At 65.6% G+C, this 57,671-nt stretch carries 43 protein-coding genes and 1 pseudogene (1 of these 44 running past the window's edge); 19 read left to right on the top strand and 25 right to left on the bottom strand.

Annotation, left to right across the window (positions count from 1 at the left end; translation table 11 throughout):
• A pseudogene (locus tag GOOTI_RS26745) lies at positions 1-111 on the top strand (decaprenylphospho-beta-D-erythro-pentofuranosid-2-ulose 2-reductase); the annotation flags it as partial.
• Positions 112-190: 79 nt separating this feature from the next.
• Here the strand turns inward: GOOTI_RS26745 and GOOTI_RS08895 are convergent.
• Positions 191-883, bottom strand: coding sequence for a lysophospholipid acyltransferase family protein (locus tag GOOTI_RS08895; protein WP_007238248.1), 693 nt, complete (start codon positions 881-883; stop codon positions 191-193).
• A 36-nt stretch (positions 884-919) separates the two neighbouring features.
• Here GOOTI_RS08895 and GOOTI_RS08900 point away from each other — a divergent pair, with 36 nt between their 5' ends.
• The 4 genes from GOOTI_RS08900 to GOOTI_RS08915 all read left to right on the top strand — a co-directional run bounded on the left by GOOTI_RS08900 (position 920) and on the right by GOOTI_RS08915 (position 6,037).
• Entirely contained in the window at positions 920-1,474 is a 555-nt protein-coding gene (locus GOOTI_RS08900; protein WP_007238249.1) for a TetR/AcrR family transcriptional regulator, read from the top strand.
• A 303-nt stretch (positions 1,475-1,777) separates the two neighbouring features.
• Positions 1,778-3,280 (top strand): DUF222 domain-containing protein, encoded by a 1,503-nt coding sequence (locus GOOTI_RS08905; protein WP_051997916.1) that lies wholly within the window; start codon positions 1,778-1,780, stop codon positions 3,278-3,280.
• 10 nt (positions 3,281-3,290) lie between these two features.
• The gene (locus GOOTI_RS08910) at positions 3,291-5,288 is read left to right on the top strand and encodes a galactan 5-O-arabinofuranosyltransferase (protein ID WP_007238251.1); all 1,998 of its coding nucleotides are present in this window, start codon (positions 3,291-3,293) and stop codon (positions 5,286-5,288) included.
• Positions 5,285-6,037, top strand: coding sequence for an MBL fold metallo-hydrolase (locus GOOTI_RS08915; RefSeq protein WP_007238252.1), 753 nt, complete (start codon positions 5,285-5,287; stop codon positions 6,035-6,037). The genes GOOTI_RS08910 and GOOTI_RS08915 overlap by 4 nt, the downstream gene beginning before the upstream one ends.
• Positions 6,038-6,240: 203 nt before the next feature.
• On the opposite strand, the gene GOOTI_RS08920 is transcribed toward GOOTI_RS08915, so the two are convergent.
• Complete coding sequence (locus GOOTI_RS08920) at positions 6,241-7,137, bottom strand: SAM-dependent methyltransferase (protein ID WP_007238253.1); 897 nt, start codon at positions 7,135-7,137, stop codon at positions 6,241-6,243.
• Complete coding sequence (aroQ, locus tag GOOTI_RS08925; RefSeq protein WP_007238254.1) at positions 7,137-7,598, bottom strand: type II 3-dehydroquinate dehydratase; 462 nt, start codon at positions 7,596-7,598, stop codon at positions 7,137-7,139. The genes GOOTI_RS08920 and aroQ overlap by 1 nt, the downstream gene beginning before the upstream one ends.
• Before the next feature lie 119 nt (positions 7,599-7,717).
• On the opposite strand from aroQ, the gene GOOTI_RS08930 reads away from it, so the two are divergent.
• The 7 genes from GOOTI_RS08930 to GOOTI_RS26750 all read left to right on the top strand — a co-directional run bounded on the left by GOOTI_RS08930 (position 7,718) and on the right by GOOTI_RS26750 (position 20,504).
• A complete protein-coding gene (locus GOOTI_RS08930) occupies positions 7,718-11,116 on the top strand; it encodes an arabinosyltransferase domain-containing protein (RefSeq protein ID WP_007238255.1) in 3,399 nt (1,132 codons plus the stop codon).
• 61 nt (positions 11,117-11,177) lie between these two features.
• Positions 11,178-14,540, top strand: a complete 3,363-nt coding sequence (locus tag GOOTI_RS08935) for an arabinosyltransferase domain-containing protein (protein WP_083835887.1) — start codon at positions 11,178-11,180, stop codon at positions 14,538-14,540.
• 40 nt (positions 14,541-14,580) lie between these two features.
• Complete coding sequence (locus GOOTI_RS08940; RefSeq protein WP_039993817.1) at positions 14,581-17,889, top strand: arabinosyltransferase domain-containing protein; 3,309 nt, start codon at positions 14,581-14,583, stop codon at positions 17,887-17,889.
• A 70-nt stretch (positions 17,890-17,959) separates the two neighbouring features.
• Positions 17,960-18,841, top strand: a complete 882-nt coding sequence (locus tag GOOTI_RS08945; protein ID WP_007238258.1) for a VIT1/CCC1 transporter family protein — start codon at positions 17,960-17,962, stop codon at positions 18,839-18,841.
• Positions 18,842-19,159: 318 nt separating this feature from the next.
• Positions 19,160-19,501 carry a hypothetical protein gene (locus tag GOOTI_RS26390; RefSeq protein ID WP_007238259.1) on the top strand — a complete coding sequence of 114 codons (342 nt, stop codon included), beginning with the start codon at positions 19,160-19,162 and terminating at the stop codon, positions 19,499-19,501.
• A gap of 63 nt (positions 19,502-19,564) precedes the next feature.
• A complete protein-coding gene (locus tag GOOTI_RS08955) occupies positions 19,565-20,290 on the top strand; it encodes a hypothetical protein (RefSeq protein ID WP_007238260.1) in 726 nt (241 codons plus the stop codon).
• Positions 20,172-20,504 carry a DICT sensory domain-containing protein gene (locus GOOTI_RS26750; RefSeq protein ID WP_233425459.1) on the top strand — a complete coding sequence of 111 codons (333 nt, stop codon included), beginning with the start codon at positions 20,172-20,174 and terminating at the stop codon, positions 20,502-20,504. The genes GOOTI_RS08955 and GOOTI_RS26750 overlap by 119 nt, the downstream gene beginning before the upstream one ends.
• Before the next feature lie 48 nt (positions 20,505-20,552).
• On the opposite strand, the gene GOOTI_RS08965 is transcribed toward GOOTI_RS26750, so the two are convergent.
• The 13 genes from GOOTI_RS08965 to glf form a co-directional block, all read right to left on the bottom strand.
• The gene (locus GOOTI_RS08965) at positions 20,553-22,103 is read right to left on the bottom strand and encodes an acyl-CoA carboxylase subunit beta (RefSeq protein WP_007238262.1); all 1,551 of its coding nucleotides are present in this window, start codon (positions 22,101-22,103) and stop codon (positions 20,553-20,555) included.
• A gap of 54 nt (positions 22,104-22,157) precedes the next feature.
• Positions 22,158-27,572, bottom strand: coding sequence for a polyketide synthase Pks13 (pks13, locus tag GOOTI_RS08970; RefSeq protein WP_007238263.1), 5,415 nt, complete (start codon positions 27,570-27,572; stop codon positions 22,158-22,160).
• Between the two features lie 114 nt (positions 27,573-27,686).
• Complete coding sequence (fadD32, locus tag GOOTI_RS08975; RefSeq protein WP_007238264.1) at positions 27,687-29,609, bottom strand: long-chain-fatty-acid--AMP ligase FadD32; 1,923 nt, start codon at positions 29,607-29,609, stop codon at positions 27,687-27,689.
• 273 nt (positions 29,610-29,882) lie between these two features.
• Positions 29,883-30,869, bottom strand: a complete 987-nt coding sequence (locus tag GOOTI_RS08980; RefSeq protein WP_007238265.1) for an LLM class F420-dependent oxidoreductase — start codon at positions 30,867-30,869, stop codon at positions 29,883-29,885.
• A gap of 228 nt (positions 30,870-31,097) precedes the next feature.
• Positions 31,098-32,105, bottom strand: a complete 1,008-nt coding sequence (locus tag GOOTI_RS08985; RefSeq protein ID WP_007238266.1) for a cutinase family protein — start codon at positions 32,103-32,105, stop codon at positions 31,098-31,100.
• Positions 32,106-32,107: 2 nt separating this feature from the next.
• Positions 32,108-32,659, bottom strand: coding sequence for a DUF732 domain-containing protein (locus GOOTI_RS08990; protein WP_085949784.1), 552 nt, complete (start codon positions 32,657-32,659; stop codon positions 32,108-32,110).
• A 202-nt stretch (positions 32,660-32,861) separates the two neighbouring features.
• Positions 32,862-34,310: an alpha/beta hydrolase-fold protein gene (locus GOOTI_RS08995; protein WP_007238268.1), complete on the bottom strand. Its 1,449-nt coding sequence runs from the start codon at positions 34,308-34,310 to the stop codon at positions 32,862-32,864.
• Between the two features lie 322 nt (positions 34,311-34,632).
• Entirely contained in the window at positions 34,633-35,676 is a 1,044-nt protein-coding gene (locus GOOTI_RS09000) for an alpha/beta hydrolase (RefSeq protein ID WP_039993810.1), read from the bottom strand.
• A 424-nt stretch (positions 35,677-36,100) separates the two neighbouring features.
• Positions 36,101-38,485: an arabinofuranosyltransferase AftB family protein gene (locus GOOTI_RS09005; protein WP_051997918.1), complete on the bottom strand. Its 2,385-nt coding sequence runs from the start codon at positions 38,483-38,485 to the stop codon at positions 36,101-36,103.
• Positions 38,475-39,392, bottom strand: coding sequence for a decaprenyl-phosphate phosphoribosyltransferase (locus GOOTI_RS09010; protein WP_007238271.1), 918 nt, complete (start codon positions 39,390-39,392; stop codon positions 38,475-38,477). The genes GOOTI_RS09005 and GOOTI_RS09010 overlap by 11 nt, the downstream gene beginning before the upstream one ends.
• Complete coding sequence (locus GOOTI_RS09015) at positions 39,389-40,171, bottom strand: phosphatase PAP2 family protein (RefSeq protein WP_007238272.1); 783 nt, start codon at positions 40,169-40,171, stop codon at positions 39,389-39,391. Before GOOTI_RS09015 ends, GOOTI_RS09010 begins: the two co-directional genes overlap by 4 nt.
• Complete coding sequence (locus tag GOOTI_RS09020; protein ID WP_007238273.1) at positions 40,152-42,122, bottom strand: glycosyltransferase; 1,971 nt, start codon at positions 42,120-42,122, stop codon at positions 40,152-40,154. The genes GOOTI_RS09015 and GOOTI_RS09020 overlap by 20 nt, the downstream gene beginning before the upstream one ends.
• The gene (glf, locus tag GOOTI_RS09025) at positions 42,123-43,337 is read right to left on the bottom strand and encodes a UDP-galactopyranose mutase (RefSeq protein WP_007238274.1); all 1,215 of its coding nucleotides are present in this window, start codon (positions 43,335-43,337) and stop codon (positions 42,123-42,125) included. It lies immediately after the preceding gene.
• Between the two features lie 262 nt (positions 43,338-43,599).
• Here glf and GOOTI_RS09030 point away from each other — a divergent pair, with 262 nt between their 5' ends.
• Together GOOTI_RS09030 and GOOTI_RS09035 are read left to right on the top strand one after the other, a co-directional pair.
• Positions 43,600-44,451: a PIG-L deacetylase family protein gene (locus GOOTI_RS09030; protein WP_007238275.1), complete on the top strand. Its 852-nt coding sequence runs from the start codon at positions 43,600-43,602 to the stop codon at positions 44,449-44,451.
• 24 nt (positions 44,452-44,475) lie between these two features.
• Positions 44,476-45,198 carry a GAF and ANTAR domain-containing protein gene (locus tag GOOTI_RS09035; protein WP_007238276.1) on the top strand — a complete coding sequence of 241 codons (723 nt, stop codon included), beginning with the start codon at positions 44,476-44,478 and terminating at the stop codon, positions 45,196-45,198.
• A gap of 22 nt (positions 45,199-45,220) precedes the next feature.
• On the opposite strand, the gene GOOTI_RS09040 is transcribed toward GOOTI_RS09035, so the two are convergent.
• Positions 45,221-46,708 carry a SpoIID/LytB domain-containing protein gene (locus GOOTI_RS09040; protein ID WP_007238277.1) on the bottom strand — a complete coding sequence of 496 codons (1,488 nt, stop codon included), beginning with the start codon at positions 46,706-46,708 and terminating at the stop codon, positions 45,221-45,223.
• Positions 46,709-47,313: 605 nt separating this feature from the next.
• On the opposite strand from GOOTI_RS09040, the gene GOOTI_RS09045 reads away from it, so the two are divergent.
• The 3 genes from GOOTI_RS09045 to GOOTI_RS26755 all read left to right on the top strand — a co-directional run bounded on the left by GOOTI_RS09045 (position 47,314) and on the right by GOOTI_RS26755 (position 49,251).
• Positions 47,314-47,901: a peroxidase-related enzyme gene (locus GOOTI_RS09045; RefSeq protein ID WP_007238279.1), complete on the top strand. Its 588-nt coding sequence runs from the start codon at positions 47,314-47,316 to the stop codon at positions 47,899-47,901.
• A 185-nt stretch (positions 47,902-48,086) separates the two neighbouring features.
• Positions 48,087-48,911 (top strand): acyl-CoA dehydrogenase family protein, encoded by an 825-nt coding sequence (locus tag GOOTI_RS09050; RefSeq protein ID WP_007238280.1) that lies wholly within the window; start codon positions 48,087-48,089, stop codon positions 48,909-48,911.
• Positions 48,868-49,251 carry an acyl-CoA dehydrogenase family protein gene (locus tag GOOTI_RS26755; RefSeq protein WP_233425460.1) on the top strand — a complete coding sequence of 128 codons (384 nt, stop codon included), beginning with the start codon at positions 48,868-48,870 and terminating at the stop codon, positions 49,249-49,251. Before GOOTI_RS09050 ends, GOOTI_RS26755 begins: the two co-directional genes overlap by 44 nt.
• A gap of 32 nt (positions 49,252-49,283) precedes the next feature.
• Here the strand turns inward: GOOTI_RS26755 and GOOTI_RS09055 are convergent, their stop codons facing one another.
• The 3 genes from GOOTI_RS09055 to GOOTI_RS09065 form a co-directional block, all read right to left on the bottom strand.
• Positions 49,284-50,591, bottom strand: a complete 1,308-nt coding sequence (locus GOOTI_RS09055; RefSeq protein WP_051997919.1) for a cytochrome P450 — start codon at positions 50,589-50,591, stop codon at positions 49,284-49,286.
• A 204-nt stretch (positions 50,592-50,795) separates the two neighbouring features.
• Complete coding sequence (locus tag GOOTI_RS09060; RefSeq protein ID WP_007238283.1) at positions 50,796-51,671, bottom strand: Cof-type HAD-IIB family hydrolase; 876 nt, start codon at positions 51,669-51,671, stop codon at positions 50,796-50,798.
• Complete coding sequence (locus GOOTI_RS09065) at positions 51,664-52,494, bottom strand: lysophospholipid acyltransferase family protein (protein WP_007238284.1); 831 nt, start codon at positions 52,492-52,494, stop codon at positions 51,664-51,666. The genes GOOTI_RS09060 and GOOTI_RS09065 overlap by 8 nt, the downstream gene beginning before the upstream one ends.
• A 50-nt stretch (positions 52,495-52,544) precedes the next feature.
• Here GOOTI_RS09065 and GOOTI_RS09070 point away from each other — a divergent pair, with 50 nt between their 5' ends.
• Complete coding sequence (locus tag GOOTI_RS09070) at positions 52,545-52,853, top strand: hypothetical protein (RefSeq protein WP_007238285.1); 309 nt, start codon at positions 52,545-52,547, stop codon at positions 52,851-52,853.
• An 80-nt stretch (positions 52,854-52,933) separates the two neighbouring features.
• Here GOOTI_RS09070 and GOOTI_RS09075 read toward each other — a convergent pair whose 3' ends face one another.
• The 5 genes from GOOTI_RS09075 to GOOTI_RS09095 form a co-directional block, all read right to left on the bottom strand.
• Positions 52,934-53,704 carry a lysophospholipid acyltransferase family protein gene (locus tag GOOTI_RS09075; RefSeq protein WP_007238286.1) on the bottom strand — a complete coding sequence of 257 codons (771 nt, stop codon included), beginning with the start codon at positions 53,702-53,704 and terminating at the stop codon, positions 52,934-52,936.
• A 40-nt stretch (positions 53,705-53,744) separates the two neighbouring features.
• Complete coding sequence (gene paaI / locus GOOTI_RS09080; protein ID WP_373279019.1) at positions 53,745-54,113, bottom strand: hydroxyphenylacetyl-CoA thioesterase PaaI; 369 nt, start codon at positions 54,111-54,113, stop codon at positions 53,745-53,747.
• A 52-nt stretch (positions 54,114-54,165) separates the two neighbouring features.
• Positions 54,166-54,483, bottom strand: coding sequence for an EthD family reductase (locus GOOTI_RS09085; RefSeq protein ID WP_007238288.1), 318 nt, complete (start codon positions 54,481-54,483; stop codon positions 54,166-54,168).
• Between the two features lie 62 nt (positions 54,484-54,545).
• Positions 54,546-56,576 (bottom strand): phenylacetic acid degradation bifunctional protein PaaZ, encoded by a 2,031-nt coding sequence (gene paaZ, locus GOOTI_RS09090; protein WP_007238289.1) that lies wholly within the window; start codon positions 56,574-56,576, stop codon positions 54,546-54,548.
• A gap of 98 nt (positions 56,577-56,674) precedes the next feature.
• Positions 56,675-57,286, bottom strand: coding sequence for a TetR/AcrR family transcriptional regulator (locus GOOTI_RS09095; RefSeq protein ID WP_007238290.1), 612 nt, complete (start codon positions 57,284-57,286; stop codon positions 56,675-56,677).
• A gap of 104 nt (positions 57,287-57,390) precedes the next feature.
• Between GOOTI_RS09095 and GOOTI_RS09100 the strand changes: the two genes are divergently transcribed.
• Positions 57,391-57,671 carry the 5' portion of an enoyl-CoA hydratase/isomerase family protein gene (locus tag GOOTI_RS09100; RefSeq protein WP_007238291.1) on the top strand. The gene runs 490 nt beyond the window's last position, so 281 of the gene's 771 nt are visible here — the first part of the coding sequence; the start codon lies at positions 57,391-57,393; its stop codon lies beyond the right edge, outside the window.

Consider the following 57,671-nt stretch of genomic DNA (forward strand, 5'->3'; position numbering starts at 1 on the left):
AAGGCCGTCGACGACAACAAGGAAATCGTCTGGGTGCCTGGCACTTTCCGGTTCATCATGACCGTGCTCCGCCACATCCCACGCAAGGTGTTCCGCAAGCTGCCGGTGTAATTCGACGCCGCGTCGTACTCACCATTCCGTCCCGCTCAGCCCACCTGGCGAGCGGGACGGAGTTGTTTGGGGGTGGCAATCACGCGGCGTCGGAGCGCTCGCCGTGCAAGCCCCATTGGCGCGCATAGGAATTGACAAGCGGCTGCCCGGTTCTGGTCGCAATTGTCCGCATCAAGTCGTCGGTCGCCGCTCTGACGCCGAGTGCCCCGTCGGCACGGTAGTCGTCTAGTTCCATCGGTTCGAGGATCTCGATGCGTACCCTTCTCCTCCACCATGGCCGACTCCCGGGTCTGGTACCCGTGATCGCGACGGGTATCAATGGTGCGCCCGTGTCCATAGCGACTCGAACAGCCCCCGTCCGGCCACGGTAGAGCCGACCGTCAGGGGATCGTGCGCCTTCGGGGTGGATTCCCCACGCGCCACCGTAAGCCAGAATCGATCTGGCAGCCTCCAATGCCAACGACGACGCGTTTCCGCCTCGACGGTCAACGCTTATCTGCCCGACGGCACTGAAGAACACGCGTTGCATCCATCCGAAAACACCTGACCTGTCGAAGTATTCGCGCTTGGCGAGAAACGCAACATGTCGCCGTGCGGCGAGCGTCAGATAGAACGAATCCAGGACTGCCAGGTGGTTGGCAGCAAGGATCACCGGACCGCGCCGGGGTATGTACTGGCGTCCTGTCACTTCAGGCCGGCCGAGAACGTACAACACGGGCCCGATCACAAGATGTCGGCACACGCGGTACACGACGGGAGTCGACAAGCGCATAGACAGTGTCTACACCAGTTGGGAGACACTGTCTACGTGACGGTCGAAAACACCAGAGCCGCGCTCGTGCGCGCGGGAGTCGAGCTACTCGAGGAAACCGGTTCGCCCGACGTCGGATTGCGCTCAATCGCCAGACGGGCCGGCGTCTCGCATGGCGCGCCGCGACGGTGGTTTCCGACACATCGCCTGCTCCTGGCCGCGATAGCCGAAGTGGGCCTACAGGACTTGGCCGACGCGCTGGAGTCGGCAGCCCGAGCTTCCGACCACGATCTGGTGGAGATCGGACGCGCCTACGTCGATTTTGCGCGACGTCGACCCGCGATGTTCACACTGATCTTCCGCCATGACCTACTCGAGGACTCGGGGGCAAACCTACGGAGTTCGTCGCGCCCGATCTTTGCCTGGCTCGTGTCGATCGTCGAGAAGTCGGGTGGCACAACCGAACCGGAAGCGACTGCCGCCTCGATCTGGGTCGCGATACACGGCCTCGCAGTCCTGTTTTCGACCGGCGCACTTGAATTGACGATTCCGGGAGTCGACGTCGTCGACATGATCCGACGCGCCGTGCACAGCAGCGGCGGCTGGCTCTGACACCAGACTTCGTCACATCGTGCACACACGTCAATGAGTCGCAGGCACCCAGCCCGGTAAAGGGATGGCTACGCGGCCTGATGAGACGCGTAGGCCCGACAGGGCATGACGAGGATGGTGAAGTCGCCGTCGACTGCGGATCGGAAGGTGGCAGGTTGGTCAATTCCGCGCAGAACGATTATCAGGTGCCGAGGTTATGACTGGTCTCTTGGGCATCTGGGCTGCGGGAGGAGTCCACTCCCGACGACCACGCCGGATTCGTGACGGGGCAGAATTGTCAGACCTCGAATGTATGTTCTGGTTATGGCACCAGACGAGCCCGCCGATTCCGGGCCTCACGACGCCGCATTAGCGCGGTCGCTCGAGCACACCGGCGTGGAGACTCTGTTGGCGCAGTTAACAGACGACGAGCGTCTCTACTCCCGCGAACTCGTCGAGGTGCTGTTCCACACCAACGCACTCAAGGCCTGCGCCGACTACCGCATGCTGCAGGCGGCGATTCTCCTGTACGAGGAGCGCGAAGCCGACTACCTCCATCGCATCGACACCGAAATCGGTTCCGGTGAGGTCACCATCCCCGAAGGCTGTACCGACCCCGAACAACTCGCCGCTCTCCTGACCCGCAAAGGCCAGAACCCGCTGGCGCGATTCGGACCCGACGGTCTGACCACATCGATCGCCGAACTCGGCGCCACCCTGTGCCTGACTCCCGCCCAGGCCAAGAAGATGATCGAAACCGGCGCCGCCCTGCGCTACCGGGTACCCAAGACCGCACAACTGCTCGCCACCGGGCGCATCGACCTCCCCCGCTTCCAGGAGATCGTCGCCCGCACCGACAACGTCGACGACTCCCACCTCGATCCCGTCGACACTGCCCTCGCCACAGCGATCGCAGCGCGAGAACCCATGTCGATGACCAGGTTTCGTGCCATGGTCGACGCCATCGTCGAGCGCGTCGATCCCGACGGCGCCGCGCGGCGTCGTGCCACTGCCACCAGCCGCCGCTACCTCAGAATCCGACCCCACCGCGACGAACCCGGTCAATCACGAATCGACGGTCAACTACCGGCCACCGCGGCAGCCATCCTCGACGCTCGCCTAGAAGCGATGATCGCCGACATACATCTCGACGACCCCCGCACCCGCGCCCAACAACGCGCCGACGCGCTGACCGCACTCGCCCAGGCACTACCCACCCTGCCCTGCGACTGCCCCGACTGCCGCAGCGCGCTCATTCGCCCCCACGCGGAGACCGACACCGGTTCGGCCGACGACGCGGCGCACGACGTCGCCGGCGTGACCATCCCCGATGAGCGCGACAGCGCTGTCCCAGCGCCGTCGGACCGTTCTGCACTCGCGCCGAGACCGTTGTTCCACATCGTGATCAACCTGTCGACGGTGCTCGGCCACGACAACGACCCCGCCTTCCTCGACGCTGTGCCGCTTCCATCACCGCCACAAGACTTTCGCCGTCGGGTGGCGCGATCATCAGACACCCATGGGACGCGCCGTGTTCGTCTCCCCCGACGGCTATCACTTCCTCGGCAACGCCTACAGTGGCCGCGACCTCTTCCCCACCCTGGGCGAACCCGACCGTCCACCAGACACACGCGTACCGCGACGACTCGCGACCGCCCACACCGCACGCATCGACCAAGCACGCGCCGACACCCACGCCAGGCGCCTCGCCAACGACCACTTCACCGGCGACCCGCCTTACTGAACCTGCCACACCAGGACGCCCGCTCCCAGACATCGTCTCGGGGGCTGGCCGTCGTGCCCGACGCATATCGAGACCCCTGCTAGAAATAGACGCGTGACGTCAACGCAGAGCCCGGCCATCGACGACTCCGGTCCACAGGTCTCCGGGACTCCGCAGCGTCGGGTGAGCCGGCACGTCCGCACCCTGATCGACCTCGTGTTCGCGGTGATCGTCGCCGCGATCGTCGCCTTCGTCGGCCTCAAGGCCATCGATTCGGTGCAGTGGCCTGCGTTCAACTCCTCGAATGTCACCCGCGCGCTGACGACGACGGGCCAGGTGGTGGCTGTCGTCATTCTGGTGATTGCGGCACTGTTGTATCGCTACGGCAGGCCACGGTGGGTGGTGACGCTGCTTTCGACCGTCGGGATCTCCGGCCTCGTGACCGTCACCCTCGGCATGCCGCTGGGCGCCACCCGCCTCTATCTCTTCGGATTGTCCGCCGACCAGCAGTTTCGCACCGAGTACCTCACCCGACTGACCAGCAGTCCGCGTCTGGCGGACATGACCTATCTGCACCTCGCGCCCTACTACCCGGCCGGATGGTTCTGGGGTGGCGGTCGCTATGCGTCACTGATGGGGATGCCTGGCTGGGAGGCGTTCAAGCCATGGGCGATCCTGTCCATGGCCGTGGCTGCCGCGGTCGGAGTGGTCCTGTGGGCTCGGATGGTCCGCACCGACAGGGGCACTGCGGCGGCACTCGCCGTCACCATCGTGACCCTGATGTATGCCGGACCCGAACCCTACGCAGCCGTGCTCATCCTGATCGGCGTCCCGATGCTGATCCCGATGCTCTATGGCCTGCGCGGACGTTCGCGCCACGCCGACGGCCCGACGTCGGATCTGCGAGGAGGCACCAGCTGGGCAGCCGTCATCGCCACCGGCCTCTTCCTCGGGCTGAGTGCCACGTTCTACACGCTGTACACCGGCTTGTTCGCGGGTGTTGCGATCCTCATGGCAGTGGCGTTGATCGTGCAGGGCTGGGTTGGAGCGTCGAACAAGGCACTGCCTCGCGACGTCGTGTCGAACACCCGACGCCGCACGACGCTGGCAATCCTCGGGCGCCTCGTCGTGATGGGAGTGATCGCAGGTCTCGTCGCCCTGACTGTGTGGGCGCCCTACCTTCTCGCGCGTGCACGTAGCCAACCCGCCAGCGGCGGAACAGCCGAACACTATCTACCGGAACGCGGTTCGTTCCTACCGTGGCCGATGTTCCACCTCAGCCTCGTAGGGGCGATCACCTTCGTCGGCCTCGTCTGGATCCTGCTGCGCTTCCGCCAACGAACGATCGCGGCGGCACTCGGGATCACAGTCATCGGCATCTACCTGATGAGTTTGCTGTCAATGCTTGCGACGGCAGCGGGTACGACGCTTCTCGGTTTCCGACTCGAGCCCATCCTCGTCGCGGTACTCGCCGCAGCGGGAGTATTCGGGGTCGTCGAACTCGCACACTGGGCCGTCAGCAGGTTCGGTGATGTCCGTACCGTGATCGGCATTCTCGCCGCACTCGCAGGGATCGCGGTGGCACAAAGCATCCCCGCATATCTTTCCAACGAGATCGCCACCGCCTACACCGACACGGACGGCTACGGCGACCGTGCAGACAAGCGACCAGCAGGTGCTGAGTCCTACTACCCACAGCTCGACAAACTCATCAGCGAGCAGACCGGCCGCCCGGCCACAGACAACGTCGTTCTCACCGCCGATTACGGCTTCCTCTCCGTCTACCCGTACTGGGGCTTCCAGGGATTGACCTCGCACTACGCAAACCCGTTGGCGGAGTTCGACAAACGAGCCGCCACGATCGAGACGTGGTCCAAGGCGACATCGGCTGACGATCTGGTCCATCAGCTCGACACCGCTCCATGGACACCGCCGAACGTCTTCCTGTTCCGGTATTCGGCAGACGGCTACGCACTGCGACTGGCGCAGGACGTCTACCCCAACGACCCGAACGTGAAGCGCTACACCGTGACCTTCGACCCCAATCTGTTCAACGACCCCCGATTCCAGATCACAGACGTCGGACCCTTCGTTCTCGTGGTCCGCAGGTGAGCACCTTCGAGATCAGCAAGGTCGACGCCGCATCGTCGACCGCCTACCTGGTGCAAACAACTGGGGTGAATTGGGTCATCCTGCAAGATGATTCGGGTATAACCCTGATCGACGGCGGGTACCCGGGCAATGTCGACGACGTGATCGGATCGATCGAGCAGATCGGAGCACGTCCGTCCGACCTCCGTGCAGCCCTGCTCACCCATGCCCACGTCGACCACCTCGGCGGACTACAGAAGTTGCTGCAGCGCTTCGACTTTCCCGTGTACGCCGATCCCGACGAGGTCGCCCACGCCCACCGTGACCGCCTGCAGCAGGCAGGACCCCTCGACATCGCTGCCGTCGCCTGGAGTCCGCGCACGTGGCGCTGGCTGGCGATGGTCGCACCGCTTGGCGTGCTGAGCCGAACCGGGATCGATACCGCACAGTCATTCCCGACGGCCGGCGCACTCGACCTTCCGGGCCTGCCGCGACCGGTGAGCGCGCACGGACATACCGATGGACACAGCGCGTTTCTCGTCGCCGACGGCGAAGTACTGGTCTCCGGCGACGCACTGATCAGCGGTCACCCGCTCTCCGGACACCGCGGACCGCAACTACTCCCGAGATTCTTCAACCACGACGACGCAGCAACCAGGCGCAGCGTCGAGGCGTACGCAGAGTTGACGGCGACGGTTCTGTTCCCCGGCCACGGCCCGCGCCTCGACGGTCCGATCGCAGATCTGGCCCACGCCGCTCTGGCGCGCTGAGCGGTCCGTCGGCGGTGCCGCCGCCGCGAAATACGGTGCCCTCGCCGAAAAACCCGGTGCCGTCGCCGCAAAACCCGGTGCCCTCGCCGCGAAACCCGGTGCCGTCGCCGCGAAACCCGGTGCCGTCGCCGCAAAATCCGGTGCCGTCGCCGAAAAACGCGGTGCCGTCGCCGCAAAATCCGGTGCCCTCGGGCTCCGGCCCCTCAGGAGCGGTCGATCGTCCCGTGGCCGCGTTGGCGTCGTACGCCCGACAGTAGCGTCCCGGACTGTTCGGAACCGGTCGGCTCCCCGGACTCCCCGGACTCCTCGGACTCCTCGGAGCTCGACCGGCTCGACGACCTCCCACCCGCGGCAAGAACTTCCCCTGCCGTCGTGACCTCGCAGTTCCACCCAGCGGCGTCGAGCATCGACGCGATGTCGGCATCGCTGCGCCAGAGCGCGCGCACGTCGGCGAACGGGTCGTTCGCGGCAGGCGGTGCTGTCCGTCGTGAACGAACCGTGACACCGATCCGCGAGCCTGACTCCGCAGCAGCCGTAGTCCCCTCGATCACGCGCTTCACCATGTCATCCGAGAGGTAGACGAACAGTCCCTCGGCGAGCCACGCCGACGGCAGGTCAGCTCGGAAACCCTTGTCCTGCAGAGCGCGAAGCCAGTCGTCGGCGAGATCGCAGGCGACCACCCGACGCTCGACCGTCGGCTCGAGCCCCGACTGCGCGACCAGATCTTCCTTCACCTCGGTCACCGACGGCCTGTCGACCTCGAACAGCTTCGCCCGCGAGCCGAGATCGAGCCGGAAACCCCGACCGTCCAGCCCTGAGCCGAGGATCACGAACTGCGTGATGCCGTCGGCCACCGCACTCGTGAACACGTCGTCGAGAAACAGCGTGCGCGCCACGATCCAGTGGTACATCGACCGCATCTCGGCCGAACCAGCGCCGTGTACGACATCGCGTCCGCCGAACTCCGCGGACCGCGGTCGGATCCGTGCGATCGCCTCGGCCAGGGGATCACGGAAGAGCGCATCGTCTCTCGACGACTCGACCGCCCGAGCCCACGCGACACCCAGCGCGGTCTGTCCGACGTCGTCGAGATCAGCCATCAGCCGAGGACCTCCACCAGGCGTCGAATCGCGAACTCATAGCCACGGATGCCGCATCCGACCACGATCCCGGACGCCAGCGGCGACACGTAGGAGTGGTGCCGGAATGCCTCACGCTGGTGCACGTTGCTGATGTGGACCTCGATGATCGGCACCTCCGGGATCACCAGCGCATCCGCCAGCGCGACCGACGTGTGGGTCCACGCCGCAGGGTTGATGACGATCCCACTGATGTTCCCGCGCGCCTCGTGTAGCCAGTCGATCATCTGGCCCTCGTGGTTGGTCTGCGCCGCGCGCAGGCCGTACCCGAGTTCGCCTGCGGTTCGTTCTGCGAGCTCGACGACGTCGGCCAGCGTCGCCGACCCGTACACCTCCGGCTGTCGGATGCCGAGCGTGTTCAGGTTAGGGCCGTTCAGCAACAGAATCGGTGCAGGTTCAGAGCCCGCGGCATCGGTCGACATAGGGCAAGGGTAGTCACGTCACGCAGCGAGCCCACCGCTCCCGCGCCGACACAATGCCGCAGGCACGAGCGCGATGCCGTTGGTCTCGAACGCCGGGACTGCGGTTAGGATCACTGCTTGTGCCATCGCAGACCGTGAGACGAGCGAAACTCATCGCCATCGTCACCGGGCTGCTCGGATTCATCCTGGCTCTGGCCACACCGTTGATGCCGGTCAAGCAGACCACTGCCGAGATCAACTGGCCGTCGAACTCCAGCGTCGAATCCGTCTCGGCGCCGCTCATCTCCTACGTTCCGATCGATCTCGACGTGTCGGTTCCGTGCTCGGCTGTCGACCGTCTGGGCGCCGACGACTCGGTGCTGCTGTCGACGACGCCCAGGCAGGCCAGCAAGTCACCCGAGCGCGGCCTGTTCATCCGACGTACCGGCAACCCCGCGGATCCCCCGGACAAGCAGAGCATCGAAGTCGTCGTCCGTAATGTCCCGCTCGTCTCGGCAACCCTGGCCGACATGCGTTCGCAGGACTGCCGCGACATCGTCGTCCACGCCGACTCCGACGCTGTGACCGCCGAATTCGTCGGCATGACCGCGTCCGCGAGCCAATCCGACTCCGGCAGTGCCGCACTGATGGGCACCACCAAGGGCCGGGAATCGCAGACCTACAGCGCCGACCAGCGTCCACAGGTCACCGGACTGTTCACCGACCTGTCGGGGCCGGCCTCGCAAGTGCCCGGCCTACGCGCACACGTGACCATCGACTCGCGCTACTCGACGGCCCCGACGATCCTCAAATGGCTCGTTCTCATCGTCGGCATCGTGTGCACCCTGCTGTCGCTGTCTGCATTGGCGGTCCTCGATTCGACGGACGGCCGCAAGCATCGTCGAATCTTCCCCGCACGCTGGTGGCGACTCAACGCCCGCGACTACGTGGTGATCGGCGCACTGATCATTTGGCATTTCATCGGCCCCAACACCTCCGACGACGGCTATCTGCTCACGATGTCGCGAGTCGCGCAGAACAGCGAGTACACCGCCAACTACTTCCGCTGGTTCGGTGCACCCGAAGCGCCGTTCGGGTGGTACTACGAGGTGTTCGGCCTGATGAGCCACATCTCGTTGGCCAGCCCGTGGGTGCGGATTCCCGCACTACTCTGTGGCATCGCATCCTGGTTGATCGTCAGCCACGAGGTGCTGCCACGACTCGGACGAGCCGCGATCAGTCGGCCGGTCGTCGGCTGGACCGCGGCCTTTGTCTTCCTCGCCTCGTGGTTCCCGTTCGACAACGGTTTGCGGCCGGAGCCGATCATCGCACTCGGCGCCCTCCTGACCTGGTGTTCGGTCGAACGCGCCATCGCGACCGGCCGAATACTCCCCGCAGCCATCGCATGCTTCATCGGCGCGTTCAGCCTCGCTGCAGGCCCCACGGGTCTGCTCGCCGTCGCCGCGCTCATCGCCGGTGCCAGGCCCATCATTCTCGCGCTGATCAAACGGGCACGGGCGATCGGCGGTGGGTTCTGGTCATACGCAGCGCTGCTCGCACCGGTCCTCGCCGCAGGCACGTTCGTGATCTTCGTCGTCTTCTCGAACCTGACGCTGCGCGCCTTCTCCGATTCGTCGAAGATGAAGACCGCGCTCGGACCGTCGGCGCACTGGTACAACGAGATCGACCGGTACTCGTCCCTCTTCGCGTTCTCCGCGGACGGTTCGATCGCCCGACGCTTCGCCGTGCTGGCCATGATCCTCGGCATGGTGGTGTCTGCGGCGGTCCTCATCCGCAAGTCACGCATCCCCGGTACGGCTGTCGGGCCCGCACGACGCATCGTCGGGATCACCTTCGCCTCGCTGGTGTTCCTGATGTTCACACCGACCAAGTGGACGCACCATTTCGGTGTCTTCGCAGGCCTCGCAGCAGCCCTTGCGGCAATCGCGGCCATCGCAGCCAGCAATCAGGCGATGCACTCCCGACGCAACCGCACGTTGTTCGCCGCTCTGGTCCTGTTCATCGCGGGTCTGGCATTCACGGCACCCAACTCCTACTACTACGCCTCCGCGTGGGGCATGCCGTGGGGCGTCGGCCAGGTCAACGTCGGATTCTCACTGAGCAACGCACTGCTCTACGTCTCGCTTCTACTGCTGCTGCTCGCGCTGTGGTTCCACTTCCGCGAACCGTTCACGGGGACCGACCCACACGATCCCGACGACATCGCAGACAGCAACACGAGAACCGATGGCACCGGGAACGTCAACGGTGAGGCCTCGCAGGCCGATCGCCGTTGGTACCGCAGAGCTGCCGGATCGGTCGCAGGCGCACCACTGGCCTATGTCGCTGCGGCCGTGGTGATCTTCGAACTCGTCACGGCGGCGTTCGCAGCGGTCAACCAGTCGTCGTCGTTCTCGGTCCCGAGATCCAACATCGAGGCACTCGCCGGCAAGCAGTGCGGCATGGCCGACAAGGTCTGGGTGGAGCGCAATCCCAACGACCACATGCTCTCGCCCGTCGATCCCACCCTGCCGAACCCGCTGGCAGGACCGTCCACGGCGCCGTCCGACGCATCTCGACCCGCGACAACGGGATTCACGTCGACCAGCGTTCCCGACGACCTCACCACGCAGGCCAGCGCCGGATCGTTGGGCGTACTCGCCGGCAACGCGACGTCGACCAACGACGTGCTGACCGCCAACAGCGGCGGCACCGGCGGCGGGGAACTCGCGACCGCCGGCGTGAACGGAAGCCGCGCGCGCCTGCCGTTCATGCTCGACCCGGCTCGCACACCGGTCGAGGGCAGCTATTCGACCACCGATCAGGTACCGGCCAAGCTGACCTCTGCGTGGTATTCGATGCCGGCGGACTACAAGAACCAGCCGTTGCTGAGCTTCTCGGTAGCCGGACGTTACGACAATCCAAACCTGCTGCTGGAGTACACAACCGATCCGATCACGTCGACGACGCGCGACGGCGATCTCAAGGTGACCGGCGAGACCGAGATGATCGACCCGGGCCCGCAGCCGTCGTGGCGCAACGTTCGTATCACGACGTCGTCGCTCCCCGACGACATCACCGCCGTGCGGGTCGTCGCCAACGACGACAATCTCTCTGCTGACCGTTTCATCGTGGTGACCCCACCCCGACTGCCTCACATGCAGACCCTGCAGGAGGTCGTCGGCAGCGAGGACCCGGTCCATGTCGACTGGACGTCGGGACTGGTGTTCCCGTGCCAGCGGCCGTTCACCCATCACTACGGGGTCGCCGAGATCCCGAAGTGGCGGATCAGGCCCGGCGCCGACCTCGCCGCCGCGGTCTCGGCGTGGCAGGACTCCTACGGCGGCGGGCCGCTCGGCTGGCTCGAGGTGTCGCAGGAACCGGAAACCGTGGCGACCTACCTGAAGGACGACATCGGTCGTGACTGGGGAGCGCTCGAGCGCTATCACCCGTACGGCGACGTGACCACCCCCGCGCCGATCACCACCGGCACCGCGACACGCAGCGGATTGTGGAGTCCCGCACCGATCCGCCACTGAGCGTCGCGCGCCTGCGACACCACGGCCGACCGCCCGCTCTGATCGCCTAACATCAGTGATCGTGCCTGCGACAGCCCCGCCAGTCGAGTCCGATGCTCAGCCACCGGCCGACGAGTCGACGACGGCCCCGCACCGCACACTTCGACTCGTCGCCACCGTCTCGGGACTGCTCGGCGCGGTGCTGTGTGTGCTGGTCGGGTTCCTGCCCGTCCACAGCACCGACGCGTCGTTCTCCTGGCCGCAGGGCCAGCAACTCGCGTCGACGACCTCGTCGGTGACCGCCCCACTGATCGCGCAGACCTCACAGTCACTCGACGTCCGGATACCCTGCTCGGTTCTCGCCGACGCACCGCCGGGACGTTCGACGCTGATCCTTTCGACGATGGCTGTCTCCGCGCAGGACTCCAAGGCCTCGGCGCTCTACGTCACCGCGGGCGACGCCGTGACCGCGACTTTCCGCAACAGTGTCGCGGCGTCCGCACCTCGAAGCGACCTGGGACGCTGTTCGACGCTGCACGTCTGGTCATCACCGAGCGGGCCCGGCGCCCAGTTCGTCGGTCTCGGGGAGGCGCGCAGCCTCGACCCCGACAAGCGCCCCCAGATCGACGGCGTATTCAGCGACCTCACTCCGGAGCAGGCGCGTGCCGCCGGTGAGTCGGGTATGCGGGTGGACATCCGCATCGACAATCGATACGAGAGTTCCCCGTCGGCACTCAAGACGATCGTGATGGTCGTCGCGGTGCTCGCCGTGGTCGTCGCCCTCACGGCCCTGTTCCTCCTCGACCGCGTGGGCGACGTGCGGCGCCGACCCCGCCGGCGGACGAGTTGGCTCAGGCTCCTGCGTCCGCGCGCCACCGACCTCACGGTGACCGCGGTGCTGGTGATCTGGTTGTTCCTCGGCGCGGGCAGCCCCGACGACGGATACATCCTGAACATGGGCCGCACCGCGTCGTCCTTCGGCTACCTCGCGAACTACTACCGCTGGTACGGCATCCCCGAGGCGCCGTTCGACTGGTACTACTCGTTCCTGGCCCACTGGTCGTCGATCTCCCCGTCGATCCTCTGGATGCACATACCGGCGCTGGTCGCCGGACTCGCGTCGTGGTTCGTACTCAGCCGGGTCCTGCTGCCACGCCTGGGTTCCGCTGTGCGCGGCAGCGGGTGGGCGCAGTGGTCTGCGGCGCTCGTCTTCACCGCGTTCTGGCTCCCGTTCTGCTCGGGGCTGCGACCCGAAGGGATCATCGTCCTCGGGTCGCTGCTGACCTGGTGGGCGGCCGAAGATACATTGGCTACTCGACGCCTGTTCCCCGCCGCCCTCGCAGCGGGGTTCGCGACGCTCACCCTTGCCCTTGCGCCACAGGGCATCATCGCGGTGGCGATCCTCATCGCGTCGTCACGCGCCCTGCTGCACGTCGTACTCGTGCGCAGACGCTCGACGGGTCTGCTGCCGCTCGCCGCGCCGATCGCTGCCGCCGGACTGCTGGTACTGGTCGTGGTGTTCCGCGACCAGACCGTCGCGACCGTCGTCGAAGCGATCCGCATCCGCTACGTCGTCGGACCGGTGATCGGGTGGTATCAGGAGTATCTGCGCTACTACTTCATCTCCGTCGTCACCGACGACGGCGCGCTGACACGTCGCGTGCCCGTTCTGCTGCTGCTGGCGGGAATGGTCGTCGCCGTCGCGGTCATGTTGCGGCGCGGGCGGATCGCGGGCGTGCATGCCGGGCCGACGTGGCGCCTGATCGGTGCCATCGGTGTGACGCTCGTGCTGGTCGCGTTCATTCCGACGAAGTGGACGATCCAGTTCGGCGTGTTCGCCGGCCTCGCCGCGGCGATCGCGGCCATCGCGACTCTGGCAGTGGCGCAATCGGCTGCGCGGTCGGCCCGTAACCTGACGGTCTTCGTCTCCGGACTGTTCTTCGCGCTCGCCGCTGCGATGGCGGGTTACAACGCCTGGCCGTTCGCGTACGAATACGGCATCTCGTGGTTCGACCGCGCACCGATCATCGCGGGGCGACCGGTCTCCACGCTGTTCCTCATCCTCGCCGTCATCGCCGCCGCACTCGCCGTATGGCAGCACCTTCGCCTCGACTACGTTGCGAACAAGGGACTCTCACACACCACAGACGGGCCGGGCGAGACACGAGCGGATCGCCGACGTCTGTTCCTCGCGTCGTCACCCATCGCGCTCGTCGCCGGCCTCATGGTGATCGCCGAGCTACTGGTGTTCGCCAAGGCCGCCGTATCCCGCTACCCGGCGACCACTGTGTTCGCCGAGAACGTGAACACGATGCGCGGCAACGCCTGTGGCATGGCCGACGACGTGCTCGTCGAGTCAGATCCCAACTCCGGTATGCTGCGGCCCGCAGACGGGAAGTCGGCGACGCAGGCGCTGTCGGGCGCACCGACCGGCCCGGATGCTGCTGTCGGCTTCTCCCCCGACGGGATTCCAGACGATCTTTCTCCCGAACCGGGTAGCCAGCGACCCGGACAGATGAACGTGGCAGCAAGTCCCGCACGACCATTCGCGATCACCGGCGGGCTCGGCGCCGGCACAACCGGCGGCCGGGGCCCCGAGACCGTCAACGGTTCGACTGTCGCACTGCCCTACGGACTCGATCCGGCCACCACGCCCGTCCTCGGCAGTTATGGCTACCCGGGTGAAGCGCGACTGACCACCGACTGGTACGACCTACCGGCCGATCGCGCTGCGACACCTCTACTCGTCGTCTCCGCAGCGGGCGCGATCTCGACCGTCGACACGTTCGGCGTCACCAACTTCGGACAGAAACTCGTCGTCCAGTTCGGCACCAGGGGTCCCGACGGCTCGTTCAGTCAGATCGGCCCCGACGTCTTGCCCATCGACCCGGGACCGGTGATCTCCAATCGCCCCTGGCGCAACCTGCGGGTACCGATCGGCGCAGCACCCCCGCGTGCCACTGCGATGCGAATGTCGTTGCTGGACAACAACCTCGGTCAGTATCAGTTCATCGGCATCACTCCTCCGCGCGCACCGCGCCTGCAGACGCTGCAGCAGGTGGTCGGAACGCAGAGCCCCACCCTGATCGATTTCATGGTCGCGGCGCACTTCCCCTGCCAGCGGCCGATGATGGTCACCAACGGTGTCGCGGAGATCCCCCGCTGGCGCATCCTGCCCGACTACCCCTTCGCCAATTCGCAGTCCAAGACCTGGCAGGCAGGCGTCGACGGCGGCTTGCTGGGCATCTCGGAGACGACGACGTCGGCGCAAGCGGTTCCGACCTACCTCAAGGACGACTGGGCCCGGGAATGGGGTGCGCTGGAACGACTCTCGCCGCTGGTTCCCGCCGCACCGTCCGCACGCGTACAGACCTCGCAAGCGACCCGTTGGGGTTGGTCACACGAAGGTTCGATCAGGGTGGAGCCACAATCCGATGACAACTGATCCCACCGCCCCGAGCACCGATGTGCCTCGCGCCGACGACATGTCGACTCCTCGTCGGACACGCAACCACCGTCCGGCCCAGATCGTCGCCGCTGTGGCGGGCATCCTCGGCTTCCTGCTCGCCGTCGCCACTCCGCTGCTGCCGGTGAACCAATCGACCGCGGCACTGACCTGGCCACAGGGCGAGGGTGTCGGAAACGTCGCAGCCCCGCTCGTCGCGTTCGTCCCCGTCGACATAGACCTCACCGTTCCGTGCTCGCTCGCGCGCGACCTGCCCGCATCCGGCGGCATCCTGATGGCCACGACACCGGCGGGCGGACAGGACGCCAGCGCACGCGGGTTGTTCGTCCGTGCCGATGCGTCGACGCTCACCGTCACCGACCGCGACGTCGTGATCCTCTCGACCGAACGCGCAGCCGCCCAGGACAATCCGTCCTGCAGGGTCGTCTTCCGCGCGAGCGAGAGCGGCGTCGACGCCAGGATCGAGGGCGTGCCGAGCACGCCGGGTGGCCTGCTCACGTACTCGACTCCCGACCACGAGATGCGCCCGCAGATCGTCGGCGTCTACACCGATCTGCCCTCGTCGGCGTCCCGCGACGGACTTTCGATGCACGCGACGATCGACACCAGGTACGTGAGTTCCCCGACGCTACTCAAGCGTGCTGCGATCGTCGTCGGCATCATCGCGACCTTGCTGTCGCTGATCGCGCTCGGCGTTCTCGATTCGCGGGATGGCCGGGGCCACCGCAGGTTTTTGCCCTCGGGCTGGTTCACCATCCGGGGACCCGACATCGCGGTGTTCGTGATCCTCGCGTTCTGGTGGCTGGCGGGCGCTAACACGTCCGACGACGGCTACAACTTCATCGTCGGTCGTATCACCGGCGATGCGGGATATGCCGACAACTATTTCCGCTATTTCGGTGTGCCGCAGGACCCGTTCGGCTGGCATTTCCAGGTGATCGCGGCGATGACGCACGTCAGCCTCGCCACACCGTGGATGCGTCTACCCGCATTCCTCCTCGGCCTGCTCGGCTGGTGGTTGATCTCGCGTGAGGTGATTCCGCGGCTCGGTCGCGCTGTGCGCACCAGCACCCCCGCCGTGTGGTCGGCAGCATTCGTCTACCTCGCACTGTGGTTGCCGTACAACAACGGTCTGCGTCCTGAGCCGGCCGAAGCGGTCGGCGCACTGCTGACGTGGTGCTGCGTCGAACGCGCCATCGCGACACGCAGACTGCTGCCGTACGCGGTGGCCGTCGCCGTCGCCGCATTCACCCTCGCACTGGCGCCCGGCGGCCTCATGGCCGTTGCCGCGCTGCTCGCAGGCATCCGACCCATCGTGCGCACGGTCGTGACGCGGCGCAGACGCGACGGGTTGCTCCCGATGCTCGCGCCCATCGTGGCCGCGGGCACCCTCGTGCTGTTCGAGATCTTCGCCGACCAGCCGCTTGCCCCGCTCATCGCCGGCAACAAGGTGGCCACCGACGTCGGCCCGACACTCGAGTGGTGGCAGGAACCGATCCGGTACTACTACCTGATCCTGCCCACCGCGGACGGAACGCTCGCACGCCGCTACGGGGTGCTGATCATGATCTTGTGCCTCGTGGTCGTCCTGCTCCGATTGTTGCGCAAGCAGCACCCCAACGGCATTGCGCGCGCACCGATCTGGCGCCTGATCGCCGTCACGCTCGGCACGATGTTCTTCATCGCGTTCACCCCGACCAAGTGGACACACCACTTCGGTGTGTACGCCGGAATCGCCGGCGGCCTCGCCGCGGCAGCAGGGGCGATGATGGCTCCGGCCATCCTGCGCTCACGGCGCAACCGCGCATTCTTCGCTGCCGCCGTGCTCGCGGTCACCGGAATCTCGTTCGCGGGGACCAACGGCTGGTGGTTCGTCGGCAGCTACGGCATCCCGTGGTGGGATCGACCACCGTCGATTGGTGGGGTCGACCTGTGGTGGTTCTTCCTCGTCGCCGCTGTGCTCACCGCCGCGGCCGGCCTGTGGTTCCACCTGCGCGACGACTACACCGACGAGCAGACACGCACCGGTCACTCCGATCGCTGGTACAGCAAGCTGAAGTTCTCACCGCTGCCGGTCATCTCGATGCTGATGGTGCTGTTCATGGTGGCGTCCTTCGCGAAAGCCGCGTATGTGCAACGTGATTCGTGGTCGTGGTTGAACTCCAACGCCAGGGCACTGACGGGCAACGAATGCGGACTGGCCAACGACGTTCTCGTCGAGGCCGACGCCAACGCGGGGATGCTCGCACCCGCAGCCGTCGAGGGACGACCGGCACCGAACGTCTCCGACGCTCTTACAGGCGCCGGGAGCGCGGGTTTCACGCCGAATGGCGTGGCGAACAAGCTGTCCGTCGACGCCACCGAGGACACGGACTCCACGTCGGGCTCGTCGGGCGCGGTGAGCTCTGCCCCGACGAATTCCGCACCGACCGATGCGGGCGCGGACGACCGCAACCAGGCAACCGACGCCTCCCAGGGCGGTACCGAGGGCGGTCAGGGCACACGCGGCGTCAACGGCTCGACGGTGCATCTGCCGTTCGGCCTCGATCCGGCAACGACCCCGGTTCTCGGTTCGTACGGCGCGCCGTCGGGCACGGGCTCGGTGACCACCGATTGGTATCAGATGCCTGCGCGTAGCGCCGAGAAGCCGCTTCTCACGATCGCCGTTGCGGGCTCGGTGGACGCCGTCGACGGTGACGGGCTGCGGACCGACGGACAGGACGTGACGGTCGAGTTCGCGCGCACCGGAGCCGGGGGTGCCGTGCAGCCGATCGGGTCGATGTCGCCACTCGACGTCGGGACCGCCCCGACCTGGCGCAACCTACGTTTCCCCTTGGCCGACGCTCCCGCACAGGCGACGCTCGCGCGGATCGTCGTACGGGACACCTCGGGAGCGCCATCGGAGTGGGTGGCCTTCACGCCGCCGCGGGTGCCGACACTTCGCACGCTCAACGACGTCGTCGGGACGACCGATCCGGTCTTCATCGACTGGGTGTCTGGCCTGGTGTTCCCATGCCAGCAGCCGATGAAGGTTCGCAACGGCGTGATGCAGGTGCCGCGCTGGCGCATCATGCCCGACGCAGAGGCCACTCAGAAGAACAGTCAGACGTGGATGTCCGGAACGGCCGGCGGGCCACTCGGCATCACCGAGGCGATGCTCGTCCCCACCCTGCTACCCACCTACCTGCGCAACAACTGGGGTCGTGACTGGGGCGGACTGCAACGATTCACCGAGGTCGATCCGGCGCCTCCCGCACACCTCGACCTCGGTACTGCCCGCCGGTCGGGACTGTGGGACCCTGGGCCGATCCGCTCGAGCGGGTACTGATCACACGGACCGTCGGCGGCTGAGGGCACCATCACCTTGCTTGCGCAGACGCCGTGGATGCGCATCATTGGTGCTCATGAGCGTCGACGATCCCGCACCCGAGCGCTACGGACATGACGGTCCTGGCCACGACGGTCCTGGGCCTGACAGTGCTGGGCATTACGGTTCTGGGCGCGGGGAATCAGGGCACACTGATCCCGGGCACGACGAGACCGTCCCGGACGCGTCCGGGCAGAGCGAGCACGTGCACGCACACCGCGACGAGCCCCACTCCGGCTCGCTGGCGAATCGCCTGAACTGGTTGCGTGCAGGGGTTCTCGGCGCCAACGACGGCATCGTGTCGACCGCGGGCATCGTCGTCGGCGTGGCTGCCGCGACCACCGATCGTGCACCCATCTTCACTGCGGGCATTGCCGGACTGGCGGCAGGAGCGGTCTCCATGGCGCTCGGCGAGTACGTGTCGGTCAGCACCCAACGCGACACCGAGCGCTCACTACTCGCCAAGGAGGAGCGAGAACTCGCCGAAGCGCCCGAGGCCGAGTTCGAGGAACTGGTGGGCCTGTACGAACAGAAGGGTCTCAGCCATTCGACCGCATGCCTGGTTGCCCGCGAGTTGACCGAGCACAACGCGTTCGATGCACACGTCGACGTCGAACTCGGTATCGATCCGCACGAGCTCACCAATCCGTGGCAGGCTGCGGCGTCGTCTGCGGTGTCGTTCACGACGGGCGCCGCACTACCGCTCATCGCAATTCTCACCCCGTCCGCGCCGATCCGAATTCCCGTCACCTTCGTGGTCGTCCTCCTTGCATTGGCGATGACCGGAGCAATTGGTGCAATTCTCGGCGGATCCACACCGTGGCGACCGATGATCCGTGTCGTGATCGGTGGAGCGATCGCCATGGCGGTCACGTTCGGCATCGGACACCTTGTCGGCCATACCGTTACGTGACAGTTGTCGACGAGTACCCCCGCGCTGCTTGTGAATGCCTCGTACAACTGCAGTAACCTGCATATTTACCCAAAAGTCTCGGCGTCTCGCTGATTGACGACATGCGGGCGCTCCGGTCCCGAAAGGGTCACATTTGCATTAACAAAGCTTTCCTTCGCCGCACGTAACATGCCCGTGGGCCTACCGTTGAGTGCGTAAAAAGAAAACCGCAAGAATCCGCAACAGAAAAGGCTTGTACGTCCAGCGAACCGATTTCTGTCGAACCGCTTCCGCCGTGGACTCCTCGGATCCGAGTCCACCCATCCGATTGGAGCGTCGATGAGCATCCTGGACAACGCCCCGCGATCAGCGAGCCCGAATCCGACCGGCGACCACGGACCTGAGATCGAGACCTCGCAGCTCGAGACGCCGGAGCGAACCGACACCGGCGATTTCCCGGTGCTCGACGCGCCCGTCGGCGAGACCGTGCCCAGTGTGGACAACCACGAAGAACACAGCACCCTGCTCATCGCGGGCCTACTACCGCTCGGCTGCCTGTGGGTGGGCATCACCGTCGACAGTCTCTTCGCTTCTCTCGCGCTCACCGCTACCAGCGTCGCAGTGTTTGCTACTCTCACGCTCGGAGTGCTCGTCGCATCGGCACTTCACGACGGTGAATAGCGCGGGTGCTGCCGCGCCGTGAGTGTCGGGGCGTGGTGAACGCTTCGACAGAGAGCGTGAGGGATGAGCCAGGGTCTGACGAGTACCACCGGCGGGGATGCGGCATCGGTCTTCGAGGGTATGGAGTTGAGGACTCAGTTCAGTCCACTCTTTCAGCTGTCCGACGGCGCTGTCGTGGGTGCCAGTCTCGAACTCTGTGGCCCGCAGGGGACCAACTTCGACACACCACGCGCACTTCGGCGCACCGCGACGCTCATGGAACAGCGCGCGGTTCTCGATTCACGAAAGTTCGAGTTCGCCGACACCGCCGCGGCACGACACGTCGCTGACGCCATACCGCTGTTCGTTGCCGTCGACATCGACGTCTACGACTCGGCTCGCACCGTCCCGTACGGCGAGATCCTGACGTTGATGATCGAACCGCGAAGCATCCTGCGACGCCCGCAGTCACGGATCGCCCAGGTGGCCCAGGCGCGTCGGAACGGGACGCCGATCGCGCTCGAGGGAGTAACCGCCGATCGCCGAACCGCGACGCTCCTCACCCTCATCGAACCCGACATCGTCCTGCTGCACCCGGACACCCTGAAGTCCGTTCCGTCGTCGGAGATCGCGCACCTCGCACAGCAAGGACCTCGAACGCACGGCGACCGAATCAGGCGTCGCAGTAGTGCTGGGCACCTTCCAGGATCAGCACAACTTCTCGACACCGACCTCACAACGCTGGCGCGCGCTTTCGGAGAAAGTGGGGCTCGTCGGCGTATACGGCGCGGGGATCCGTCCGATGAGTGACGGCAACATCCACTACGCACCGCTGAGCGCAGACGACGCGCTCGTCGACGAATGGAATGTCGCCGTACTCGGAATGCACTTCGCCGCACTGATTTCCGCACGCCAGATCCGTGATGCCCGGACCAACGGCCACACCGAGTACATGTTCGTGCAGAGCTACGACCGCACTATCGTGACCCAGGCCGTCCGCTCGATCCTGTCCCGCTTCGCCTGAGCACACCGCATCCGCGGTCCGCTCCGCGGGAGCCGAGAGACACCTCCGTCAGATCGGCATCAGGAGGTGCTTGCGCGGTGTGCGCATAGTCTCCTTGTCGCGCAACTGCGCCAACGCCTTTCGGAGCTGCAGGCGCGTCTCGGCGGGCTCGATGACCGCGTCGATGTAGCCACGTTCTGCAGCCAGATACGGCGTGGCCATCATCGTGTTGTAGAAGTCGATGAAGTCGCGCCGCACCTTGTCCGCGTCATGGGCCGACATACCCTCGGTCTGCTTGCGGGTCAGCACCGCAGCGGCCGACTCGGCGCCCATCACAGCGATTTTCGCTGTGGGCCAGGCGAAGTTGAGGTCGGCACCGAGCTGCTTGGAACCCATCACCGCGTACGCGCCGCCGTACGCCTTGCGGAGCACCACGGTCACCTTCGGGACGTCGGCCTCGACGTAGGCGAACAAGAACTTGCCCGACCGGCGGATCGTGCCCTTCTGCTCCTCCACCAGCCCGGGCAGGATCCCGGGGGTGTCGACCAGGAACACGAGCGGAATACGGAACGCGTTGCAGATACGCACGAAACGCGTTGCCTTCTCGGAGGAATCGGTGTCGAGGGTCCCGGCCATCACGCTCGGCTGATTGGCGACGACGCCGACACTGTGTCCGTCCACGCGCGCGTAACCGGTGAGGATGTTGGGTGCGAACAATTCACCGACCTCGTGAAAAGCGCCGTCGTCGAACAGCTTCACGATGATGTCGCGCATGTCGTACCCGGCGTTGTCGCTGTCGGGCATGAAATCGTTGAGCGCGAGGTCGGAGTCGGTGATCTCCGGCTCGAGACCGGGGTTGATCACCGGCGGCTGTTCGAAGCAGGTCGACGGCATGTACTGCAGATACTCACGCACCCATTCGAACGCCTGCTTCTCGTCCGGCGCGACATGGTGGATGTTGCCCCAGCGCGCCTGATTGTGCGCGCTGCCGAGATCTTCTGCCGAGATCTCCTCGCCCGTCGTCTGTTTGATGACATCCGGTCCGGTCACGAACATGTACGACTTGTCCTCGACGGCGACAAGGATGTCGGTGTTCGCAGGCGTGTAGACCGCGCCGCCCGCACACTTGCCGAGGATCACCGACACCTGCGGCGACAAACCGGAGAGGAGATCGTTCCGTCGCCCCATCTCCGCATACCAGGCGAGCGATGTGACGGCATCCTGGATACGCGCACCCGCCGAGTCGTTGATACCCACCATCGGACAGCCGATCTTGCCCGCCCACTCCATGAGCGCAGACACCTTGCGGCCGAACATCTCTCCCACCGTGCCGCCGAACACGGTCTGGTCGTGGCTGAACGCTGCCACCGGACGCCCGTGCACCAAGCCGTGACCCGTCACCACGCCATCGCCGTATCCGGTGTGGGCAGCACCGGGCATTTTGGCGAGCGCACCGATCTCCACGAACGTTCCGGGGTCGAACAGCATGTCGAGACGCTCACGCGGAGAGCAGATCCCCTTGCGCTCGCGCTTCTCGATCGCCTTCTCGCCACCGGGTTCGCGGGCCTGCTCCAGCCGGACGCGGAGATCGGCGAGTTTGGCTGCGGTGGTGTCGGTCACGTGGTTCTTCTTCCTCGATATCGGTGCGGCACGCGTTGGGCTCCTGGCCCGCGGCTAGTTGGTCGCTTTCGCCTCGATGGTCGCCAGTCGTGCGCTCAGATCGGCGCCGATCTTCGCGATGTAGGGCTCGTCGACGATCGAGAGATGATCGCCGCCGATGTGGATGATCTCGAGGTCGTCCACGACCTCACCCCACCTGCCGTCCTCGTCGATCTCGGCCCACTGCGGTTCGAGTTCGATCGCGCCGTCGTGCATCTTGTCGGCGCGATACAGCACCACCTTGCCGTCGTAGGGCAACGGTTTGATGTTGGTGAGTGCCCGGTTGTCGACAAACGACGTGCGCTGGTGTTCGATGATTCCGCCCGGGATCTTGGTACCCGACATCGAGACCATCTCCATGATGATCGCGAACTGACCCTCGTCGTCGGCATCCACAAGGCGATCCATCGGGATCGGGACGTCGGGATCGAGGTCGTAGTTGCGGATCGCGAAGTCCTTCCACCGCTCGAGCCGGGCCCGCTTGTTCTCCGGGGTGTCGGGCACGTCGTGCCGCGGCCGGACGACGTCGATCAGTCCGACGAAGGCGATGTCCTCACCCTCGTCGCGCAGCGCCTTGGCGCACCCGTACGCGAGTGCTCCACCGAGTGACCACCCGATCAGAACGTAGGGGCCGTGCGGTTGGATCTCGCGCAACCGCGGCAGATACTGCGCGACGCGCTCCTCTATCGTGCCCTCGACACGATCGAATCCGATCACCGGCTGGTCGGCGGGCAGCCGCTTGAGCAATGCCTCGTACGCAGACGTGTTGCCACCAGCGGGATGGAACAGCAACGCGGGCACCGGATCCCCGGCGCTCGGGTCGTACGTCTTCTTTCCCTCCGGCACCAGACGCAGGTATCGGACGAAGCCGTCGGTGTCGGCTGAGGCGTCGAGGAAGTTGCGGACGTAGTCCGACATCTCCTCGATCGTCTCGGAATCGAGGATGTCCTCGGGGTCGATGTCGCCGCCGGTGCGCTCGTTGAGCTTGTCTGTGAGTCGCTGCGCGACATCCTCTTCGAGTACGGGCAGCTTGTTGAAGATGCCGCCCGCCGACTTGCCGGTGATGACCGCATAGACACCGAACGTCAGGCGCTCGGCGGCATCTCGCGGTGGAACGTCGGAGCCCGCGGCCTCTGCCACCGACTGCTGACTCATGAGGTCAGCGGCCGGCGGTGTGTTCTGGTTCGCCGCGGGCGGTGTGCTCTCCGGCTGGTCGTTGTTCTGTTGGTCGGCGTCGTTGTTCTTCCGCTGATCTGCGTCGCCGACCGTGGCAGCGACCGGCGCCGCCTCCGACGCCGCTGCGCCACCGGCGTGCGCTTCGGCGTCCTTGGCGAGCTGCTCGTCGATGTAGGAGTTCAGCGCAGCGGTGTCGAGTTCACCCTCGCCCGCTGCCTTACCGGCGAGGTCGTCGAGCTGGTCGCGGTGCGTGACGGCGAAGGCGACGAACTTCTCGACGTCGGCGAGATTCGCCTGGCGCATCGCCTGCAGCTGCAGCTGCGGGATGTCGAACTCGTACTCGACGCGGTTCTTGATGCGCACCGCCATGAGCGAGTCGAGTCCGAGTTCGATGAGCGGGATCTCGCGTGGGAGATCCTCGGGGTCGTACCCCATCGACTCACCGACGATGATCGCGAGCCGATCACCCACGGATTCGCCGGATTCCGGATCCCATTTGTTGCCGATGTCGTCGACGACCTCGTCCTCGACCGTCAGCGAGGTATCGGTGTAGCCGACCTTGGCCTGGTCGATGGTGCCATCGGAGAGATCCTCGGTGCCGGCGGCGGCAATCGCGGCGCCATCGGCTGAGTGTGCTGTGCCCGTGACGACTGCCTCGAACAGGAGGTGGAAGTTCTTGTCGCGCTTGCCGTGGATGGTCACCGACGCACCACCGGGGTGCGGACTGAGCGTGGTGGTCACCGTGCCCGTCGTCGGGAACTCTCCGTGCGACGCCGCAGCACCGACACGCGCGTCGTCGAAGACCTCTACCGCCGCGGCGCGGACCAGTTCACGCGGATCGGTCACCGCCGCAGCAGTGACCTCCCAGGCGTGTCGGCCGTCGGGCAGGGCGACATGCGAGCCGGGGATCCTGCCGGCCGAGCCGCCCCCGGAGATCTGCGCGGAGAGCCAGAACGGCTTGCGATCGAAGCGGGTGCGCGGGATGTCCGCGTAATCGCCTACGCCGAACAGTGATCCGACGTCGACGGAATGCCCGTGGACGTACAGCTTCATGAGCGCGTTGATCACGCCGAAGCTCTCGTCCTCCTTGCGTCGCAGCGTCTCGATCAGCTCGGCGTCGTGCAGACCGGCCGAGAACGTCACCGCTGCAACGGAGATCAGTACCGCGGGGTTGGGGGAGAGCTCCAGGAAGGTGCGGTGACCGTTCTCCACCGACTTCGCGATCGCCTGGCTGAACCACACACTGTGGCGCAGCCCCTTGAGGAAGTAGTCGATGGTGTGCACGGGCTCATGTCCCGCACGGTAGAAGGCCTCACGATCGACCGAGCTGTAGAAGCCGGTCTCGAGTCGCTTCGGCTCGATTCCGGTGAGCTCGTAGGACAATTCGCCGAGCAGCGGGTCCATCTGCGACGTGTGACTTGCACCCTTGGTCTGCAGTTTGCGGCCCAGCTTGCCCTCGGCCTCCGCACGGGCGACGATCGCGTCGACCTGCGGTTCGGGACCACCGATGACCGTGTGCGTCGGCGCGGCGTACACGCAGATCTCGAGATCGGGGTAGTCGACGAGGACGTCGTTGATGTCGTCGGCGCTGTACTCGACGAGAGCCATCAACCGGATGTCGTCGCCGGTGAGCGTGGCCTCACCCTCGCCCATCAGCCGCGAGCGCTGACAGATGACCCGGGTGGCGTCCTCGAGTGAAAGTCCTCCGCTGATGTAGGCCGCCGACGCCTCGCCCATCGAATGCGGCACCAGCACACCGGGTTCCGCGCCGTGATGACGCAGCAGATCGGCCAGCGCCACCTGGATGGTGTAGATACCGACCTGCGCGGTCTCGATGCCGTAGGTCTGCTCATCGTCGACGAAGATCTCGGCTATCGAGTAGCCGAGCTCGTTCTGGACGTACTCGTCGACGCGGTCGACGTACTTCTTGAAGATCGGATTCTCGAGGTAGAGCTGCTTGGCCATCTTCCGATGCTGCGAACCGAAGCCCGAGAGCAGCCACACCGCCGACGCCGCATCCGGCGAATCAGCCGAGTAGACAAGCGGAGTGGCCTTGCCCTCGGCGATGGCACGCACACCCTTGACCGCATCCTCGTGCGTTCGGGCCATCACCACCGACCGTGACCGGCCGTGGTTGCGGTGAGCCAACGCGCGCCCGATGTCGGCGAGCGGCGTCGAGCGTCCCTCATCGGATTCGAGCCACTCGAGCAGGTCGGCGGCGGCTTTACGACGTCGCGACGGCAGGAACCCCGAAAGCACCAGCGGCACAACCGAACCCTCGACCGCGCACGGCGCGAAGCCGTCGGCGGGATCGGCGTCGACGACCTCGGCCGGAGCTTCGTCCTTCGCGGCCTGCGCGGCGAGGACTGCGCGTTCGGCGTCGGTGAGGAAGTCCTCGTCATCGTCGGTTTCGACAGGCTCAACCAGCGGGGACGGCTCAACCAGCGGGGACGGCTCAACCGCCTCGCTGGTCGAGCTACCTCCGCTGGTCGAGCTTGTCGAGACCACTCCCGACAGATCACTCGGCAGCACCTCACGCACGACGACGTGGGCATTGGTGCCGCCGAAGCCGAAGCCGGAGACACCCGCGACCGCGTGACCGGAGTAGCGCGGCCAGTCGGACGGCTCCTGGACTACCTTCAGGTGCCCGGCGTCGAACTGGATGTAGGGGTTGGGGCCGGAGTAGTTCAGCGATGCGGGCAGCTTGTCGTGCTGCATCGCGAGCACCACCTTGGCGAGTGCACCGGCGCCCGCAGCGGATTCCATGTGCCCGAAGTTCGTCTTCGCCGAGCCGAGCAGAGCGGGCGCGTCGGCCTGGCGACCGCGGCCGACCACGCGGCCGAGTGCATCGGCTTCGATCGGATCGCCGAGTACGGTGCCGGTGCCGTGCGCCTCGATGTAGTCGACGCTGCGCGGGTCGAGGGCTGCGTCGGTGTAGGCCGAGCGCAACACCTCCACCTGTGCCTCGGGATTGGGCGCGGGCAGGCCGTTGGAGCGACCGTCGGAGTTGACCGCCGAGCCTGCGACCACGGCGAGCACGGTGTCGCCATCGCGTCGGGCGTCGGCCATGCGCTTGAGCACGAACAGCCCGCCGCCCTCGGCGCGGATCATGCCATCGGCGTCGGCAGAGAACGCCTTGATGTGACCGTCCTTGGCCTGCGCGCCGATGCTGTCGAAGCCGAGCGTCGCGGCGGGAGTGATGATCATGTTGACGCCACCGGCGAGCGCGACGTCGGATTCGCCCGACCGCAGGCTACGTACGGCCTGGTGAACCGCGACCAGCGACGACGAGCACGCGGTGTCCATGGCCACCGACGGGCCGTGGAAGTCGAAGAAGTACGAGACGCGGTTGGCGACGATCGACGTCGACGTTCCGGTCAGCGCGTAGGCGGCGGTGTCGTGTGCGCCGTCGTCGAGGCCCATGGCCGCGAGCAGCTGGTAGTCGTTGGTCGACGTGCCGATGAAGACACCGACCGGTGCGCCCTTGAGGTCGCTGGCCGGGATGTGCGCGTCTTCGAGTGCCTCCCACGCCAGTTCGAGCGCGAGGCGCTGCTGCGGGTCGACCATCTCGACCTCGCGGGGGCTCATCTGGAAGAAGTCGGCGTCGAAGCTCTTGACGTCGTCGAGGTAACCGCCCTTGACGTTGGATTCGTCGATGACCTTGGCCAGGCGCGGGTCGGACTTGAACTCGGCCCAGCGGTCCGCGGGCAGATCGGAGATGCCGTCGCGCCCGGAGATCAGTGCCTCCCAGGTGGAGTCGGGGGTGTGCCCTGCCTTGGGGAAGCGTGTCGAGAGGCCGACGATCGCGATGTCGTCTGCCGCGTCGCGTTCACGAATCCAGAAGGTCTCGGCATCGAGGTCGAGCCCTTCGTCGGGGTCGCCCTCGATGATGCGCTTGGCCAACATCGCGATGGTGGGGTGGTTGTAGGCGACCGTTGCGGTCAGCACCACGCCGGTCTTGTCCTCGATGTCGGCGGCGAGCGCCACGGCATCGCGCGAGGACAGACCGAACTCCTCCATCGGACGGTCGTCGGAGATCTGTTCGACAGAGATTCCGGTCGACGTCGCGACCCACTCACGCAGCCAGTCACGCAGCTCCGCGACGGTCAACCCGCCTGCGGTTTCGCCGTCGGTGGACTCGCCGCCGGTGGGCTCACCGTCGGCAATCAGGGGTGAATCCGGCTCGGCTGGCTCCGTTCCGTGCGGATGAGCCCCGGTGCCGTGTGCATTCGCTGCGTTATTCAGTTCAGACATCGCTTCCAGACTAACGAGTGCGGTCCGTCATTCCGACGACCCTGCGGGGGTGGCCCGACGCGGCGTCGGCGATGGCCGATGCCTGCGTCGACTCCTGATGAATCGGGTTGCCTCTCAGTGGCCCGCATCGGGGAAGGCGTCCTGCTTGTATCCGCCCCGCAGTCGGCCGTCGATGTAGGCAGCCTTGGTGGCGCGTCGCGCGATCTTGCCGCTACTCGTGCGCGGGATCGAGCCCGCGGGAACGAGGAGCACGTCGCGCGCCATCACGCCGTGCCGCTGGGCGATCGCGGCGCGCACGGTGTCGGCGATCTCCTGCGGATCGGTCTTCTTTCCCGGACCGCGCTCGGCGACGATCACCAATTGCTCCGACGCGTCGTCCGCGTCAAACTTCAGGCCGCTCGCCGCGTTCTCGAACACCTCGGCAGGCAGCTGGTTCGCGGGTACGGCGAAGGCAGCGACGAAGCCCGGCCGCAGCGCGGCGCTGGCTTCCTGTGCGCTGAACTCGAGATCCTGCGGGTAATGGTTGCGGCCGTCGACGATCACGAGGTCCTTGACACGGCCGGTGATGTACAGCTCGCCGTCGAGCCACACGCCGTAGTCGCCCGTGCGCATCCACTGCGCATCGGACGGCGCGCCGTCGGTGTGGCTGCCCTCGGCGAGCGGCGTGGAGATCGTGTTGTGGAACGTCGCGGCGCTCTCCTCCGGCTTGTTCCAGTAGCCGGCACCGATGTTGAGTCCGTGCAACCAGATCTCGCCGACCTCGCCGTCGGCCTTTTCGACGCCGGTCCCGGTCTCGTCGTACTCCGCGGCGTCGACGATCGCGGCCCACTGACTCAGTGCAACCTGCCCGCAGGAAACCTGCGCGACAGCGTTCGGTGCATGCTGGTCGACGATCTTCATGTGGCCGGCGTTGAGCTCGTCGCGATCGACGTAGATGACCTTGGCCTCGTTGTTGCGCTGAGTGGCGGAGACGAACAGCGTCGCCTCGGCCATGCCGTAGCAGGGCTTGATCGCGGTCTTGGGCAACCCGTACGGACCGAACGCCTCGTTGAACTTCTTCATCGAGCTGACCGTGACCGGTTCGGAGCCGTTGATCAGTCCGATGACGTTCGAGAGGTCGAGGTGCTCGCCGTCCTTGGGCAGACCGCGGACTGCCGCATGCTCGTAGGCGAAGTTCGGGGCCGCGGCGTAGGTTTCCGCACCGTCGCTGGCGGCAGCGAGTTCCTTGATCCAGCGGCCGGGCCTGCGCACGAATGCCTGCGGGCTCATGATCGTGATGTAGCGGCCGCCGAGCGCAGGCAGGATCACGGTGAGCAGTCCCATGTCGTGGAACATCGGGAGCCAGGTGACACCGCGCGCATTGCGGTCGATCTCGATGCAGTCGTAGATCTGCAGGCAGTTGGCGGCGACCGCCTCGTAGGTGATCTCGACACCCGCGGGCACACGGGTCGAACCGGAGGTGTACTGCAGGTAGGCGACGGTGTCGCGGTTGTGGTCCTTACCGGCAACCGGTGCGACCCAGCTCGACCCGACCGAGTCGGGGACGGCGTCGACGGCGATCACGCGGGGACGTTCCTTGGCGGGGACGCCTGCGAAGAAGTCGCGCACGGCCTCCGCCGATTTGGTCGATGTCAGAATCGCCGTCGGCTTGCAGTCGGCGAGCACCGCGGTCAGGCGGTCGGTGTGGCCGGGTTCGTCGGGGCTGAAGAGCGGCACCGCGACGTTGCTCGCATACAGCGCGGAGAAGAAGCCGATCACGTATTCGAGCGACTGCGGGGCGAGAATCGCGACCCGGTCGCCGGGCTTGGTGACCTGTTGCAGCCGGGCGGCGACAGCGCGCAGACGCTTGCCGAACTGCGCCCACGTGAGGTCCTGTGCCTCTCCGTCGCGCTCGCGGCTGTAGTCGATGAAACGGTACGCCAGCGTGTCCGCCTGATCGCGCACGTTCTGCTCGACATAGTCGACCAGCGTCGCGTCCTCGGTGAAATGCAGGTTGCCGTTCTCATCGAGGAACTGCTCAAATTCTGTGTTCAGCATCCATCACTCCTGTGGCCCCCTCGCGGGCGACCACGTCCGTGCGCCATGGCGGCGCGGTGTCGTGGCACTCCCCGCAGGTACCACGTCTTCTCGGGCGTCATGTCCGCGTCGTCGACGCGTGACACGGTAGCGCACACGCGACTACCCGTCCGAATCTTGGCGTATGGTGAATTGCGCCTTCATGACGCCGGAATTCCGACATGTGCCGGGGTCATACACGGGCGAATTCACGTCAGCCCATTTCGACTGAGGCGAAATGGGCCGTCGACAATCCTACTCCCCCTTCAATTGGGCCAGAACAGGCGCAAAAGCGTCCATCTGCGTCGGGAAGACTCCCACGTACGACATCGTCGTGCGGCGACGCACCTCGCGGATCTGATCGGCGATCTCCTCGAACGACCCGATGGCGATGTAGGGCGACGTCAGCACGTCCTCGACGGTGAACTCGGTGTCGTGCGCGATGTTCGGCGGGTACCCCTGCGCGAGCGCCTTGAGCGCCATCTCCGCAGTGGCCTCGCGGTCGTCGGTGATGACGATGACCGCGATGGTCCAGTTCAGCTCGATGTCGGCGAAACGGTCGCCCGCCGCCTGACGGATACGGTCGACGCGCGCAGCGGTCTTCTCGATCGTCATGTCCGAGAGCTTCATCTTGCCGTCGGGGGTCGTTCCCGGGGCGACCGAGATGATGTCGGCGTGTTTGGCGGCCAGGGCGAGCATCTTCGGTCCACCACCACCGACGGCGATCGGCGGCCGCGGCCCCTGGCGCGGTCGCGGGCTGCCCTCGAGGCCGTGGATCTGATAGAACTCGCCGTCGAAGTCGACGGTTTCGCCGCGCATCAACTTGTCCAGGATGGTCAGCGACTCGTCGAGTTTGCGAATGCGCACGCCGGGCGTCTCGAACTCGATACCCGCCTTGTCGAACTCCTCTTTCATCCAGCCAGCACCGATTCCGAGCTCGAGTCGCCCCTTGCTCAGCACGTCGATCGTGTTGGCCTCCTTGGCCAGGATCGCCGGATGACGGAACCCGTTGGCGAGCACCGAGGTACCCAGGCGGATGGTGCTCGTCGCCTGACTCAACGCACCGAGTGCGGCGAGGGGACCGACCTGGTTGCCGAGGTGATCGGGCACGGCGAACGTGTCGTAGCCGTACTCCTCGGCAGTCTGGGCCAACTTCACGAACTTGCGGGCTCCGCCCTCGTCCTTGTTGCCCTCGCCACCGGCTCCGAATCGGAACTTGCGCAGTCCCCCGGGGTCACTCATCGTCGCCTGCTTCTCCTCACGCATCGCTGCGGTCACCGGTGGTGATGCCGGTTGGTCTGATGGGCAGTGTGCCCGACCGCACCACGGTAATGCAGGTCGACGGTGCTACCCAAACACGGCCGCGACCGCTCCGAGCGGGACAAATGACCTAGCGGAGAGCCGAGCCCGATGCCACGCGCGGGCGGTCACCCGTTGCGCGGGGCACACCGGCGACGAGCGGGGGGCTGATCAGTTGTGCGCCGGATGGGGGGCGTCGGCGATGACCTTGTTCGACCACCCGTACATCCACTGCGTCGCACTGCTCCCGTCGAGCTGCCAGTACCGCTTGGTGGCATACATCGCATGCACGGGGTTGTTGATGGCACCGGCGAGCTGCCCGACGGCGCCGACCGGGTTGGCGACTGTGGGCGAATCACAGATGAGATCGCCTGGAGCACAAATGGATTGAACCCGATCGCGCAGTTCTCCGAATCCACCGCTGCGTGACCCGGTCATCGTGATGCCCGGCACGAGCTTGCCCATTCCGCCGAGTGCGACCTCGGCGCCGACGCCATCGGGATCGGGACCGATGTCGTTCTGCTGCCCCTTCTCACGGCGGCCGTCGGCGATCAGTCCGACACCGAGCACGAGGTCCTGATCGGAGGCGTCGATCGGCCCACGACCATTGCCGATATTGCTCGCGAGGTCGCCGCCGATGACGGCACCCTGCGAGAAGCCCATGATCACGTACCTCGTCAGTGGACACTTCTTGTTGGTGTCGCGCAGCTTGGCCGCGGCACGGTCGTAACCCTGTTGACGTGAGACGTTGTAGTCGGCCTGGCGATCGCTGAGGTTCGTCGGGTTACGGAACTGCGCGATGTAGGGCACCGTGTAGACCTCGGTGCGCGACGTCGGGTACTGATCCTGCAGCGCCGTCGACACACGCCGCATCAGCGACGCCTTGTTGGCCGTCGGATTCATGGGGTCGTCGTCGGCGGACGATTCCCAGGTACCGGGGATGACGAGTGTGAGCACGTCGGGGCAGTCCGCGGACTGCGCTTGCGGTCGTTCTCCCGACGGGGCGCTCGTCGACGGCCCCTGACCGCCGGGAATGTTCGGCGGTCCGGGCTTGAGCAGAGTGATCACCAGGATCACGATCAGCACGATCGCGACGAGGGCGAGAAGGGCTAGGAACAGTGCGATCCGGCCAAGTCGACGACCCTTACGACGACCGGCGCCACTACGCTTGGCGCTCACGCCTAGCAGTAGTTGTCACGTGCGGCTTTGATGACCTTGTCGGCCTTGGAATTCGCCTCGGCGGCGTTCTTCGAACTCGGACCGATCATCGCGGTCACAAAGGCCTTCACCGTCGTCGGATCGGCTCCCTTGGCCTGCTGAGCGCAGACGTATTCGGCGCTGTTGAGCGCGACGGAGTTGTCGGAGTCACCGGCGAAGCTGATGTTCTGGTCCTTGAGCGCCTGCAGATACTTCTTGCCCTTGTCGCTCACCTGCTCGCCGCCCGGGCCGGGGAAGTTCTCCGGCACCTTGGTGGTCGTGTTCGGTGCTGTCGCAGGCAACGTCGTCGAACCGGAGACCTTCGTACCGCCTGGTGCGGCAGCGGCCGACGACTCCGTCTTCTCGGTCTCCGACGCCTTCGCAGAGGACGACGCGGGCGAGGAGTACATCGACGTGGTGGTGACGGGATCGCTCGTGATCGGCGCGCTGGCCGTCGAGTCGTCCGAGCAGGCAGACAGCCCACCCGCGAGAGCAACTCCCGCCATGATCACACCCAACCCGAAGAACTTCCTCATCATCACTTCCTCATCACACCCGACCCGGCCATTTCAGCACCGACGCAAGGCTACTCCGCCGTCCGACCCGCGCCGACCACCGCGTGGGCGCCACCTGCGGGAATGCGTTGATTCCTCAGCGAGATCTCAGCGCGAGCACACCCGGCACCGAGTATGTGTCGAACAATCGACCAGACTGGGCGCCGGGTGCTGCATGCGGTGATCACTTACCGATGACCGTCCCGCCCTTGGCCGTCCACGAGATCTTGCCGCGCTCGAACGTGTTGAACCGTCCCTTGCCGTCGCGGGTGGGCAGTTCGTCACTGGTCGGCAGTCCGAGTTTGCCGCCCGGCCCACCGATCGACGCGTACGCGCCGCCGATCGCGCCGGTGACCGCCTTGGGACCCTTCGGTCCGGTGATCACACGGCCCTGCGCGAAGTCCTGTGCACGCCCGCCGGGCACCGCGTACTCGGGAGTCAGGCAGCCCCCCAGTTTGTTCGCGTCGGCGACCTTCTTGAACGGGGCGGACGGACGGCACGCGACCTTGTCGCCGCCGAGTCCAAGTGCCGCAGCGGCCTGCGGCCACGCCTGAGCCATCTCGAATTCCCAGTACGCCCACGTGTGCGTTCCCGACGGCCGGTACACCGCCTGCCCCGGTATGCCGAGTTCGTTGAGTTTGATCGCGAACTGCTGCGAGGTCACGCGGCTGAGCAGCTCCAGGCCGACGCCGGAGTAGTTCGTGGCGAGCAGCGGGATGTCCGACGGCTTGTCGTGCGGCCCGACGAGTCCGTTGCCCGACGAGACGTAGAGGCTGGTGCCCCGAAGCTTGTCGGCGATGAGGAACGGATCGTGTTCCTTCCACGCGGGATCGCTCGGCGGCCCGAACATGTTCATCGAGTTGTAGCCGCCGCCGTCGCGCTGCGCGAACTGGATCGCCTGCGGCATACCGGTCGACGTCAACTGCAGGATGCCCGAGAACGACGCCGCGAACTTGTAGAAGCCCTGGTTGCGGGCGGCGAGCATCATCGCTCCGGTACCGCCCATCGACAGCCCCTCGATGCCACGCACGTCCGTCGAACGCCAGTCGCCCTCGATGATCGGGGGCAGCTCGTGGATGAGGAACGTCTCCCACTTGTAGGTCTTGCCGCGATCGGGTTGCTTCCAGTCGGTGTAGAAACTCGACTCGCCACCGATCGGCAGGATGACGTTGACGTTCTTGTCCTTGTAGAAGTCGACGATGTTGGTGTTGATCACCCAACCGCTCTGGTCGTCTTGAGCCCGCAAGCCGTCGAGCATCGTGAGTTGCGGGAACTTGGCGTCCGGGTGTGCCCACCAGTCACGCGCGAGCAGGATCTGCACCTGGATGTCGGTGTTCATCGCGGGAGAGTGCACCCATAGTGCGACCCGACGGTCGGTGTACCAGAAGACCTTGGTCACCCGCGCAGGCTGTGCTGGTGCTGCGGCTGGGGAGGGCGCGGCCGCAGGCGGCTGCTGCGCAGGCGCCTCGGGTGCAGGCGGCGCGGGTTGGGCAGGCGGGCCGGGTTGGGCAGGCGCTGACGGCTGCGCCGGGGGTGCTGCGGGCGGATCGGCGGGCGCAACCGCCTGCCCTGCGACTGTCAGGCCGGCGGTCACCGCAACGGTCGCCACCACCGTCGCAGCAACCCGAACCATCCGATGTCCACGATGCCCGCCCCGTGCCGACCGGTCATCACTTACCGCTGGACGCATCCGTCTCCCACTTCCTTCACACCGTGGGCAAGGGTCTCCGGCTTGTTCACATTCACACCAGAGATCACACGAGTCCCACTAGCCACGTTTAGCCTCAGGTGTTTCTTACCCTCTCCGACGCCGATTCCACGCGCGACGCGCTGAGGCGGGTGAGATTTCTGTGACTTGTGATGCGTATGGGATCTGATACGGATCACAGTGCAGACGACGCGACCCCGACCGGAATACCGGTCGGGGTCGCGTGCACGTGCCTGCGCTGATCAGATCAGCGGAAGAAGCCTCGCTGGTAGGCGTTCCACACCATGTCCTGCCAGTAGCCCCACGCGTGGGTGCCGTTGGCGTCGTAGGTCATGAGGTTGATGCCCTGGGTGAACGCCGCGACCTCGAAGGCCTTGCGCTGCGCCAGTGCCAGCACCTCGAGCGTCGACCCCTTGAACAGGTCGTCGAAGACGTTCGGAAGCGCGTTGTAGCGGCCGAAGAGTCCGTTGCCCGACCCGGTGAACACCTTGAGGTGATGCATCCGGTTGATCAGCATGAACGGATCGTTGTCGTACCAACGCTGATCCCACGGCGGTCCCCACATCGCGTCGACGTTCCACGGCTTGGGATCGACGTCGAGCATGGCCAGACGGAGCATCGTGTGCATGCCGGGAGCGCTCAGGAAGTCGTAACCCGACAGCGAGCCAGCCGCGTAGTACAGGTCGGGACGCTTGGCTGCCAGCACGAGGGCGGCATTACCGCCGGACGAGATGCCCATGATGGCGAACTTGCCGCCCTTGCCCTTGAAGCCCTTGCCGCGCAGAGCCGGAACCAGACGGTTCTGGATCACGCACTCCCACATGTACCGGCGCTGCTGGCCGTTGAAGTTACTGGGCGCGTTCCAGTCGGTGTAGAAGCTGGCGGGTCCGCCGATCGGCTCGACCACGTTCACGCCTTGATTGACGAGCTCCTGGACGTTGGTGTTGATCTCCCAGCCCGAGAAGTCGTACTGGGCACGCATGCCGTCGAGCAGCACGACGGTGCGGGTGTTGCCCGGCTTGAACCACGAACGCACCTTGACCTTGCCCGGGGCCATCGACTTGTTGCCGAAGGCGCCATTGGTTGGCATGCCACAGGCATCGATCCACCACTCGCTCTTGCCCGCAGGCGTGCCGTTGACGCGTGCATCCGCAGTACCTGCACCGCTGATGACCGACGCCAGGCCCGCCACAGTCATCAACGCGACGGTCACCGCCACCAACCGGCTACGAAGCCGGAATCTGCCGCGCGTTCCGGATACGGATGATCCCGACCTCACCGCTACTCCCATCGACCAAACTCTCCTCTGTTACCAGTCCCCATGTGTCCCACAGGACACACCAGGCACCAGATCGTTACGTGCGCGATATCAACCAATCGGCGCGGGTTCCCCGAATCAACAACCATCCACCTCATGCGCGACACATCGCACACGGTGCGTGGAGCACACCGCTCGTATGCAATGCACAACGATTCGGGAGCCTATTGCATAGGCGAACACACTGACAATCAGCGTGACCGCCACCACATCTCACGTCTCTCGACGTCGACGCGGAGCCGATCGACCTCTACCGCCGGTCTCATCTCTCATCGCTTTATCAGGGTTGGACGTTACCTATCCGATACATAACAGGACAAATCGCCTGTACCCCGCACACGGGATCAGACGCGTGACCTGCACAGAAGTCGCTCGACGATGCGCGCAACTGTGACGCTCATCTCGGGTGGAGTCGGGGCGGAATCGGTAGACCGCAGCGCTGCAGCTCGTACTCCGGATTGCGTTGAATCCGATAGTCGGTGAAGCCGAACGACTCGGAGAGATTCTTCTTGAATCTCTCGATCGACCAGGTGTCCTTGTACGACTCGATCCTGTCCACGGTCTGCTGACAGGTGAGCGCCTCGCGCGCCTGGGCGACGACGTCCTCGTCGAGGAAGCCCGGCAGCACCGGCCACCTGGGATAGGCGCCGGCCTCCGCGACGACCCACTCCGCGGGGAGATTCTTGTCGTGTCCGATCCGGCCGTCCTCGAGACGCTCGGTGTGCGCGGCGATCGGGTACGCGAGGCCCATCTGATCGATCACTCGGACATCGAGCGGCGCGTTCATGCTCGTCATCCCCAGGTTGAGGAAGTACACGGTGGCCTTGCGCTTGTCCTGCGGAGTGTTGTCGGGCAGCTTGGCCACGTACCACTCGTCGTAGTTGTTCGACGGGAGGATCACGCCACCCTGGGTCCTGTACTCGTCGATCCGCTCGACCATCGCCCGCATGCGCGGATAGTCGAGGTAATCGGCAGCGGTGACAGGGTTCTCGTTGCCCATGTTGGTCACATAGAACCGACGTTCGTCGACGATCCCGCTGCGACCGATGTCGATGCCCGCGTTGGGCAGGACCTTCTCGTGGCAGACGATCGCCCAGACGAGTGTGGTGACCCACAGTGCGGCCATCACGACCGCGCCACCGAGTTGGACCCACGCCCGACGACGTCGGTCGCGATCTCGGGCGGCGTCGACGCCGCGGCCGACTGCTGCGCGCATGTCGGCGAGAGCGGGCACCGACAGCGGTACGACCATGACCGGCAGCAGAAGCGTGAACAGCGGCGTGAGGAGTACTCGGCCGTGCATGAAATCGCCGCCCTGGCGCAGCCAGTAGACGCCGACCACGAGCCCTCCGAGAACGACCGCGACCGTGACGGTCGTCGGGGTCTGGAGTCCACGGGACCATCCGGCCAAGCGCTCGCGGACGGTCGGGCGGCCGGTCGCATCAGCCGAACCGGTATTCGTGGCGACGTCGGCCTGTCGACGCCTGTTCGCCCGCACGCCGACGGTCACCAACACTCCCGCGAGGATCGCCATGATGACGGGAAGCACGAGCGTGTACGGCCCGAAGAGGTTACCGAGATAGATGAAGCCCTGATGCCACTTGGAGCCGCTCGCATCCTTTGCGACGGCAGGGTTCGGCACCAGCAGCGCGTAGTACCCCATCCGGAATATCTGGTAGCCGACCGGCAGCACCGCGGCGCAGAGTGCGACGCCGACGCGCATCCGCCACGACAGCGGCGCCAGGAACACGAGCACGAGCGCGATGCCACCGATCACGGTCAGTTCGGGACGGATCAGCGGGGCGAGCCCCGCCCAGAAGGCGAGGAACAGCGTTGCCGCCGTCCCTCGATACCTCGTGCCGGGACGCTCTGCGGTCTCGGCATGAGCAGCGCTGTCCGGCCGTCGTCGACTCCACGCGATCAGCAGGCACCACAGCACCGCGACCCAGAAGATGCAGAGTCCGTTCTCCAGACCACTCGTCGCGAAATCGCGAGCGGGCGGGATCGCGATGTACACGATCGCGCCGAGCGGCAACAGCAGCGTGATCCCGCTCGCGGCCGGACCACTGATGCGGGGACCGAGTAGACGAGCCGTGCCGTACATCGCGATCGGGATCGCCGACACCGACAACACCAACGCCACCCAGAGCGCGACGTACTCCAGCTGACCGTCGGTAACCCACGCCCAGAACCACAGCAGATACGTCCACGCCGTCGAGGTGTTGGCCTCGACACGCTCGCCCGCGTTGAACACCGGGCCGTTGCCTGCGAACAGATTGCGCAGGGTGCGCAGCACGATAAGACCGTCGTCGGCGATCCACCTGCGTTGCCAGGCACCGATGGCGAAGAAGGTCGTGACCGCGACGGCACCGATCAGGAAGCTGATCGACGCGGTCCACTCGCGGGGGCCCCACGACGACAGAAATCGCCGACGGCCACCGCCCGGGGGCGGCCCGTCGCCGACAGCACCCGGTCCCTCGTCGAGGGCACCGGATTCCGCGTCGAGGGCACCGGATTCCCCGGCCACGGCACCCGGTTTCGCGTCGAGGGCACCCGATTCGGCGCCGACGGCATCGGATTCCCCGTCCAGGGCATCGATGATCATGGTGTCGTCCATGTCGACAGCACCGATGACCGTGGTGTCGTCCGTGCCGAGATCCCGCGCAGTTCTGTCGGCTGGGCGGATGCCGGCGACGTCGTGGTCGGTGATGTGTGCGGTGGGGATCTCGCGAAGTCTGTGCCTACCCGCGCGAGCGGGCTCGTCGCGAACGTCAGACGGCATAGACCGCGACACCCACGCAGACGATCCAGGCCAGAGCCAGGATCTGCAGAATGCGGTCGCCGAAGGCGATCTCTTCCGGCTCGCCGGCGGTACCGCCGTCCACGACCACTGCGTACCGCAGAATCGCGATGGTGAACGGAACCATCGAGATGGCATACCAGACGTTGGTGTCGTGTCCGGAATTCTTGTCGAATGCCCACAACCCGTAGAACGCGACGACGAGCGTTGCCGAGAGCGTCCACACAAAGCGCAGATAGCTGGTGGTGTAGTACTGCAGCGACTTCCGGATCTTGGCGCCGGTGCGCTCGGCGAGCACCAGTTCGGCGTAGCGCTTGCCCGCAGCCATGAACAGCGATCCGAACGCCATGACCAGCAAGAACCACTGCGAGAGCTTGATGTCGGTCGCGGTACCACCGGCGATCGCGCGCAACAGGAAGCCCGACGAGACGATGCAGATGTCGATGACGGGCTGATTCTTGAGCCCGAAGCAGTAGCCGAGCTGAATCACCAGGTAGACGGCGATGACCACCGCGGTCTGCCAGTTCGCCGAGTACGCGATCAACAGCGACGCGATGCCGAGCACCACGGCCAGCACGTACGCCAGCTTGACCGGCACGACGCCTGCCGCGATCGGGCGGTACCGCTTGGTCGGGTGATTGCGATCGGAATCGACGTCGATGGCGTCGTTGATCAGATAGATGCACGACGCTGCGAGGCAGAAGGCCACGAAGGCGATCGCCGCGCGGCCGAGCACGTGGACGTCGGTGATGCTGCCCGCGGCCAGAGGTGCCGCGAGGACCAGGACGTTCTTGACCCACTGTCGCGGGCGCAGCGCCTTGATCAGCCCGTCGACCCGGTTCTTGGGTGGGCCGACCTTCTTGTCGTGCTCGATGGGCTCCTCGCTCATGCCTCTCCTCGGTTCCTGATCACCCACGCGGCCGCTGTGCGTGCGGTCTGCCCGGGCAGGAGCGCAATCGCGCCGGCTCGGGCCGCCACACGCGCGGTGCGAGTGGCGCGCGGATGCCCGGCAACCGTTCGCGATGCACGCTCGAGAAGTGTGTCACCGCCGACGACGGCCCCCGCACCCAGTGCCCCGAGCGCAGCTCCCGCGGCGACATCGCTCGGGTAATGCACTCCGAGCACAAGTCGCGACGTGAGCATAGGTGGCACCAGAACCGCGGGTAGCAGGTAGGGCGGCAATCCGGCGGCCCGACCGATCAGGATCGCGGCGGCAGTGGTCGACGTCGCATGCGACGACGGGAAGCTCAGCTTGCTCGGCGTCGAGACACCGATACGAATCCTCGGATCGTGCGGGCGGGGCCTGCGGACGATGCGTTTGATGATCACCGACGCGGCGTGCGTTCCGAATGCGCCGACACCTGCCTCGACCCAACGTCGCGTCGCGACCGAGTCACCACGACGGCGGGCCACAACGTAGCCGATTCCCGAGATCGCCAGCCAGCCGAGGGAGTGCTCGCCGAAATGCGAGAGAGCGCGTGCCGCGGGAAGTACTCCCGGTCGGTCGTAGAGCGCGTCCTGGATCGCGATCAACGCGTCGACCTCGCGACTGTCCAACGCGTCACGCTCGGCGACCTCACGATCACCTGGTGCAGCGCCGGTCGGTTCCCCCGTGCTGCTCGACTCCGCGCTACTGGCTTCGCCTGGGTCACTCAATTCCGAAGACACCCGCCCAGCTCTCCTTACTGGTCAGTTCCTGGTGAGCGGCACGGTAGCGCTGTGCCATCTCGGGGAACCTCTCGTTGAGTTCGCGCACCAGCGCGGCCGATTCGCGTGCGAGCGCGATCATCTTGTCGCGATCGCGTTGCCGATAGACCACTCCCCGGCCGTCCGCGGTGGTCACCGTGACGCCGTCGACTCGGCCCAGCGAGAACCAGCGGGCCTCGATGGGCGGGTAATTGGCTTGCGGCACCTCGTGATGACGAGGGTCGGCCGGGCGCAGGTTGTTGACCACCGACGCCGCGAGCGCCTTGAGCTTGCTCACCGGGTTGGTCGGCACGTTGACACCGAGATGCGTTGCCTCGCCGCTGGTTCGGGGCAGTTCGGTCGCCGAGGGCAACACGACCGCGTCGGGGTACTGCTTGCGCATCTCCGCGATCTTGGGGAGCGCGGTCGGCAGTAGGTCGCGGATGTGGTCGGGTCCGGCGAGGAAATCGCGGATCGCTTCGTTCTGAATCGCCACCGTCGAATATTCAAGGCTCAGAAGATGTTTTGCAGTCGCCTTGACCATCGACTGCAGAATGCCCTTGATCGGTCCGTCGTGGTGGACGGCCGCGACCACCAGCCGATTGCGCAGATGGAAGTAGGCCTGCCAGTCAATGGCGTCGTCCTTGTCACTCCAGGCCATGTGCCAGATCGCGATACCCGGGATGGTGGCGGTCGGATATCCGGCCTTGGCGGCGCGCAGCGCGTACTCCCAGTCGTCCCACTTGATGAACAACGGCATCGGCAGACCGATCTGCTCCGCGCACTCGCGCGGGATCATGCACATCCACCAACCGTTGCCCTCGACGTCGATGCGTCGGTGCAGGTTCTTGGAGTTCTCCCGGTCGCGGAGAGGGTATCTCGCGAAATCGTGGTCGTAGTCGACGAACGGGGCGGCCGTCCACATGAACGTGTGGTGGTTGATCACCTCACCCATCGAATGCAGGTGACTGCGGTCCTGCAGATTGAGCATCTGCCCGCCGACGAGCATGGGGGTCTTGGCAAATCGTGACATCGCCAGAGCGCGCAGGATGGAATCGGGCTCGATCGCGATGTCGTCGTCCATGTACAGGATGTACGGGCTGTCGGTGAGCCGCAGCGCCTCGTACATGATGCGTGCGTAGCCACCGGAACCGCCGAGGTTTCCCTGGTCGAAGATGTGCAGCCGGTCGCCCAGTGCGGCGGCGGCCTCGTCGTAGCCCGGCTCGTCGACGACGTTGCGCGTACCCTGGTCGGGCATCAGCACCGCGTCGATCACCCCGTCCACCAACGGATCCGACGTGAGCGCCGCGAGTGCATTGACCGCGTCGGTCGGCCGGTTGAAGGTCGGGATGCCGACGGTGACGCGCTTGGTCTCCGGGCCGGTCGCGGCCGCTACTGCCGAATACCAACCCGCCGAGACGATCTCGGTGTCGGTATCGGTGGTGACGTCGAACCAGATCCAGCCGCCGTCCTCGAATGGCCCCAGGTCGAGTTCGAATTCGAGGACGCCATAACCGTTTTCGTCGGTGAGCACCAGATCACCACCGATGCCGATGCGCGAGCCGTCGACCTTCGAGCGGTACAGGTCGACGCGGCACGTACCACGGACCTCGACGCGCAGCACCACCGACTTCAGGACCGACCAGCGTCGCCAATACGACGCCGCGAACGCGTTGAAGTACGTCTCGAAGCTCACCTCGGACTCGGCGGCGAGCAGCACCGACGTCCGCGTCGGGGCGTGGGCGCGACGTGTGTTGTTGTCCGATTCCACCTGATAGAGCGAGCGCACGTCGATGGGCTCACCCGGACGCGGGAAGATCACCCGCTGCAGCAGTTCGACGGCCTTCGAGTCGGGTTCGGTCGGCGCCTGCGCCGTATCGGTCACCGGGGTCGCGCCGCGCTCGGTCGTCTCGTTCGAAACAGTCACGCTCATCTACTCCGCCTCCGCCAGCGGCGCACCGTCGGCCAGGTGCGGCGCCAGCGTGTTCTCGTACATGGTGAGCGCACTTGCGATCGCCATGTGCATGTCCAGGTATTGATAGGTGCCGAGCCGACCGCCGAACAGCACCTTGGCATCCGCGGTCTCGGTCTTGGCCAGTTCTCGGTAGGCAGCGAGCTTGTCGCGGTCCTCCGGGGTGTTGATGGGGTAGTACGGCTCGTCGTCGTCGTTCGCGAATCGGCTGAACTCGCGCATGATGACGGTCTTGTCCGTCGGGTAGTTCTTCCGCTCGGGATGGAAGTGCCGGAACTCGTGGATACGCGTGAAGGGGACGTCGGCGTCGTTGTAGTTCATCACCGGGGTTCCCTGGAAGTCTCCCGTGGGCAGGACCTCGGTCTCGAAGTCCAGGGTGCGCCAGCCGAGACGCCCCGCCGAGTAGTCGAAGTACCGGTCGAGCGGACCGGTGTAGACGACAGGGGCATCGGGGTTGGCGGCGCGAATCTCGTCACGCACGGCGAACCAGTCGGTGTCGAGGCGCACCTCGATGCGCTCGTCGGCAGCCATGTTCTCCAGCCACGCGGTGTAGCCCTCGACCGGCAGTCCCTCGTAGGTGTCGTTGAAGTAGCGGTTGTCGAAGGTGTAGCGGACCGGTAGCCGCGTGATGTTCGACGCGGGCAGGTTCTTCGGGTCGGTCTGCCACTGTTTGGCCGTGTAGGCCTTGATGAACGCCTCGTAGAGCGGTCGGCCGATCAGGCTGATCGCCTTCTCCTCGAGGTTCTTGGCGTCCTTGGTGTCGATCTCGCTGGACTGCTCGGCTATGAGTTCGCGCGCCTCGTCGGGGCTGTAATACCTACCGAAGAACTGCGAGACCAGTCCTAGTCCCATGGGGAACTGGTACGCCTGGCCGCCGTGCATCGCGAAGACCCGATGCTGATAGCCCGTGAAGTCGGTGAACCGGTTGACGTAGTCCCACACCTTCTTGTTCGACGTGTGGAACAGGTGTGCTCCGTACTTGTGCACCTCGATGCCGGTCTCGGGTTCGGGTTCGGAGTAGGCGTTGCCGCCGATGTGTGACCTGCGCTCGACCACCAGGACGCGCTTGCCGAGTTGTGTCGCTGCACGCTCGGCGATGGTCAGGCCGAAGAACCCGGACCCGACGACGATCAGATCGACGGCAGGGTTCGACGCGACGTTGCTATTGGTGGCCACGGGTGTTCAGGGTAACGGACACAGCGACGAGCTCTTCGACACACGCGGGTCGTCGCGCCACGACCCTCGATGGGCATGCGGGACTGTGATCTGCAGCGACGGCCCGATCAAGGCTGGCCAAGGGCCGTATACTCCGAGTATTGGGCTGTAGAGATCGGCTCGCTGAATCTTGTGCAACGCCACCTGTACGACGACATTTGCAACGCCACCGTGTACGTCCCTGTACAGCGAAGATTGCGCAACTCCCGGCAGGAGTCCGCCAATGACCCCACCCAGCGCCACCCCCGTCCCCGTCCCCATCCAGAACTCCGACGTCCCGATTCCCCCCAGGACGCCGATGACTCGCTTCTTCCCCGCACCGAGTTCGCGTACGGTTCCGACGTCGTTCGGCACCGCCGAGCCGGAGTGGCTGGCCTGGTTGTCCGGTCAGGCCTGGCCCGAGGTGATGTTCGACATCGATCGTCTGGTCGTCGTGGCCGCTCATCCCGACGATGAGATCCTCGGCGCCGGCGGCCTCGTACACGCTGCAGCGTCGCAGGGCATCGACGTGGTGACGATCTGTGTCTCCGACGGTCACGCCGCGCATCCGGGGTCCCCCGAGCAGTTGGCCAACCGCCGCCACCTCGAACTCGACACCGCGTCGGTGCTGTTGGGCCTCGATCTCCCCCGGTGGGGCGGTCTGCATTCGGGAACGCTGGCACAGCACCCCGATTGCCTCGACGCGATGATCCGCGACACCCTCGATGAGAGTCCCGGCGTCCGCAACGGCGTGCTGGCGGTGTGGGACCACGACGGGGAGGCCGATCACGAGGCTGTCGGTCGGTCCGCGATGCGAGTGGCCAAGCCCCGTGGACTCCAACTGTGGATGTATCCGATCTGGCTGTGGTACTGGGCTCACCCGGGCGACGAGACCATTCCCTGGCACCGAGTGCAGACGGTCCCGGTCTCGTCGACCGTGATGGCCGTGAAGAATGCTGCGGCGCGATCGTTCGCCGACCAGAAGCGCCCACGCGGCCCGAGCGACAGTCCACAACCGGTCCTCGGCACCTCCATCACCTCTCACCTTCTGCGGGTACGGAGTATGTTTTCGGCTGAGGACCACTTCTCGAAGTGAAGTGCGGCTGGAAGGAATGCGGCATTGACTGACGTCACGTCCGAGGCGAGTTCGCAGACCACGTGGACGGGCTCCGACATCGCCCGAAAGAGTTCCGAGGTCGCTCGCCTCGTCGCGCAGTTGCAGACGGAGAGCAGTGACAGCGACATGTTGCTGCGCCTGTTCACGAAGGCTGCCGCCGAGACGATCGGCTCCGACTACGCGAGCGTCACACTCGTGTGCCGCGGTCAGGTGGAGACGCCGGTGATGATCGGTGAGATCGCGGCGGCGTCGGACGCGTTGCAGCAGGAACTCGGTGAGGGCCCCTGCCTCCGGTCGGCGACCGACGACACGACGATCTGGATCGACGACATGCGTCACGAGGAGAGGTGGCCCAAGTTCTGCGCAGCGGCAGCCGACCTCGGCATCGGATCGATGGCCTGCTTCTGCCTGTACATCGCGGGCGAGGAGCGCGGTGCCCTCAACCTGCACAGCACCACCGCGAACGCGTTCGACGACGAAACGCGCGCGCTCGGACAGCTGTTCGCTGCTCATACCGCGACGGTGTTCTCCGCGGTTCGCGAGAAGGAGCAACTCCGGACCGCACTGAGCTCGCGTGACCTGATCGGCCAGGCAAAGGGAATGCTGATGGAGCGCTACGGGCTCGGCGCCGATCAGGCGTTCAGCCTGCTCGCACGTCTGTCCCAGGACTCCAACACCAAGCTCGTCGACATCGCGCGCCAGGTCGTCGACGCCGGGCCCGAGTGACCCTCGCGCACACCCGCTGAGGTCACCTCAGCCGATCGGCGCGCGGGAACCCGAGCACGGGTACTCCGCCGCGCTCCTGGAAATCGGACAGTCCCTTGCCTGCCAGCACGTGTGCGCCGGTCTGCTGACTGAAGAACATCATGCCCTTCTGGAACAGCTGTGTGACCCCCGCGCCGTCGGGCGTGAGCGTGGGTACGCCGATGGCCTGACCGAGCGGACCGGTCACGCCGCCGAGGTCGCCGAATTTCCCGTTCATGGCGTCGGTCGCGATCCCCAGCAGCTTCGACGATCCGGGCACGAGGTTGTCGGCAAGGCCGGTCAGCGAGTCCGGGATCAGCGAACCGAGGTCGGCCGAGCCGAGTCCGGCACCACCTCCGGGCGACGTCGGCGGTGTGACGATCTTCGGCTTACTGGTCTGTCCCTTCACCGAGAACCACGACGACTTGAGCTGCAGTTTGGTCCGGACGTCTTCACCCGTCGCCTCCACCGTGCCGCCCGACCCTGACACCCGCACGCGCAACGCACGCCCGTTTTCGGGGCCGAGTCCGTTGGCCTCGATCACCTCGAAACTACGAAGTGCACCGACACCGAAGGCCGACGCGATACTCGACGCACTCACGTCTGCGGTCCAGTTGTGTTCCGGCGCAATCACATCGCCCTCGTCGACGACGGCGGGGAAACGCCCGCCCGCGGTGTACCCACCGGTCGACGCAGAGAACTCGGTGAATGCGGGTTGTCCGTTCTGGCGCAGTATCTGCCCGGCTGTCTCGTCGGCGGCACGATTGGTTCGCGGATCCTCACCAGCGACCCCGCCATACATCTGCGAGTTCTGCGTGTCGTCGATCTTCTTGCCTCCGGCAATCGCCGCCAACGCGTAGCTACGCGCGACGACAGCCTGCGCCTTGAGTGCTTCCATGCCGCCCGCGTCGCCCCAGCCCGGGATGCTCTCCTTGGCGATCACGCCCTTGACGTAGTCGTCGATGTTGAGCTTGTTCACGACGCGCCCGCCGTCGAAGCCCAGCGAACCGCGATACGCGGCATTGGAGCCGCAGAACTTGAGGAGTTCGTTGCCCGCGCGTCCGGGAGCCGGATTCGCGGGATCGACGAATGTCGCGGGCACCGTCCGTACGACACCACCGCCGCAGCCGTTGGTGATGGTCGCGGTGCCACCGGAGATGCTGATCGCTTGGCCAGGGCTCACCTGGACGTTGCCCACGCGGGCACCTGCGTCAGCCCGGACGTTCACCGCCGACTGCCGACTCAATCCGACGGTGATATCGGGCTTGTCGGTCTTGCCGAGCGTCGTCCCCCCGTAGAAGTGCTGCAGGATCTTCGCGGCCGACCAGCCCTTCTTCGCGTATCCGTACGCGCCCCACTGGCCCATACCGCGGCCGTGCCCGTGTCCGTGACCGATCAGGGTCACCGAGGACTCGGCAACGAGGCCGATGTCGGAGCGGTGCGAGAGACCGTCGCCGGCGACCACTCCCCCGACCAGCAGCGCAGGCGCCACCGCGCACACGACCAAGGACGATGTTCGATGACGCCGTCTCCCTGGCCGCGCCCGGGAGACGAACGGATTCGACAGTCGGATGCTCACGGCTGTCCGCACCTCCAGCGCGCAGTTGGGCAGACACTCCTCGATGAGGTCTGTTACAGATGTTACTGATGGGACTTATGTGACCATAGTGATTCTTCTCCCGAATACCAACCTCAGGGCATAACAACCCCGTCACGAATCCCGCGCCCCGCGCCGCCGACTGTGCGCTCCCTGCCGCCGACTGTGCGCTCCCTGCCGCCGACTGTGCGCTCCCTACCGCCGACTGTGCGCTCCCTGCCGCCGACTGTGCGCCCCCTGCCGCCGACTGTGCGCCCCCTGCCGCCGACTGTGCGCCCCCTACCGCCGACTGTGCGTGCCCCGGTTGTGATCGCAGCAGTTCTTAACCTGTCGGCAGCGGATGCCGTTCCCTAGCGTTCGACGCACCGCAGTGGGAGCCGCCCGACACCGACACCGACGGATTCGACGCCGACGGCACCCGGTTTCACGCCAACGGCAGCACGGTTCACACCCACAGCACCGCACGTTTCGCGATCCGCCCACACGACAAGGAACAGCTGATGACCGACACGCTCGACGCTTCTCCCCGCACCCAGATCTCGCGCCTCACGGTGCCGGAGATCGATGCACTGCCCGACGATCTCCAACGGCAGATCCGTTCCATCGAGCGGCAAGTGGGCTACATACCCAATTGGGTGCGCGCATTCGCCCTGGGCGGAGCCCACGCGGCGCGTTTCAACGCCTACATCCTCGGACTGCTCGATCCCAGTTCGGGGCTGCTCCCCTATCCCGACCGTGAGTTGATCGCCACGGTGAGCTCCGCCGAGAACGGCTGCTCCTACTGCCGCCTCAACCACGCGGTCAGCCTCGGCGAGGCTCTCGGAGACAAGAAACTCGGTACGAGGATCGCCGTCGACTACCGCGAGGTCCGCGAACTCACCCCACGCCAGCGGGTTCTCGCCGACTTCGCCGCCACCCTCTCGGCTCGCCCGAATGACATCTCCGACAACGATCTGGACAGCCTGCGCAACCTGGGACTCGACGACGGCGCCATCTACGAGGCCATCGAGGTCGTCGCGGCGTTCGCAGCTGCCAATCGCTTCAGCATCGCGCTGCAAGTACGTCCCGACGACCAGTTCTTCGACTGACCGCGCCGACAGCACCGCACCCGACGCCGAGGGCACCGTATTTCACGCCGACAGCACCACCCCCGACGCCGAGGGCACCGCATTTCGCGCCGAGGGCACCGCATTTCGCGCCGAGGGCGCCGGATCGCACGCCGAGGGCACCGGATCTCTCGCCGACAGCACCAACGCACACCGAAGGAGCAGCCATGACAACCATCCAGCCCGTCGACACCTGGGTGATCCCAGAGGACACCCTCGAGCGTTTCCGTGAGCGCGCCGTCGCCCACGATCGCGACAACACCTTCTTCGCCGACGACCTCGCCGACCTTTCCGAACTCGGTTACCTACGCGCGACACTGCCCGTCGAACGCGGTGGGCTCGGCTTGTCACTGCACCAACTCAACACGGAGCAACGTCGACTCGCGACATTCGCGCCGGCCACAGCCCTCGGGATCAACATGCACCTGTACTGGGTCGGCCCGATCACAGATCAGCTCGCACAGGGCAATTCGAAGGTCTCCTGGCTTGCCGACGAAGTCGCGGCGGGCAGGGTCATCGCGGCAGGACACGGCGAACCCGGCAACGACCTCGTCATCGACGATTCGACGACGATCGCGACACCGGTCGAAGGCGGCTACCGCATCAGCGGCCGGAAGATCTTCACCTCACTGTCCCCTGCCTGGGATTGGCTCGGAGTGCACGCCCGCGACGACTCAGACCCGCAACACCCGAAGATCGTGCACACCTTTGTCCCGCGCGGCGAATCCGGCGTCACGACGGTCGAAACCTGGGACACCCTCGGCGTTCGAGCCACGGCCAGTCACGACACCCTGCTCGACGACGTGTTCGTGCCACACGAACGCACGGTCGGCATCGTCGACCTCGGTCAAGCAGCCAACGGGATACATCGCGGGTATCTTCCCCTGGGTACTACCCGCGCTCGGCAACATTTATGCCGGAATAGCGCGTCGTGCACTGGATCTCGCCATAGCGTCGGCGACGTCCAGGAGTGCACTCAGCCTCGACGGTGAGACGGTGGCACACAAGCCGTTCACGCAATATCACGTTGCGGAGGCAGAGCTGGCGCTCGAAGCCGTGACCGGAGCACTCGACGACCTCACCAAATCACTCACCGCCGGAGAGGATCTCGGTGACCGTGCCCTCCTCCGCCTGTTCGCAGCGAAGGAGAACAGCACCCGCGTCGCACGCCAGGTCACTGACCTTGCGCTCGAGATCGCGGGAGCCGGTGCGCTGCATCGTCGTAACGAGTTGGAACGGCTCTACCGCGACGTCCGCGCAGGCAGTTTTCACCCGCCGAACTCCGACGCCGTCCGCGCCTTCATCGGAGCGTACGCACTCGGACTGAGCTGACACCGCGGGTCGGGTGAGCACGCACGGTGTCGCTAGTCCGGCAACCGTCTCAACCGGGCCGGAATCGGCGCGGCCGCAACGTTGGTGAACGGCACAGCCATCGGGAAGTCGTCTCCGACGGAGCTGATGTCAAACGACCGCACGATCGACGCCAAGACAATCGTCGCCTCCAGCATGGCGAAATGGCCACCGATGCACGAGCGGCGTCCCGCTCCGAAAGGGAGGTACTGCCAACGGTCTATCGATCTGTGCCAGTCTCCAGTGAAGCGATCAGGGTCGAATGTGGTTGGCTGATCCCACAACTTCGGATCTCGCTGAATCGCGAAGACCCCGACCACACAGTTCGATCCGGCGGCCACACGATAGCCATCGACCTCCACATCCTCCATTGCCAGTCTGGACACGAGAGAGGCGGGTGGGCACAAACGCAACGCCTCGTGCAGCACCCGGGCGGTCAACTGCAATGCCGGAATATCCTCGACACTCACCTCGTCAGCACAGGCGAGAGAGACCTCGGAACGTACAGCTTCCTGTAGTAGAGGATTCCTTCCGAGCTGCCACAGTGCGTACGTCAGGTTGGTCGCGGTGGTGTCATGACCGGCTACGAGGTAGACGAGTAGTTCGTCGGCAACGGCAGCGGCGTCGAGCGGTTGGCCGGTCTGAGCGTCCGTTTCACTGAGCAATCGGCGAACAAGGGGTGCGTCGACCCCGCCATCGGCCACACACTGCGACACGATGCCTGAGGCCAAGGCTCGCAGCCGATCACGCGCTTTCTTTGCACGGCGCTGTGCGGACGAAGGCGACCACATCGGCGCGTTGACGGGTCGCACCGCACGAGCGGTGGCCCGGCTCAATATCGTCCGTATATCGCGTTCGATCTCGGGGGTGGCCTCGAAATGAGTGCCGAGCACTGCGCGACTGAGAGCATTGATCGTGATCTGCCGACATTCGCGGTCGAGGTCGATCACGTCGGCGTCGACCCACTGGTGTTCAACCGCCGACACGGCAGAAGTCATGTGGCATGCAAACTCTCGCACGCTCTGCTTGGTGAACAGCGGTTGTACCGTTCTTCGCCGGGGTAGCCACTCATCATCGGGAAGGTTGAACATGTTTTCGCCCATCCACTTTCGCCCCTCGACAAAGATCGGCGCGCGCTTGTCCATGACGCCGGGACCTGCCCCGAGCACATCACGCGCCCCCTGCGGGGACGTGACGAACACTGCGGGCGGATAGATCCTGGCGGGCACGAACTTCATCTCGACCACCGGCGCGCGTTCGCGACACACCTCCGACGCGGCGTTGAGATCACTGAGCAGTCGGAACTGATTCAGACGGGGCATATTGAGCGCAGCCGGAGGTGGCAGGGTCGAAAGCGGGGCGCCAACATGATCCATGGCGGACTTCCAATAGCGAGAGGTACCGGGCACTGCCACTCTAACGTCCAGATCATTCGCGCTAAAAGGGTAATGCGGACACCTAAATTGCTGGCGTACGCCGTTCGACGGACACTCCGCGATACAGCGAACGTGTGCGACAAACTCTCCTCAGGCGAACCACCGCGCCAGCACCCGCGCGACGCCGTCCTCGTTGTTTCCGACTGTGACCTCGTCGGCAGCAGCAATGGCTGCGGGATGTGCATGGCCCATCGCGACTCCGTGCCCGGCCCAGGTGAGCATCTCGACGTCATTCGGCATGTCGCCGAAAGTCACTGTGCGCTCGCCGGAAAGCCCTGCGAGGTCGATGAGTTTCTGCAAGCCCGATGCCTTGTGCGTGTCGGGTACGGACAGTTCGATGAGTCCGTTGTCGGTGGAGAAGGTGACCTGCGCCAACCCTCGGACCTCCGCACGCAGACGCTGCGCCATGTCACCACTCGTCAGATCAGGCTGCCTGACAAGGAGTTTTACCACCGGCTCGGAGTAGACCTCATCGTCACCGACCTCGACGTGATCCGGGTTGAGCCACGCATGTCGATACCCTGCGGTCGCGACGAACGGCGGTGTCGCAGCGTCGAACTCCGACGATCCGACGCGCTCGCCCGCCACACCGGCGTCCGGTAGCCGACGGGCGATGACTTCACGCAGCACGGCGAGTTGATCGGTCTGGAGCAGCGACGAGTGCACGATCCGATCGTGCGCGACGTCGTAGATGATCGCGCCGTTGGCGCACACGGCGTACCGCACGTTCACCGCGGATCCCGGGAACTGGTCGGTGATCTCCGCGATCCAGCGTGGTGGACGCCCGGTCGCCAGGACGAACTCGGCACCGGCAGAACATGCAGCCCCGAGAACATCGATTGTGAAGGGCGACACCGTGTTCTGATCGTCGATCAGGGTCCCGTCGACATCGCTGGCGATCAGGGTCGGCTGCCCGTCGAATCCGATGGGCGTTTCGCCGTTCGTCACTGCGGATGCGTCACTCACCGTTGGCCTTTCGTGCGCGGGCCGCAGCCTTGCGCTCTGCTTCTTCTTTCTCGATGACGGCCGCCTCCTCGGGAGTCGGCGCCGAACCGCCCAGTCGGTGCGGCACCCAGAACTCACCCCGCGGATGAGGACCGTACTCGTCTTGCACGCGTGTCAGTAGCTCGCGCATCGCGTCTCTCAACCGGGTCGTGGCCTGCTCCGGATCGGCGTCTGCCGCGACAGGCATCGGCGTACCGAATCTGACAGCGACCGGTATGCCACTGCGTCCGATGTCACGTTTGCCGCCTTTGGTCCACTGCCGCTGCGCTCCCCACACGATGCTGGGGATCAATGGCACCCCCGCTTCCGCTGCCATACGGACCGCACCGGTTTTGAACTCCTTCAGTTCGAAGCTCCTGCTGATCGTCGCCTCCGGATACACCGCGACGATCTCTCCGTTGCGTAGCGACGACACCGCAGCCCGATAGGCAGCCGAACCCTGCGACCGGTCGACGGGCACGGTCCCCGTGTGGGTGATGAGGAAGCGCATGATCCTGATGTCCATCATCTCGGACTTGATCATGAAACGCGTGCGACGGCCCGCACGGTACACGCCATAGGCCGCCGGTAGGAAGTCGACGTAGCTCGTGTGGTTGATCACGAGCACGGCACCTCCGTCGGCAGGGATGTTGTCGAGGCCATCGAGTCGAAGGTCCATCTTCTGGCCGCGGATGATGCCCGCTGCAATCAACTCGAGGATGCGGAAGACCGGTTCCCGACGTCGCCCGGTTCGCGAACGCACCGTCGCATCCGACGACGAAGCACCCGAGACCTCAGAACTCACCGGTCCAGCGTATCGGGCCGTCTCATCCCGCCGACCTCGACCGCGCCGATGTGAACGCGCTCGTGATCGGCGTGTACGAACTCGATCGAGGTCGGTCGTATCTCGCTTGGGCGCAGTACCGCATGCTTTCCGAACTCGTCGAGCGCCTCGTCGACAACACGACCGGCATCAATGGATCGGCAGACGGCTTCGCCGATCTCGCCAAACGCATCGCCCGCACGCGCGGGATGACGCAGCACAGAGTAGAAGCGCTTCTCTCGAGCACTGTGTTCACGTGCGATTGCGGACGCGACGACTGCAGCGCAACCATCCCCGAGCCCGGCGACGGACCGGACATCAGCATCGTCGTACACGTGTAAGAAGGGACTGCCCGATCCCCGACCTGGGCGCATCGAACCCTGTCAGGGCGAACCCACGTACCGAGTGCCGTCGAGCTCAGTTACGAGGAAGGCGTGTCGCCGCGCTCAGCATTGCGCGCGTCCCGCCGCGCTGCCTTCTCCTCGGCGTCGAGGCGGTTGGCCTCTTCGAGTGTCGGAGCCGATCCACCCAGCCGCGCAGGCACCCAGAACTCACCCTTGGGGTGTTCGCCGTAGGCGTCCTGCAGTTCGAGCAGCTTCTCGCTCATCGACTTGTGCAGTTGCGCTGTCAATGTCTCCGGATCGCCGACCGGTTCGATCGGTTCGGCGACGCCGACCATGATCGTGAAACCGGTACGACCGAGCCGCTTGGGGAATCCCTTGGTCCACACGCGCTGGGCTCCCCAGATCACCGTCGGAATCAGCGGGGCGTTCGCCTCCAACGCCATGCGCGCCGCCCCGGTCTTGAACTCCTTGAGTTCGAAGCTCCGACTGATCGTCGCCTCTGGGTATACCCCGACCAGTTCGCCCTGCTTGAGGTAATCGACGGCAGCGTGGTAGCTCTCGGCGCCATGCGAGCGATCGACCGGGATGTGCTTGAGCGCGCGCATGATGGGCCCGGACACCTTGTTGTCGAAGACCTCCTTCTTCGCCATGAAGCGCACATACCGCTTGCCCTGCAGGTATGCCGGGATGCCCGCGTAGGTGAAGTCCATATAGCCCGTGTGGTTGAGAGCGATGACGCCCGGGCCGCTCTTCGGAACGTTCTCGACACCGGAGATCTTGAACTTCAAGCCCTCGGCCAGCCACAACAATCGCGCGGTGGTGATGACGGAGGCGTACACGGGTTCCATGTGATGAGCTTAGCGAGGGCCGCAACCGCGGCCGCGAGGGTCACATTCGGACGACGCGACTGTCTCCTCGGAACTCGGCCACGACGGTGTCGCCACACGACACGGACACGTCATAGATGCCGTTGCGCCCGAATCGTCGAAGCTCGGTGGCCCGGGCGACGAGGACGTCGCCCTCCCGTGTCGGTTGGAGATAGCGGATGTCGCAGCGAGCCGCGACCGCAGACTGGTCACGGCTGTTGCAGGCCAGCGCGAAGGTCGTGTCGGCGAGCGCGAACACAAAGCCGCCGTGCGTGATCGCGTGCCCATTGACCATGTCGGCCGAGACGGTCATTCTCGTCGTCGCGCACCCGTCGCCGAGTTCGAGTAGTTCGATACCGAGCCGACGCGACGCGACATCGTCGGCGAACATACGACGCGCGATCGCGTGCGGAGCGGACTCGACCGCCGCCGTCGACATCTGATCAGTCACCGAGAACCGACTCCTCGTCATGGGTGAACATGGTCGCTCCACCGGTGGCGAAGTTCTGCACGTCGGCTCCCGCCACCCGCATCTCCTCCGAGGCAAGCCCCGCGCGCATGGTGTCGGCATCGGGAAAGTAGAGACTCGCAATCGCGTAATAGGGCGGCTCCGATCCGTCCAGTGACGCCGCCTTACCCCACGTGAATCCCGACAATCCGGGAATCTTGCGAGCGAGCGGGATGTGGACTCGCCGGTAATAGTCGTCGAACGCTGCCGGGTCGGTTGGCGCGCCGTAACACACCGCAACACGTACTGTCATGGCCTCTCCTTGCTGGACGGTTCTACAGGCTGCCTGAATCGTTCAGGGCTCCCGGGTGATTGTCAGGGTTTCGCGACCAACGTCAGGACGTCATAGCTCGCGACCGGGTCGTCGTTCTGGTTGGTCACCACGGCGTCCCACCGCACCTCACCGTAGTCGGCGTTCTGCCTCGGGGTGATCTGTTTGGCGGTCAGCGTGACGGTCAACGAATCGTCGGCCTTGACCGGGGTGAGGAACCGGAGGTTGTCGACGCCGAAGTTGGCCAGGACCGGCCCCGGTGCCGGGTCGACGAACAACCCGGCTGCCAGCGAGACGACGAGGTAGCCGTGCGCGACGATCCCACCGAACAGCGGATTGGCCGCTGCCGCTTCGGGATCGGTGTGAGCGTAGAAGGTGTCGCCGGTGAACTCGGCGAAGTGATCGATGTCGGCGCGGGTGACCCGACGGGGGCCGCCGACGATCGTGTCACCGATCATCAACTGACCCAGGTCTTTTCGGAAGGGGTGTACTTCGGAGGCGGTGCGCTGAGATCCCGCGACCCAGCGGTTGCCGACAGCGGTCACCACATCCGGGGAGCCCTGAATCGCCGTGCGCTGCATATGGTGGAACACGCCTCGGATACCGCCGAGTTCCTCACCGCCGCCGGCTCGGCCCGGTCCCCCGTGGACGAGTACCGGCAAGGGTGATCCGTGCCCTGTCGACTCACGGGCATCCTCTTCGTTCAGGACGAGCACGCGTCCGTGGTACGGCGCAAGTCCACGCACGATCTCGGCGGCGAGCGCGGCGTCCTTGGTCACCACCGAAGCGACCAGACTGCCCTTGCCGCGCGCCGCCAGCGAGACAGCGTCAGCAGGGTCGGTGTACCCGATCACCGTCGCGACCGGACCGAAGGCTTCGATGTCGTGCGGCTCTGGCGCCTCTTTGTCGTTGGCGCGCAGCAGGATCGGCGACATGAAGGCACCCTTGGCGGGGTCTGCACCCACTACGTCGACGTGGTCCGGGTCGCCGAACACCACCTCTGCCGACTTGGTCAGTCCTCGAAGCGATTTCAGCACTTCGTCACGCTGCTCCACGCTCGCCAGAGCCCCCATGGTCACACCCTCGGACACGGGATCACCGACGACAACGCGACCAAGTCTGGTCGACGCCGCACCGATCACCGCGTCAACGAGGGACTCGGGCACGAGCGCCCGACGGATCGCCGTACACTTCTGACCCGCCTTGACCGTCATCTCCGTGACGAGTTGCTTGACGTACAGCTCGAACTCCGGATCATCTTCTGACACATCGGTTCCCAGAATCGATGCGTTCAGCGAGTCGGCTTCGGCGGTGAAGTGCAAACCGGTCCCCGTGACCGCTGGGTGCGCACGGAGCATCGCAGCGGTGTCGGCAGAACCGGTGAACGCGACCGAATCCTGGCCACCGAGGTGGTCGAGAAGGTCGCGCGCACTGCCGCACAGCAACTGAACAGAGCCCTCCGGGAGAATCCCACTCTCGACGATCCGTCGGAACACCAACTCGGTGAGATACGCGGTCTGACTCGCAGGCTTGACTATCGAGGGCACGCCCGCGATGAATGCCGGTGCGAGTTTTTCCAGGAATCCCCAGACCGGAAAATTGAAGGCATTGATCTGTACCGCGACTCCTCGGCGTGACGTGTAGACGTGTTGGCCGACGAACGTTCCCCTTTTGCCGAGTGGTTCGACATCACCGTCGAGGGCGATCGTGTCGTTGGGTAACTCGCGACGTGCTTTGCTCGCGTAGCTCAGCAACGTCCCGAACCCGCCGTCGATGTCGACGCCCGAATCACGGGTGGTGGCGCCGGTGTGACGCGAGAGTTCGTAGAACTCGTCCTTACCCGCCATCAGCATGAGGCCGAGTTGCTTGAGCAGGGCAGCCCGTTCGTGGAAGGTCAGCGCGCCCAGAGCCGGACCTCCGACCTCTCGTGCGTAGTCGGTCATCGCCTGCAGATCCAGACCGGTCGACGAGATGCGGGCAACCTCGTGAGCGTCCACCGCACTCAGCAGTGGGGTGCCCTCATCCTCCGCCGAGAACCACTTCCCACACGCATAGCTTTTCAGCACACCGCTCACGCTTTTCTCCCTCTACCGTCCATTCGGTCGGTTATTACCATCTCCAGAGGGCACGCGAGTTGTCAAGAGCGGCACCAAAACGGCCACGGGAGACCCCGCTACTTGCGTCGCAGTCCGTCGAAGGTCATCGCCACGACCGCGTCGGCGAGCGCCTCCGAGGAGATCCCGGCCCGCGGGCGATACCACTCGATGAGCGAGTTCACCGTTCCGAACAGCAGGCGCGACACCAACGCGGGGTCCGTTCCCTCTGCGATGTCACCCTCCCGCGCGGCCGCGACGACCAGGTCGCCGACAAACTCGTCGAACTCTCGACGCCGAGCGAGTGCACGCTTTTCCACCGCGGTGTTCCCGCGCACCCGCAGCAACAGGGTCACGTACGGCAGCTCCGTCGAGAGAATGTCGACGCTGCGCCTGACCAGGTATTCGAGTCGGTCGATCGCACGCCCCTGCGTGGCTCCCGACTCCGTGGTCGCGGCGAACAGCGCATTGAGCGCGCGATTGAGCGCTAACTCGAGCAGCTCCTGCTTACCGGAGACGTGGTGATAGATCGACGACTTCGACAAGCCCAGGCGCGCAGCCAACACATCCATGCTGGTGCCGTCGTAACCCTTCTCGTTGAACACCTTGACCGCCGCAGCCAGCAGCGAATCCAGGTCGTAGCCCGGACGGCCGACCTTCCCGGCCCGACGCGCAGTTCGTGAGGTCGTCATGAATCCATCCTCTCAGGAGCAGGGTCCGGTTTCGGTAAACACTTGCGAACCGACCAAACAGTCGGTTATTAATGAAGATGTCCACAACGTGAGGGAGATTCCGTATGTCACAGCAAGTGACTTGCGACACGCACGAGACTTCGGCCTCTGACTTCTCGCTGATCCGGGTAGAAGCCACCCGGGACCGCTATGTGGTGACACTGACACGACCGCAGCAACGCAACGCGATCAGCGGCGACATGATCGACGAACTTCACAGCGCATGCGCAGTCATCGAGCGCGACCCCAAACCGGTCATCGTCGTCGGCGATGGTGACCATTTCGCGGGGGGTGCCGACATAGCCGAGTTGCGCGCACGCAATCGTGATGACGCACTCGCCGGTAT

Origin of the sequence: Gordonia otitidis NBRC 100426, assembly GCF_000248075.1 — a bacterium.
In the GTDB taxonomy this organism is placed as follows: Bacteria; Actinomycetota; Actinomycetes; order Mycobacteriales; family Mycobacteriaceae; genus Gordonia; species Gordonia otitidis.

Bases quoted from the DNA above. Each gene is read 5' to 3' on its own strand.
- GOOTI_RS09005 (WP_051997918.1), bottom strand. From the start codon at position 38,485: ATGCCGTCTGACGTTCGCGACGAGCCCGCTCGCGCGGGTAGGCACAGA.
- GOOTI_RS08995 (WP_007238268.1), bottom strand. From the start codon at position 34,310: ATGGTTCGGGTTGCTGCGACGGTGGTGGCGACCGTTGCGGTGACCGCC.
- aroQ (WP_007238254.1), bottom strand. From the start codon at position 7,598: ATGTCGACCGATGCCGCGGGCTCTGAACCTGCACCGATTCTGTTGCTG.
- GOOTI_RS09050 (WP_007238280.1), top strand. From the start codon at position 48,087: ATGACAACCATCCAGCCCGTCGACACCTGGGTGATCCCAGAGGACACC.
- paaI (WP_373279019.1), bottom strand. From the start codon at position 54,113: ATGTTCGCCGACGATGTCGCGTCGCGTCGGCTCGGTATCGAACTACTC.
- GOOTI_RS08980 (WP_007238265.1), bottom strand. From the start codon at position 30,869: ATGAGTGACCCCGGGGGACTGCGCAAGTTCCGATTCGGAGCCGGTGGC.
- GOOTI_RS08955 (WP_007238260.1), top strand. From the start codon at position 19,565: ATGAGCCAGGGTCTGACGAGTACCACCGGCGGGGATGCGGCATCGGTC.
- GOOTI_RS09000 (WP_039993810.1), bottom strand. From the start codon at position 35,676: ATGGGAGTAGCGGTGAGGTCGGGATCATCCGTATCCGGAACGCGCGGC.
- GOOTI_RS09020 (WP_007238273.1), bottom strand. From the start codon at position 42,122: ATGAGCGTGACTGTTTCGAACGAGACGACCGAGCGCGGCGCGACCCCG.
- GOOTI_RS09095 (WP_007238290.1), bottom strand. From the start codon at position 57,286: ATGACGACCTCACGAACTGCGCGTCGGGCCGGGAAGGTCGGCCGTCCG.
- GOOTI_RS09030 (WP_007238275.1), top strand. From the start codon at position 43,600: ATGACCCCACCCAGCGCCACCCCCGTCCCCGTCCCCATCCAGAACTCC.
- GOOTI_RS09045 (WP_007238279.1), top strand. From the start codon at position 47,314: ATGACCGACACGCTCGACGCTTCTCCCCGCACCCAGATCTCGCGCCTC.
- GOOTI_RS26390 (WP_007238259.1), top strand. From the start codon at position 19,160: ATGAGCATCCTGGACAACGCCCCGCGATCAGCGAGCCCGAATCCGACC.
- GOOTI_RS08905 (WP_051997916.1), top strand. From the start codon at position 1,778: ATGGCACCAGACGAGCCCGCCGATTCCGGGCCTCACGACGCCGCATTA.
- GOOTI_RS08940 (WP_039993817.1), top strand. From the start codon at position 14,581: ATGTCGACTCCTCGTCGGACACGCAACCACCGTCCGGCCCAGATCGTC.
- GOOTI_RS09085 (WP_007238288.1), bottom strand. From the start codon at position 54,483: ATGACAGTACGTGTTGCGGTGTGTTACGGCGCGCCAACCGACCCGGCA.
- pks13 (WP_007238263.1), bottom strand. From the start codon at position 27,572: ATGTCTGAACTGAATAACGCAGCGAATGCACACGGCACCGGGGCTCAT.
- GOOTI_RS09055 (WP_051997919.1), bottom strand. From the start codon at position 50,591: ATGCCCCGTCTGAATCAGTTCCGACTGCTCAGTGATCTCAACGCCGCG.
- GOOTI_RS08920 (WP_007238253.1), bottom strand. From the start codon at position 7,137: ATGGCTGATCTCGACGACGTCGGACAGACCGCGCTGGGTGTCGCGTGG.
- GOOTI_RS08895 (WP_007238248.1), bottom strand. From the start codon at position 883: ATGCGCTTGTCGACTCCCGTCGTGTACCGCGTGTGCCGACATCTTGTG.
- GOOTI_RS09010 (WP_007238271.1), bottom strand. From the start codon at position 39,392: ATGAGCGAGGAGCCCATCGAGCACGACAAGAAGGTCGGCCCACCCAAG.
- GOOTI_RS09075 (WP_007238286.1), bottom strand. From the start codon at position 53,704: ATGGAACCCGTGTACGCCTCCGTCATCACCACCGCGCGATTGTTGTGG.
- fadD32 (WP_007238264.1), bottom strand. From the start codon at position 29,609: ATGCTGAACACAGAATTTGAGCAGTTCCTCGATGAGAACGGCAACCTG.
- GOOTI_RS08990 (WP_085949784.1), bottom strand. From the start codon at position 32,659: ATGAGGAAGTTCTTCGGGTTGGGTGTGATCATGGCGGGAGTTGCTCTC.